The organism is Mycobacterium sp. NPDC050551, assembly GCF_040674075.1.
Classification (GTDB): domain Bacteria; phylum Actinomycetota; class Actinomycetes; order Mycobacteriales; family Mycobacteriaceae; genus Mycobacterium.
Map to the genome: position 1 here is coordinate 55859 of NZ_JBFARC010000001.1, position 55015 is coordinate 110873.

58 protein-coding genes and 2 pseudogenes (2 of these 60 cut by a window edge) are annotated in these 55015 nt (G+C 70.3%); 20 read left to right on the top strand and 40 right to left on the bottom strand.

What is annotated here, in order from left to right; translation table 11 throughout:
• Positions 1 to 409 carry the beginning of a glutamate--tRNA ligase gene (gene gltX / locus AB0K11_RS00295; protein ID WP_364971373.1) on the bottom strand. It extends 1064 nt beyond the left edge of the window, so 409 of the gene's 1473 nt are visible here — the first part of the coding sequence; it begins with the start codon at positions 407 to 409; its stop codon lies off the left edge, out of view.
• Complete coding sequence (locus AB0K11_RS00300; RefSeq protein ID WP_364971374.1) at positions 409 to 1191, bottom strand: fumarylacetoacetate hydrolase family protein; 783 nt, start codon at positions 1189 to 1191, stop codon at positions 409 to 411. Before AB0K11_RS00300 ends, gltX begins: the two co-directional genes overlap by 1 nt.
• 114 nt (positions 1192 to 1305) lie before the next feature.
• Here AB0K11_RS00300 and AB0K11_RS00305 point away from each other — a divergent pair, with 114 nt between their 5' ends.
• Positions 1306 to 2520: an MFS transporter gene (locus AB0K11_RS00305; protein ID WP_364971375.1), complete on the top strand. Its 1215-nt coding sequence runs from the start codon at positions 1306 to 1308 to the stop codon at positions 2518 to 2520.
• Here AB0K11_RS00305 and AB0K11_RS00310 read toward each other — a convergent pair.
• A complete protein-coding gene (locus tag AB0K11_RS00310; RefSeq protein ID WP_364971376.1) occupies positions 2489 to 2920 on the bottom strand; it encodes a MarR family transcriptional regulator in 432 nt (143 codons plus the stop codon). The genes AB0K11_RS00305 and AB0K11_RS00310 overlap by 32 nt on opposite strands.
• Before the next feature lie 61 nt (positions 2921 to 2981).
• Here AB0K11_RS00310 and AB0K11_RS00315 point away from each other — a divergent pair, with 61 nt between their 5' ends.
• From AB0K11_RS00315 to AB0K11_RS00330, 4 genes are read left to right on the top strand one after another with little or no spacing between them, the layout of a single operon-like run.
• On the top strand, positions 2982 to 3332 hold the full coding sequence (locus tag AB0K11_RS00315; protein ID WP_364971377.1) for an antibiotic biosynthesis monooxygenase: 351 nt from the start codon (positions 2982 to 2984) through the stop codon (positions 3330 to 3332).
• A gap of 7 nt (positions 3333 to 3339) precedes the next feature.
• Positions 3340 to 4569: an amidohydrolase family protein gene (locus AB0K11_RS00320; protein WP_364971378.1), complete on the top strand. Its 1230-nt coding sequence runs from the start codon at positions 3340 to 3342 to the stop codon at positions 4567 to 4569.
• A 54-nt stretch (positions 4570 to 4623) separates the two neighbouring features.
• Positions 4624 to 5130, top strand: coding sequence for a pyridoxamine 5'-phosphate oxidase family protein (locus AB0K11_RS00325; RefSeq protein ID WP_364971379.1), 507 nt, complete (start codon positions 4624 to 4626; stop codon positions 5128 to 5130).
• Complete coding sequence (locus tag AB0K11_RS00330; RefSeq protein WP_364971380.1) at positions 5120 to 5554, top strand: hypothetical protein; 435 nt, start codon at positions 5120 to 5122, stop codon at positions 5552 to 5554. The genes AB0K11_RS00325 and AB0K11_RS00330 overlap by 11 nt, the downstream gene beginning before the upstream one ends.
• Here AB0K11_RS00330 and AB0K11_RS00335 read toward each other — a convergent pair.
• A complete protein-coding gene (locus AB0K11_RS00335; RefSeq protein ID WP_364971381.1) occupies positions 5551 to 6561 on the bottom strand; it encodes a 3-isopropylmalate dehydrogenase in 1011 nt (336 codons plus the stop codon). The two genes, AB0K11_RS00330 and AB0K11_RS00335, sit on opposite strands and share 4 nt — an antisense overlap.
• Entirely contained in the window at positions 6558 to 8144 is a 1587-nt protein-coding gene (gene serA, locus AB0K11_RS00340) for a phosphoglycerate dehydrogenase (protein WP_364971382.1), read from the bottom strand. The genes AB0K11_RS00335 and serA overlap by 4 nt, the downstream gene beginning before the upstream one ends.
• Before the next feature lie 30 nt (positions 8145 to 8174).
• On the opposite strand from serA, the gene AB0K11_RS00345 reads away from it, so the two are divergent.
• Complete coding sequence (locus AB0K11_RS00345) at positions 8175 to 9608, top strand: NAD(P)/FAD-dependent oxidoreductase (protein WP_364971383.1); 1434 nt, start codon at positions 8175 to 8177, stop codon at positions 9606 to 9608.
• Positions 9609 to 9668: 60 nt separating this feature from the next.
• Here AB0K11_RS00345 and ilvC read toward each other — a convergent pair whose 3' ends face one another.
• The 3 genes from ilvC to AB0K11_RS00360 are packed head-to-tail and all read right to left on the bottom strand — an operon-like array spanning position 9669 to position 13108.
• Entirely contained in the window at positions 9669 to 10670 is a 1002-nt protein-coding gene (gene ilvC, locus AB0K11_RS00350) for a ketol-acid reductoisomerase (RefSeq protein ID WP_364973587.1), read from the bottom strand.
• 57 nt (positions 10671 to 10727) lie between these two features.
• Complete coding sequence (gene ilvN, locus AB0K11_RS00355; protein ID WP_364973589.1) at positions 10728 to 11237, bottom strand: acetolactate synthase small subunit; 510 nt, start codon at positions 11235 to 11237, stop codon at positions 10728 to 10730.
• On the bottom strand, positions 11234 to 13108 hold the full coding sequence (locus AB0K11_RS00360; protein ID WP_364971384.1) for an acetolactate synthase large subunit: 1875 nt from the start codon (positions 13106 to 13108) through the stop codon (positions 11234 to 11236). Before AB0K11_RS00360 ends, ilvN begins: the two co-directional genes overlap by 4 nt.
• Before the next feature lie 336 nt (positions 13109 to 13444).
• On the opposite strand from AB0K11_RS00360, the gene AB0K11_RS00365 reads away from it, so the two are divergent.
• Complete coding sequence (locus AB0K11_RS00365) at positions 13445 to 13786, top strand: PH domain-containing protein (protein ID WP_364973592.1); 342 nt, start codon at positions 13445 to 13447, stop codon at positions 13784 to 13786.
• Positions 13787 to 13789: 3 nt separating this feature from the next.
• Here AB0K11_RS00365 and AB0K11_RS00370 read toward each other — a convergent pair whose 3' ends face one another.
• A complete protein-coding gene (locus tag AB0K11_RS00370) occupies positions 13790 to 14629 on the bottom strand; it encodes a DoxX family protein (protein ID WP_364971385.1) in 840 nt (279 codons plus the stop codon).
• Positions 14630 to 14753: 124 nt separating this feature from the next.
• Between AB0K11_RS00370 and AB0K11_RS00375 the strand changes: the two genes are divergently transcribed.
• Entirely contained in the window at positions 14754 to 15872 is a 1119-nt protein-coding gene (locus AB0K11_RS00375) for a PQQ-dependent sugar dehydrogenase (RefSeq protein WP_364971386.1), read from the top strand.
• Between the two features lie 74 nt (positions 15873 to 15946).
• On the opposite strand, the gene AB0K11_RS00380 is transcribed toward AB0K11_RS00375, so the two are convergent.
• The 4 genes from AB0K11_RS00380 to AB0K11_RS00395 are packed head-to-tail and all read right to left on the bottom strand — an operon-like array spanning position 15947 to position 20139.
• A complete protein-coding gene (locus AB0K11_RS00380; RefSeq protein ID WP_364971387.1) occupies positions 15947 to 17587 on the bottom strand; it encodes a peptide chain release factor 3 in 1641 nt (546 codons plus the stop codon).
• A 51-nt stretch (positions 17588 to 17638) separates the two neighbouring features.
• Complete coding sequence (locus AB0K11_RS00385; protein WP_364971388.1) at positions 17639 to 18133, bottom strand: GNAT family N-acetyltransferase; 495 nt, start codon at positions 18131 to 18133, stop codon at positions 17639 to 17641.
• Between the two features lie 6 nt (positions 18134 to 18139).
• Positions 18140 to 19642, bottom strand: coding sequence for an Asp-tRNA(Asn)/Glu-tRNA(Gln) amidotransferase subunit GatB (gene gatB / locus AB0K11_RS00390; protein ID WP_364971389.1), 1503 nt, complete (start codon positions 19640 to 19642; stop codon positions 18140 to 18142).
• A 17-nt stretch (positions 19643 to 19659) separates the two neighbouring features.
• Positions 19660 to 20139, bottom strand: coding sequence for a MarR family transcriptional regulator (locus tag AB0K11_RS00395; RefSeq protein WP_364971390.1), 480 nt, complete (start codon positions 20137 to 20139; stop codon positions 19660 to 19662).
• 71 nt (positions 20140 to 20210) lie between these two features.
• Between AB0K11_RS00395 and AB0K11_RS00400 the strand changes: the two genes are divergently transcribed.
• Positions 20211 to 20906 carry an NAD(P)H-binding protein gene (locus tag AB0K11_RS00400; protein ID WP_364971391.1) on the top strand — a complete coding sequence of 232 codons (696 nt, stop codon included), beginning with the start codon at positions 20211 to 20213 and terminating at the stop codon, positions 20904 to 20906.
• Positions 20907 to 20908: 2 nt separating this feature from the next.
• On the opposite strand, the gene AB0K11_RS00405 is transcribed toward AB0K11_RS00400, so the two are convergent.
• From AB0K11_RS00405 to gatC, 5 genes and pseudogenes are all read right to left on the bottom strand, one after another.
• On the bottom strand, positions 20909 to 21940 hold the full coding sequence (locus tag AB0K11_RS00405; protein ID WP_364971392.1) for an ATP-dependent 6-phosphofructokinase: 1032 nt from the start codon (positions 21938 to 21940) through the stop codon (positions 20909 to 20911).
• Positions 21941 to 22025: 85 nt separating this feature from the next.
• Positions 22026 to 22670, bottom strand: a pseudogene (locus AB0K11_RS00410) (response regulator transcription factor); the annotation flags it as partial.
• Between the two features lie 25 nt (positions 22671 to 22695).
• Positions 22696 to 23868, bottom strand: a complete 1173-nt coding sequence (locus AB0K11_RS00415) for a histidine kinase (protein ID WP_364971393.1) — start codon at positions 23866 to 23868, stop codon at positions 22696 to 22698.
• Positions 23869 to 23947: 79 nt separating this feature from the next.
• A complete protein-coding gene (gatA, locus tag AB0K11_RS00420; protein ID WP_364971394.1) occupies positions 23948 to 25432 on the bottom strand; it encodes an Asp-tRNA(Asn)/Glu-tRNA(Gln) amidotransferase subunit GatA in 1485 nt (494 codons plus the stop codon).
• Positions 25429 to 25728, bottom strand: a complete 300-nt coding sequence (gatC, locus tag AB0K11_RS00425; protein ID WP_364971395.1) for an Asp-tRNA(Asn)/Glu-tRNA(Gln) amidotransferase subunit GatC — start codon at positions 25726 to 25728, stop codon at positions 25429 to 25431. The genes gatA and gatC overlap by 4 nt, the downstream gene beginning before the upstream one ends.
• 114 nt (positions 25729 to 25842) lie before the next feature.
• Here gatC and AB0K11_RS00430 point away from each other — a divergent pair, with 114 nt between their 5' ends.
• Positions 25843 to 26502 carry an amino acid-binding protein gene (locus tag AB0K11_RS00430; RefSeq protein ID WP_364971396.1) on the top strand — a complete coding sequence of 220 codons (660 nt, stop codon included), beginning with the start codon at positions 25843 to 25845 and terminating at the stop codon, positions 26500 to 26502.
• 7 nt (positions 26503 to 26509) lie between these two features.
• Here the strand turns inward: AB0K11_RS00430 and AB0K11_RS00435 are convergent, their stop codons facing one another.
• The 4 genes from AB0K11_RS00435 to ligA form a co-directional block, all read right to left on the bottom strand.
• Positions 26510 to 26986: a hypothetical protein gene (locus AB0K11_RS00435; RefSeq protein WP_364971397.1), complete on the bottom strand. Its 477-nt coding sequence runs from the start codon at positions 26984 to 26986 to the stop codon at positions 26510 to 26512.
• A complete protein-coding gene (locus AB0K11_RS00440; protein WP_364971398.1) occupies positions 26976 to 27851 on the bottom strand; it encodes a DUF58 domain-containing protein in 876 nt (291 codons plus the stop codon). The genes AB0K11_RS00435 and AB0K11_RS00440 overlap by 11 nt, the downstream gene beginning before the upstream one ends.
• 7 nt (positions 27852 to 27858) lie before the next feature.
• A complete protein-coding gene (locus AB0K11_RS00445; RefSeq protein WP_364971399.1) occupies positions 27859 to 28857 on the bottom strand; it encodes a MoxR family ATPase in 999 nt (332 codons plus the stop codon).
• A gap of 81 nt (positions 28858 to 28938) precedes the next feature.
• Positions 28939 to 31038 carry an NAD-dependent DNA ligase LigA gene (ligA, locus tag AB0K11_RS00450; RefSeq protein ID WP_364971400.1) on the bottom strand — a complete coding sequence of 700 codons (2100 nt, stop codon included), beginning with the start codon at positions 31036 to 31038 and terminating at the stop codon, positions 28939 to 28941.
• Between the two features lie 57 nt (positions 31039 to 31095).
• Between ligA and AB0K11_RS00455 the strand changes: the two genes are divergently transcribed.
• Positions 31096 to 31491 (top strand): MmcQ/YjbR family DNA-binding protein, encoded by a 396-nt coding sequence (locus AB0K11_RS00455; RefSeq protein ID WP_364971401.1) that lies wholly within the window; start codon positions 31096 to 31098, stop codon positions 31489 to 31491.
• 38 nt (positions 31492 to 31529) lie between these two features.
• Entirely contained in the window at positions 31530 to 33134 is a 1605-nt protein-coding gene (locus AB0K11_RS00460) for a 4-coumarate--CoA ligase family protein (protein ID WP_364973595.1), read from the top strand.
• Here the strand turns inward: AB0K11_RS00460 and AB0K11_RS00465 are convergent.
• The 3 genes from AB0K11_RS00465 to AB0K11_RS00475 all read right to left on the bottom strand — a co-directional run bounded on the left by AB0K11_RS00465 (position 33131) and on the right by AB0K11_RS00475 (position 35033).
• Complete coding sequence (locus tag AB0K11_RS00465; RefSeq protein ID WP_364971402.1) at positions 33131 to 33457, bottom strand: metalloregulator ArsR/SmtB family transcription factor; 327 nt, start codon at positions 33455 to 33457, stop codon at positions 33131 to 33133. The genes AB0K11_RS00460 and AB0K11_RS00465 overlap by 4 nt on opposite strands.
• The gene (locus tag AB0K11_RS00470) at positions 33454 to 33948 is read right to left on the bottom strand and encodes an SRPBCC family protein (RefSeq protein WP_364971403.1); all 495 of its coding nucleotides are present in this window, start codon (positions 33946 to 33948) and stop codon (positions 33454 to 33456) included. The genes AB0K11_RS00465 and AB0K11_RS00470 overlap by 4 nt, the downstream gene beginning before the upstream one ends.
• Positions 33949 to 34022: 74 nt before the next feature.
• Positions 34023 to 35033: a methionine synthase gene (locus AB0K11_RS00475; RefSeq protein ID WP_364971404.1), complete on the bottom strand. Its 1011-nt coding sequence runs from the start codon at positions 35031 to 35033 to the stop codon at positions 34023 to 34025.
• Between the two features lie 52 nt (positions 35034 to 35085).
• Between AB0K11_RS00475 and AB0K11_RS00480 the strand changes: the two genes are divergently transcribed.
• Positions 35086 to 35721 (top strand): sensor domain-containing protein, encoded by a 636-nt coding sequence (locus AB0K11_RS00480; RefSeq protein WP_364971405.1) that lies wholly within the window; start codon positions 35086 to 35088, stop codon positions 35719 to 35721.
• Between the two features lie 17 nt (positions 35722 to 35738).
• Here the strand turns inward: AB0K11_RS00480 and AB0K11_RS00485 are convergent, their stop codons facing one another.
• The gene (locus tag AB0K11_RS00485) at positions 35739 to 36317 is read right to left on the bottom strand and encodes a TetR/AcrR family transcriptional regulator (RefSeq protein WP_364971406.1); all 579 of its coding nucleotides are present in this window, start codon (positions 36315 to 36317) and stop codon (positions 35739 to 35741) included.
• Between the two features lie 98 nt (positions 36318 to 36415).
• Here AB0K11_RS00485 and AB0K11_RS00490 point away from each other — a divergent pair, with 98 nt between their 5' ends.
• Genes AB0K11_RS00490 through AB0K11_RS00500 form a run of 3 tightly spaced genes read left to right on the top strand, consistent with a single transcriptional unit; the run spans position 36416 to position 37645 of the window.
• Positions 36416 to 36892, top strand: a complete 477-nt coding sequence (locus AB0K11_RS00490) for a DUF1772 domain-containing protein (RefSeq protein WP_364971407.1) — start codon at positions 36416 to 36418, stop codon at positions 36890 to 36892.
• A 34-nt stretch (positions 36893 to 36926) separates the two neighbouring features.
• The gene (locus AB0K11_RS00495) at positions 36927 to 37268 is read left to right on the top strand and encodes an NIPSNAP family protein (RefSeq protein ID WP_364971408.1); all 342 of its coding nucleotides are present in this window, start codon (positions 36927 to 36929) and stop codon (positions 37266 to 37268) included.
• A complete protein-coding gene (locus AB0K11_RS00500; protein WP_364971409.1) occupies positions 37265 to 37645 on the top strand; it encodes a DUF4267 domain-containing protein in 381 nt (126 codons plus the stop codon). Before AB0K11_RS00495 ends, AB0K11_RS00500 begins: the two co-directional genes overlap by 4 nt.
• An 8-nt stretch (positions 37646 to 37653) precedes the next feature.
• Here the strand turns inward: AB0K11_RS00500 and mnmA are convergent, their stop codons facing one another.
• From mnmA to AB0K11_RS00545, 9 genes and pseudogenes are all read right to left on the bottom strand, one after another.
• Positions 37654 to 38721, bottom strand: a complete 1068-nt coding sequence (gene mnmA / locus AB0K11_RS00505; RefSeq protein ID WP_364971410.1) for a tRNA 2-thiouridine(34) synthase MnmA — start codon at positions 38719 to 38721, stop codon at positions 37654 to 37656.
• A complete protein-coding gene (locus tag AB0K11_RS00510) occupies positions 38722 to 39912 on the bottom strand; it encodes a cysteine desulfurase family protein (protein ID WP_364971411.1) in 1191 nt (396 codons plus the stop codon).
• Positions 39913 to 39959: 47 nt separating this feature from the next.
• Entirely contained in the window at positions 39960 to 40850 is an 891-nt protein-coding gene (locus tag AB0K11_RS00515; protein ID WP_364971412.1) for a lysophospholipid acyltransferase family protein, read from the bottom strand.
• Positions 40847 to 41680: a GNAT family N-acyltransferase gene (locus AB0K11_RS00520; RefSeq protein ID WP_364971413.1), complete on the bottom strand. Its 834-nt coding sequence runs from the start codon at positions 41678 to 41680 to the stop codon at positions 40847 to 40849. The genes AB0K11_RS00515 and AB0K11_RS00520 overlap by 4 nt, the downstream gene beginning before the upstream one ends.
• A 93-nt stretch (positions 41681 to 41773) precedes the next feature.
• The gene (locus AB0K11_RS00525) at positions 41774 to 42433 is read right to left on the bottom strand and encodes a nitroreductase (RefSeq protein ID WP_364971414.1); all 660 of its coding nucleotides are present in this window, start codon (positions 42431 to 42433) and stop codon (positions 41774 to 41776) included.
• An 11-nt stretch (positions 42434 to 42444) separates the two neighbouring features.
• Positions 42445 to 43160: pseudogene (locus tag AB0K11_RS00530) on the bottom strand (SDR family oxidoreductase).
• Between the two features lies 1 nt (position 43161).
• Positions 43162 to 43917 carry an SDR family oxidoreductase gene (locus AB0K11_RS00535; RefSeq protein WP_364971415.1) on the bottom strand — a complete coding sequence of 252 codons (756 nt, stop codon included), beginning with the start codon at positions 43915 to 43917 and terminating at the stop codon, positions 43162 to 43164.
• Positions 43918 to 44076: 159 nt separating this feature from the next.
• Positions 44077 to 45033, bottom strand: coding sequence for an electron transfer flavoprotein subunit alpha/FixB family protein (locus AB0K11_RS00540; protein ID WP_264011975.1), 957 nt, complete (start codon positions 45031 to 45033; stop codon positions 44077 to 44079).
• Positions 45034 to 45079: 46 nt separating this feature from the next.
• Positions 45080 to 45871 carry an electron transfer flavoprotein subunit beta/FixA family protein gene (locus AB0K11_RS00545; protein WP_264011976.1) on the bottom strand — a complete coding sequence of 264 codons (792 nt, stop codon included), beginning with the start codon at positions 45869 to 45871 and terminating at the stop codon, positions 45080 to 45082.
• Between the two features lie 216 nt (positions 45872 to 46087).
• On the opposite strand from AB0K11_RS00545, the gene AB0K11_RS00550 reads away from it, so the two are divergent.
• Genes AB0K11_RS00550 through AB0K11_RS00560 form a run of 3 tightly spaced genes read left to right on the top strand, consistent with a single transcriptional unit; the run spans position 46088 to position 49711 of the window.
• Complete coding sequence (locus tag AB0K11_RS00550) at positions 46088 to 46885, top strand: class I SAM-dependent methyltransferase (RefSeq protein ID WP_364971416.1); 798 nt, start codon at positions 46088 to 46090, stop codon at positions 46883 to 46885.
• Positions 46882 to 48447 (top strand): glycoside hydrolase family 57 protein, encoded by a 1566-nt coding sequence (locus tag AB0K11_RS00555; RefSeq protein ID WP_364971417.1) that lies wholly within the window; start codon positions 46882 to 46884, stop codon positions 48445 to 48447. Before AB0K11_RS00550 ends, AB0K11_RS00555 begins: the two co-directional genes overlap by 4 nt.
• 19 nt (positions 48448 to 48466) lie before the next feature.
• Positions 48467 to 49711, top strand: coding sequence for a glycosyltransferase family 4 protein (locus AB0K11_RS00560; RefSeq protein WP_364971418.1), 1245 nt, complete (start codon positions 48467 to 48469; stop codon positions 49709 to 49711).
• Positions 49712 to 49730: 19 nt separating this feature from the next.
• Here the strand turns inward: AB0K11_RS00560 and AB0K11_RS00565 are convergent, their stop codons facing one another.
• Positions 49731 to 50468 carry an acyltransferase gene (locus tag AB0K11_RS00565; RefSeq protein ID WP_364971419.1) on the bottom strand — a complete coding sequence of 246 codons (738 nt, stop codon included), beginning with the start codon at positions 50466 to 50468 and terminating at the stop codon, positions 49731 to 49733.
• Positions 50469 to 50617: 149 nt separating this feature from the next.
• Here AB0K11_RS00565 and AB0K11_RS00570 point away from each other — a divergent pair, with 149 nt between their 5' ends.
• Positions 50618 to 51901, top strand: a complete 1284-nt coding sequence (locus AB0K11_RS00570) for a PQQ-binding-like beta-propeller repeat protein (RefSeq protein ID WP_364971420.1) — start codon at positions 50618 to 50620, stop codon at positions 51899 to 51901.
• An 11-nt stretch (positions 51902 to 51912) separates the two neighbouring features.
• On the opposite strand, the gene AB0K11_RS00575 is transcribed toward AB0K11_RS00570, so the two are convergent.
• The 4 genes from AB0K11_RS00575 to AB0K11_RS00590 all read right to left on the bottom strand — a co-directional run.
• Complete coding sequence (locus tag AB0K11_RS00575) at positions 51913 to 52608, bottom strand: esterase (RefSeq protein ID WP_364971421.1); 696 nt, start codon at positions 52606 to 52608, stop codon at positions 51913 to 51915.
• Positions 52609 to 52683: 75 nt separating this feature from the next.
• Positions 52684 to 53922 (bottom strand): class I SAM-dependent methyltransferase, encoded by a 1239-nt coding sequence (locus tag AB0K11_RS00580; RefSeq protein WP_364971422.1) that lies wholly within the window; start codon positions 53920 to 53922, stop codon positions 52684 to 52686.
• On the bottom strand, positions 53856 to 54830 hold the full coding sequence (locus tag AB0K11_RS00585; protein ID WP_364971423.1) for a methyltransferase domain-containing protein: 975 nt from the start codon (positions 54828 to 54830) through the stop codon (positions 53856 to 53858). Before AB0K11_RS00585 ends, AB0K11_RS00580 begins: the two co-directional genes overlap by 67 nt.
• Before the next feature lie 10 nt (positions 54831 to 54840).
• Positions 54841 to 55015: the end of an enoyl-CoA hydratase gene (locus AB0K11_RS00590; protein ID WP_364971424.1), read on the bottom strand. It continues 503 nt past the right edge of the window; only the last 175 of its 678 coding nucleotides appear in the window; its start codon lies off the right edge, out of view; its stop codon occupies positions 54841 to 54843.

Genomic DNA, 55015 nt, shown 5'->3' on the forward strand with positions numbered 1-55015 from the left:
CGGTCAGCTCCCGGTCGAAGTTGTCGTAGCCCAGCTTCGGGTTGCGTCCTGCGGCCACGTGCCGGGCCTCGACCTCCTCGGGTGTCGAGAACGCCTCGTAGGCCTCGCCGGCCGCGAGCAGGCGGTCCACCACGTCGCGGTGGATGTCGCGTCGCTGCGACTGCCGGTAGGGCGCGTACGGCCCGCCGATGTCGGGGCCCTCGTCGTAGTCCAGACCCAGCCAGGACAGCGCGTCAAGCAGCGCCAGATAGCTTTCCTCGCTGTCGCGTTCGGCGTCGGTGTCCTCGAGCCGGAAGACGAAGGCACCGCCCGTGTGGCGGGCGTAGGCCCAATTGAACAGGGCGGTGCGGATCAGCCCGACGTGGGGCGTTCCCGTGGGCGAGGGGCAGAACCGGACCCGGACCGTCATCACTTGGCCTTTCGCACAACGGGATTGGTCAGCGTGCCGATGCCCTCCACCGTGATGCTGACGGTGTCGCCGTTCTCCAACGGCCCAACTCCCTCCGGCGTGCCGGTGAGGATGACGTCTCCCGGCAGCAGGGTCATCACCGCCGACACCCACTCGATGATGGCCCCGATGTCGTGGATCATCAGCGACGTCCTGCTGTGCTGGCGCAGTTCCCCGTTGACCTCGGTGCGCAGGTCCAGATCGGTGGGGTCGAGGTCGGTGACGATCCAGGGCCCGAGCGGGCAGAAGGTGTCGTGGCCCTTGGCGCGGGTCCACTGCCCGTCCTGCTTCTGCTGGTCCCGGGCGGACACGTCGTTGGCGATCGTGTAGCCGAGGATGTTCTCGGCGGCGCGGGCGGCGGGCACGTCTTTGCACGGGCGGCCGATCACCACCGCCAGTTCGCCTTCGTGGTGCACCGGATTGGCGCCGGCAGGCAGTTGGATCGGGACGTGCGGACCGATGATCGACGTGTTCGGCTTGAGGAAGATGATCGGGTCCGGGAAGTCGCCGCCGCCCATCTCCTCGATGTGCGCGGCGTAGTTCTTGCCCATGCAGACCACCTTGCTGGCCAGGATGGGCGCCAGCAGACGGACGTCGGCCAGCGGCCAGGACCGCCCGGTGAACGTCGGGCTGCCGAACGGGTGTTCGGCGATCTCCTTGGCGACGGCCGCCGGATCGTCGGGCGGACCTTCGATGCTGACGAAGGCGACACCGTCTGGGCTGGCGATTCGACCGAGGCGCATCACCACAGCCTAGTGGCCGCAGGACGGCGGCCGGCGGCCGACTCCCCGCCGCCGTCGTCTCAGTATTTGAGATCAGAGTTCTGCACACTGAGACACGTGTGCCACCATGTCCGCATGGCCACGGCGGCGATCGGCACCCTGCGACGCTGGTCGATGCTGGTCATCGCCCTAACCGCGACGTTGTGCGCCAACGTGTTCATCAACGGTGCGGCGTTTCTCATCCCCACCCTGCACTCCGAGCGCGGACTCGACCTGGCGGTGGCGGGTCTGCTGTCGTCGATGCCGAGCTTCGGGATGGTGTGCACCCTGATCGCCTGGGGCTACGTGGTGGACCGGGTCGGCGAGCGGTTCGTGCTCACCGTGGGATCGGCGCTGACCGCGGCCGCCGCCTTCGCCGCGGCCGCCGCCGACTCCTTGATCCTGGTCGGCGCACTGCTGTTCCTCGGCGGCATGGCGGCCGCCAGCAGCAATTCGGCCAGCGGTCGGCTGGTGGTCGGCTGGTTCCCTCCCCATCAGCGCGGGATGGTGATGGGCATCCGGCAGACCGCGACGCCGCTGGGCGTCGGGCTCGGCGCACTGGTCATCCCCCGGCTTGCCGAGTCGCACGGTGTGGCGACGGCGCTGCTGTTCCCCGCCATCGTGTGTGCGGTCGCGGCGGTGATCTGCGTGGTGGGCGTGCTGGATCCGCCACGGCCGCCCCGCGCGGAGGCGCCCGCCGCGGATCTGGCCAACCCGTACCGCGGCGCGGCTGTGCTGTGGCGAATCCACGCCGTCTCGGTGCTGCTGGTGGTGCCGCAGGCGGTGGTGTGGACGTTCACCCTCGTGTGGCTGATGACCGATCGCGGATGGTCGGCGGTGTCGGCGGGAACGCTGGTGACCGTCTCCCAATTGCTGGGCGCGGCCGGACGAATCGCCGCCGGCTACTGGTCCGACCGGGTGCGTCACCGGCTCCGGCCGATCCGGTCGATCGCCCTGGCTGCGGCCGCCACGATGGCGCTGCTCGCGCTGACCGATGCGCTCGGCTCGCCGGTCAGCGTCGCGCTGATGGTGGCGGCGTCGGTGATCACCGTGTCCGACAACGGGCTTGCCTTCACCGCGATCGCCGAGATCGCGGGCCCCTTCTGGAGCGGGCGTGCCCTCGGCGCGCAGAACACCAGCCAGCACCTGGCCTCGGCGGTCGCCGCGCCTGCGTTCGGCGCCCTGATCGGCATTGCCGGGTATCCGGCGGCGTTCGCGGTGTGCGCCGTGTTGCCGCTGATCGCACTGCCATTGGTTCCCGTCGACGTCGAGACCGGGCTCAGCCCTCGAGATTCGCCGCACACAGGGTGAGGGCCTGAGCCAGCTGACGGCGCGCGGTGCCGGACAGCCCGGACAGCATCTGCGCCTCCACTCCCTCGACCGCGGCATGCGCGCTGCCCAGCCGCCGTCTGCCCTGCGCCGTCAGTTCCAGCGCGCGTGCGCGGCCCGGTGCCTGCGTGCCCGCGTCATCGACGAGGCCTGCGGCGCGCAGACCCGCCAGCAGATCCTGCGCGGACTGGCGCGTCACGAAACACCGCCGCGCGAGCTCTGACGCCGACGCCTCCGGATGATCGGCCAGCGCCCGCAACGCCGAATACTGGGCCATCGACAACCCCGTCGGCCGCAACGCCGAATCACATCGCCGGCGCAGCGCCTGTTGCACCCGCTTGACCAGATAGCCGGCCATGCGCTCCGATTCGGAAACCACCATGACAGGAACCTTACATGCTGCTATCGTCGACTATGTAAGGAACCTGACATTAGGAGGATCGATGACCGTCATCGCCGTGCACAACCCATACGTCACCATGATCAACACATTCACCGTCGAACCCGAACGGGCACAGGCGCTCGCCGACCTGTTGAGCGAGGCCACCGACACCGTCATGCGTCACCGGCACGGCTTCCGCGCCGCCAACATCCACATCAGCAATGACCGCACCCGGGTCGTCAACTACGCACAGTGGGACAGCGAGGAGGCCTATCACCAGATGCTGGCCGACCCCGCGGCGCGCGAGCACATGGGTGGTGCAGCGGCCATCGCCACGGCCTTCGATCCGCACCTGTACACGGTCGTGCACGTCCAGGGTCCCGCCGGAAGCGCAGCCGCCGGGCTATGTTGACCAGACGATGGCCGGCCTACTGCTGCACAACACCACGCTGATCGACGGCACCGGCGCGGACCCGGTGCCCGACGCCGCGGTGCTCGTCGAGGACGATCGAATCCGTTATGCCGGAGATGCTTTCGGCGCACCGGTGGGCGACGCCACGCGCGTCGACCTCGGCGGTCACACCGTGTGTCCCGGCTTCTTCGACTGCCACGTGCATCTCAGTCTGCCCGGAGCGGGCGCCCTGCCGCTGGACCTGGTTCTACGGCCGCCGTCCTACCGCGGCTTCCAGTTGATCGAGCGCCTGCGCGCGACCCTGCACAACGGCGTCACCACCGCTCGCGACCTGATGGGCGTGGACGCCGGCGTTCGCGACGCCGTGGCCGAGGGTCTCATCGCCGGTCCCCGGCTGCTCGTCGCCATCAACATGATGAGCCAGACCAGTGGTCACGCCGACTTCCGCATGCCCTCCGGTCTCGATCTGACTCCGGTGGTGGGTGGCTCGCTGGTGGACACCGTCGACGACGCGCGCCGGCGTACCCGGGAGTTGATCGCGGCGGGCGCCGACGTGATCAAAGTCGCCTCGAGCGGAGGCGTCACTTCCCCCAGCGATCAGCCTGAATGGCTGGGCATGCGCCGCGAACTGATCGCCGCGGTGGTGGCCGAAGCCGCGGCGTACGGCCACAAGCGGGTCGCCGCACACGCAATCGGGCACGCTGGCATCGCGGCGGCCGTCGACGCGGGTGTCACCAGCATCGAGCACGGCTACGCACTCGACGACGAATTGCGCGCGCGGATGGTCGAATCCGGCATCATCCTGGTGCCGACGCTGCTGGAGACCATGAGCGACGCGACCACCTCACCCGCCGGCCAGGCCAAGGGTGCGCGCTGGCACGCCCTGGCCCAGGAGTCGATTGCCGCGTCCGTCGCCGCCGGCGTCACCATCGCGCTCGGCACCGACGCCGGCCTCGGTCCGCGGCACGGCACCAATCTCGAGGAGCTCGGGTTGCTCGTCAGGTTCGGCGGACTGACGCCGATGCAGGCGATCGTCGCCGGCACTCGCAACTCGGCCGAACTCTGCGGCGTGGCCGACGAACTCGGCACAGTGCAGGAGGGCAAGGTCGCCGACCTGGTCGTCGTGCGGGGGAACCCGCTGTCCGACATCGACTCGGTCGGCGTACCCGACAACATTCTGCTGGTGATGAAAGACGGCGCCGTCGCGGTCGACCGCGGTGGCTTCCTCACCCGCTGAACCCCATCCTGCGGAATCTCCGTACCGAATGACACCCGGCGTTACGCTCGCCGCGTGCCGACCGCCGCACTCGACATCATCGACAGGTACTTCACCTGCGAGTTGACCACGCTCGGCCGCGGCGGCGCGCCCCAGACCTGGCCGGTGTCACCGCGTCTGCTCGCCGACGGCCGATTCCTGATGGCCACCAGCATCGGGCTGCCGCAGAAAGCCTTCAACATCCGCCGCGATCCCCGGGTCAGCATGTTGTTCTCCGAGCCGACCGGCAGCGGCCTCGCCGCTCCGGGCGCCGTGCTGATCCAGGGCGACGCCGTCGCCGAGGACGCCATCGTCACCGACGCTCTGGCCGACCCCGATTTCGCCGCACTCATGCAGACGGTCGCCCGACGCCAGCCCGCCGGGGCGATCTGGCACTCACGGGTGGGCCGGCGCGTATTCTGGTCGTACTACATGCGCATCCTGATGCACGTCACCCCGCACCGGGCACTGTACTGGCCGAACCGTGACTTCACCACGGCACCAACAGAACTCGATCTCGGCGAGGTGCGCCGTGTGGAGTGAGGCGGCGAAGGCGCTGCGCCGGTACGACGAAGCCGTCCTCACCGCGATCGACACGCAGGGGTATCCGTTCAGCGTCCGCGTCCGCACCGCGGACTACGACCCGACCACCGGAGTGCTCACCGCCGAGCTGCCCACCGCGCTGGCGCCCGCAGCAGGCCCGGCGAACCTGCTGTGCCACTTCCACGACGACAAGATGTGGAACATCCGGACGCTGCACGTGCGCGGCCGCCTCGAGCGCCGCGACGACGCATGGGACTTCGTCAGCACCGCCTTCACCGCGCCGTCGCGACTGGCGCCCCTGGCCATGATCAGGAACGCGAACGCCTCCGCACGCAGGTATCTCGCCCGGCGCGGCCTCGACCGCCCGGCCGTCGACTGGGCGGCGGTCAAGGAGATGCAGCGCCGGGTGGACGAGCAGCGCTAGAGGTTGGCCGCGATCCGGTCGCCGATCTGGGTGGTCGACAGCTTCTCCTCGCCGCGGGTGGCGAGATGCTGCTCCACCGCACGGTCGACCCGCGCCGCGGCGGCGTCCTCGCCGACGTGGGCCAGCAGCAGGGCCACCGACATCACGGCCGCAGTCGGGTCGGCGATGCCCTGACCCGCGATGTCCGGGGCGCTGCCGTGCACCGGTTCGAACATCGACGGGTTGGTGCGCGTGGCGTCGATGTTGCCGCTGGCGGCCAGGCCGATACCGCCGGAGACGGCGGCGGCGAGGTCGGTGATGATGTCGCCGAACAGGTTGTCCGTGACGATGACGTCGAACCGGCCGGGATCGGTGACCATGTGGATGGTGGCCGCGTCGATGTGCTGATAGGCGGTCTCGACGTCGGGGAATTCGCGGCCGACCTCGGCGACGGTGCGCGCCCACAGCGTTCCGGCGAAGGACAGCACGTTCGTCTTGTGCACCAGCGTGAGGTGCTTGCGCCGCTTGGCCGCTCGCGCGAACGCGTCGCGCACCACCCGTTCGACGCCGAACGCGGTGTTCAGGCTGACCTCGGTGGCGACTTCGTGCGGGGTGCCGGCCCGGATCGCGCCGCCGGTGCCCGTGTACGGGCCTTCGGTTCCTTCGCGCACCACCACGAAGTCGATCGCCGGGTCGCCGGCCAGCGGGCTGGTGACGCCGGGGAGCAGGCGGGAGGGCCGAAGGTTGACGTGGTGGTCGAGCTGGAAGCGCAGTGTCAGCAACAGGCCGCGCTCGAGCACGCCGCTGGGCACCGACGGATCCCCGATCGCACCGAGCAGGATCGCGTCGTGGCCGCGCAGTTCGTCGACCACGCCGTCGGGCAACGTCTCCCCCGTCGCGTGATAGCGCCGCGCGCCCAGGTCGTACTCGGTGCGCTCGACGCCGGGCAGCACGATGTCGAGCACCTTCAGTGCCTCGGCGATGACCTCGGGTCCGATGCCGTCGCCGGCGATGACAGCGAGCTTCACGACAGGTCGACCAGTTCCAACGTCGAAGCGCTCACGTCGCGGCCGATGCCGGACAGCACGTCGGCGGGCACCTGGCGGTCGAGTCGCAACATGATGGTCGCGCCCTCGCCGTCGGCGTCCTGCGAGAGCTGCGCGGCCAGGATGTTGACGCCTGCGCCGCCGAGCAGGGTGCCGATCTTGCCCAGCGCGCCCGGTTGATCGTCGTAGTTGATGATGAGGTTGACGCCCTCGGCGCGCAGATCCAGGTTGCGGCCGTTGACCTGCACGATCTTCTCGACCAGCTGCGGCCCGGACAGCGTGCCCGAGACGTTGACGGTCGACCCGTCGGCGGCCACGGCACGCACGTCGACGACGCTGCGGTGGTTGGGGCTCTCGCTCTCGGTGTCGATGCTCGCCTCGACACCGCGCTCGGCGGCCAGGGCGGGGGCGTTGACGAACGTCACCTGATCCTCGATCACCGCGGAGAACAGGCCACGCAGCGCGGACAGCCGCAGCACCCCGACGTCCTCGGACGCCAACTCACCGCGCACCTGGACGCACAGGTTGGTGGGCAGTTCGGCGGACAGCGCCCCGACCAGCAGGCCCAGCTTGCGGACCAGGTCCAGCCACGGCGCCACCTCCTCGCCGACGGTGCCGCCCCCGACGTTCACGGCGTCGGGCACGAACTCGCCGGCCAGCGCGAGCCGCACACTGGCCGCGACGTCGGTGCCTGCCCGGTCCTGCGCCTCGGCGGTCGATGCGCCGAGGTGCGGTGTGACGACGACCTGCGGCAGCTCGAACAGCGGGCTGTCGGTGCACGGTTCGGTCGCGAAGACGTCCAGACCGGCACCGCGGATGTGCCCGCTGGTGATCGCGTCGGCGAGCGCCTGCTCGTCGATCAGCCCGCCGCGTGCGGCGTTGACGATGATGGCGCCCGGCTTGATCTTGGCCAGCGCGTCCTTGCCGAAGAGGCCCGCGGTCTCCTTCGTCTTCGGCAGGTGCACCGAGATGAAGTCGGCTCGGCCGAGCAGTTCGTCGAGGGACAGCAGTTCGATGCCCAGCTGCGCGGCCCGCGCCGACGACACGTAGGGGTCATAGGCGGTGATGTGCGCGCCGAACGCCGCGAGCCGCTGGGCCACCAGCTGTCCGATGCGGCCGAGCCCGACGACGCCGACGGTCTTGCCGAAGATCTCGGTTCCCGAGAATGACGAGCGCTTCCACGTGTGCTGACGCAGCGTGGCGTCGGCCGCGGGAATCTGGCGTGCCGTCGCGAGCAGCAGCGCCAAGGCGTGTTCGGCGGCGCTGTGGATGTTGGAGGTGGGCGCGTTCACCACGAGCACACCGCGGGCGGTGGCGGCGTCGACGTCGACGTTGTCCAGGCCGACACCGGCCCGCGCGACGATCTTGAGTTTGGGCGCCGCCGCCAGCACCTCGGCGTCGACGGTGGTCGCCGAACGCACCAGCAGCGCGTCGGCGTCCGGCACCGCGGCCAGCAGCTTCGGGCGATCCGGACCGTCCACCCAGCGGACCTCTACCTGGTCACCGAGGGCGGCGACGGTGGATTCGGCGAGTTTGTCGGCGATCAATACAACGGGCAGGCTCACGCGGACAGCGTAGTGGGCTGTAATGGGCCCATGAACATCACGGTGGTCGGCAGCGGGCCCAACGGGCTCGCCGCGGCCGTGGTCTGCGCCCGTGCTGGGCTGTCGGTGCAGGTACTGGAGGCGCAGCCGACGTTGGGAGGTGGGGCGCGCAGCGCCACCGACCCCGAGTTCGACGGCATCCTGCACGACGTGTGCTCGGCGGTGCACCCGCTGGCGCTGGGCTCGCCGTTCTTCGCCGAGTTCGACCTGCAGGCGCGCGGAGTCCGATTCGGCGTGCCCGAGGTCTCCTACGCCAACCCACTGGCGGGGCGGCCCGCGGCGGTCGCCTACCGCGACCTCGACCGCACCTGCGACGAGTTGTCCGACGGTGCGTCCTGGCGGCGGCTGCTCGGCCCGCTCGTGGAGCACGAGGACACGGTGCTGGGGTTCATGTTGGGCGACAAGCGCTCGCTGCCGCCGGACCTCGTCAACGTGACGAGGCTGGGGCTGCGGATCCTGGAGCAGGGTACGCGGGCGTGGAACCTGTTGCTGCGCGGCGACGATGCTCAGGCGTTACTGACAGGCGTTGCCGCACACGCCATTTCGCGACCACCCTCGCTGGCGTCATCCGGTGCCGGGTTGATGCTCAGCACGCTGGCCCACACCCGGGGCTGGCCCATCCCGATCGGCGGCACCCAGGCGATCACCGACGCCCTGATCGCCGACCTGCGCGCCCACGGTGGCGAGATCCACGCCGACAGCGAGGTGACCACCCCGCCATCGGGCGTCGTGCTGTACGACACCGCCCCGACCGCGCTGATGCCGATCTACCGCGAACGGGTTCCATCCCGATACGCCAGAGCGCTGATGCGCTACCGCTTCGGTCCCGGTGCGGCCAAAGTGGACTTCGTCCTCTCCGATGACGTGCCCTGGTCCGACGAGCGGCTGGCCGATGCGCCGACACTGCACCTCGGCGGCAGCCGCGCCGAGATGGCCCGGGCCGAGATCGACGCCGCGCAGGGCCGGCACGCCGCGCGGCCGATGATCCTCGCCGCACTGCCCCACCTCGTCGACCCCACCCGCATGGACGACGCGGGGTGGCGGCCGATGTGGACCTACGCGCACGTTCCCGCGGGATCGACGGTGGACCAGACCGAGGCCGTCACCGCCTCGATCGAACGATTCGCGCCGGGTTTCCGCGACATCGTCGTCGCCGCGCGCAGCGTCACCGCCGCCGAGATGTCGCAGCACAACGCGAATTACGTGGGCGGTGACATCACCGTCGGCGGCGCCGACGTGTTCAAGGCGGTGCTGGGGCCGACCCCGAGGCTCGATCCGTGGGCGACACCGATCGACAAGGTCTACCTGTGCTCGTCGGCCACCCCTCCGGGCGCCGGCGTGCACGGGATGGCGGGCTACTACGCGGCACGTTCGGTGCTACGCCGCGAATTCGGCATCCGTGAGGTGCCGAGCCTCGCCCCCTGACCCCTTCACGACTTCGGCGCGCCCACCCTCGTGAGGTGGACGCGCCGAAAGCGTTGTCGCCTAGGCCGTTTCGGTGATCGGCCGGTCGACCCAGCTCATCAGGTCACGCAGCTTCTTGCCGGTCACCTCGATCGGGTGCTCGGCGTTCTGCTTGCGCAGGCCCTCGAGCTCCTTGTTGCCGCCCTCGACGTTGGCGACGAGCTTCTTGACGAAGGTGCCGTCCTGGATCTCCGACAGGATCTGCTGCATCCGCTTCTTGGTGTCGGCGTCGATGACCCGCGGTCCGGACAGATAGCCGCCGAATTCGGCGGTGTCGGAGACCGAGTAGTTCATCCGCGCGATGCCGCCCTCGTAGATCAGGTCGACGATGAGCTTCAGCTCGTGCAGCACCTCGAAGTAGGCCAGCTCGGGCGCATACCCCGCCTCGACCATCACCTCGAAGCCGGTCTTGATGAGTTCTTCGGTGCCACCGCACAGCACGGCCTGCTCACCGAACAGGTCGGTCTCGGTCTCGTCCTTGAACGTGGTCTTGATGACGCCGGCCCGGGTGCCACCGATGCCCTTGGCGTAGGACAGCACCAGCGCCTCGCCCTCGCCCTTGGGGTCCTGCTCCACGGCGACCAGGCACGGAACGCCCTTGCCGTCGACGAACTGACGGCGCACCAGATGGCCGGGGCCCTTGGGGGCCACCATGCCGATGGTCACGTTCGCCGGCGGCTTGATCAGGTCGAAGTGGATGTTCAGGCCGTGTCCGAAGAACAGCGCATTGCCGTCCTCGAGGTTGGGCTCGATGTCATTGGTGAAGATGTCGGCCTGCGCGGTGTCGGGCGCGAGCAGCATGATCACGTCCGCCCACTTGGCGACCTCGGCCGGAGTGTCGACCTCGAGACCCTGCTCGGTGACCTTGTCCCGGGACTTGGAGCCCTCCTTGAGGCCGACCTTCACCTGCACGCCCGAGTCACGAAGGCTCAGCGAATGGGCGTGGCCCTGGCTGCCGTAGCCGATGACGCCGACCTTGCGTCCCTGGATGACGGACAGATCCGCATCGCCGTCGTAGAACATCTCAACTGCCACTCTGTATTTCCTTCTCTTCTGAGCGTCTTCGCTTGTTTTCGGGGATTACTTGGCGGAGCCGATGCCGCGGGGACCGCGGGACAACGACACCACACCGGACTGCACGATCTCGCGGATACCGTACGGCTCGAGCACCCGCAGCAGCGCCTCGAGCTTGCCCGGCGTGCCGGTGGCCTCGACCGTCAGCGACTCGTTGGAGACGTCGACGACCTTGGCGCGGAACAGGTTCACCGCCTCGATGACCTGGCCGCGGGTGGTCGCGTCCGCGCGGACCTTGATCAGCGCCAGCTCACGCGAGACCGAGTTGTCGGCGTCCTGCTCGACGATCTTGATCACGTTGATCAGCTTGTTGAGCTGCTTGGTGATCTGTTCGAGGGGAAGCAGCTCCTCGACGCTGACGACGATCGTCATGCGGGACATGTCCTTCTGCTCCGTCGCGCCGACGGCCAGCGACTCGATGTTGTAGCCGCGCCGCGAGAACAGCGCCGCGACACGGGCGAGCACACCGGGTTTGTCCTCGACGAGCACCGACAGCGTGTGTGTGGTGGTCATCAGGCGTGCCCCTCTTCGTTGTCGTCGAACAGCGGACGGATGTTGTGGGCGGCCATGATCTGGTCATTGCTGGTGCCTGCGGCCACCATCGGCCACACCTGTGCGTCGGCGCCGACGGTGAAGTCGATGACCACCGGCCGGTCGTTGATCGCGCGGGCCTGGTTGATGACATCCTCGACGTCTTCGGCACGCTCACAACGCAACCCGACACAGCCCAGTGCGTCGGCCAGCTTCACGAAGTCCGGGATCCGGCGCGAGTGGGTGCCCAGATCCGTCTGGCTGTACCGCTCCTCGTAGAACAGCGTCTGCCACTGGCGCACCATGCCGAGATTGCCGTTGTTGATCACCGCAACCTTGATCGGGATGCCCTCGACCGCACAGGTCGCCAGCTCCTGGTTGGTCATCTGGAAGCAGCCGTCGCCGTCGATGGCCCACACCTCGGCCTCGGGCCGGCCCATCTTGGCGCCCATCGCCGCCGGGACGGCGAAGCCCATGGTGCCCAGGCCGCCCGAGTTGAGCCACGTCCGCGGGTTCTCGTAGGAGATGAACTGCGCGGCCCACATCTGGTGCTGCCCGACGCCGGCCACATAGATCGCATCGGGGCCGGCCAGCTTGCCCAGCGACTCGATCACGTACTCCGGCGACAGGCTGCCGTCGCTCTGCGGGCCGTAGCTCAGCGGATACGTCGACTGGACGCCGCGCAGGTACTCCCACCACGTGTCGATTCCCAATTCCTGCGTGCCGCCGGTGTCCTTCCTCAGCACCTCGAGCAGGTCGGCGATGACGGCCTTGACGTCACCCACGATCGGCACGTCGGCGTGCCGGTTCTTGCCGATCTCGGCCGGGTCGATGTCGGCATGGATGACCTTCGCCTCAGGTGCGAAGGAGTCCAGCTGCCCGGTCACCCGGTCGTCGAAACGGGTGCCCAGCGCGATCAACAGGTCGCTGCGCTGCAGCGCGGCCACCGCGGAGACGGTGCCGTGCATCCCCGGCATGGCGAGGTTCTGGGGGTGGCTGTCGGGGAACGCGCCACGCGCCATGAGCGTGGTGACCACCGGGATGCCGGTCAGTTCGGCGAGGTCCAGCAGCTCCTGGCTGGCGTCGCCGCGGATCACGCCACCGCCGACGTAGAGCACCGGCTTACGCGCGGCCGTGATCAGCTTCGCCGCCTCCCGCACCTGGCGGCTGTGCGGTTTGGTGTTCGGCTTGTACCCGGGCAGGTCCATCTGCGGCGGCCAGGAGAACGTGCACTTGCCCTGCAGGATGTCCTTGGGGATGTCGACGAGCACCGCGCCGGGCCGCCCGGAGGACGCGATGTGGAACGCCTCGGCGATCACCCGTGGGATGTCGTCACCGTTGCGGACCAGGAAGTTGTGCTTGGTGATCGGCATCGTGATGCCGGAGATGTCGGCCTCCTGGAAGGCGTCGGTGCCGATCAGCGCGCGGCCGACCTGACCGGTGATCGCCACCACCGGGATGGAGTCCATCTGTGCGTCCGCCAGCGGCGTCACCAGGTTGGTGGCGCCGGGACCCGAGGTCGCCATGCACACGCCGACCCGCCCGGTGGCGTGGGCGTATCCGCTGGCGGCGTGGCCGGCGCCCTGCTCGTGGCGCACCAGCACGTGGCGCAGCTTCTGGGAATCGAACAGCGGGTCGTAGACCGGCAGGACAGCGCCGCCCGGGATGCCGAAGATCACGTCGACGTCGAGTTCCTCGAGCGACCGGATCACCGCCTGGGCACCGGTGACTTCATGCGGCGCAATTCGCTTGGGCTGCACGGTCTTCGGGCTGGTGGACTTGACAGCGGACACGGCATCGCCGCTGGGCGGCGCGGTGGCGGCCCGTTCCGGTGGTCGCGTGGTCGGTGCGCTCACTTCGTCCTCTTGAATCTCGTTGTTGTCGGTTTCACTTCGGCGCCCTTGAAGCAACAAAAAACCCCCGTCAGCAGGGCTGCTGTACGAGGGTTGGCGCGTCGATGCTGGTGGCTATGCCCAAGAGAGGGCCAGCGCGGCATCAACGCGCCAACCAATTACTACGAGCAAGCCCTTTCGCATAACACATGACGGTAGCCTCCGCACTGGTCACAGGTCAAATTCCGGCTGCCCCCGGTCCGGCCCGCCGTCACCCTCCCGGCGCAGTGCCAGAATGGGGGTGTGACCACGCCATCCGCATCCACGCCGCCGGCTCCGGTCGTCATCCGGATCTCGCCGATGGCGCACCTTGCGGTCGGATTCTTCGCCTTCGCGCTGCTCGCGGTCGTGCTCAGCACCCCGCCGGTGTCCGCCGCGCTCTTTCTGCTGCCGATCGCACTGTCGGCGTTGATCATTCGCTACCGCACCGTCGCCGATCAGGACACCGTCACCGCACGCCGGGCGTTCGGCAGCACCACCGTGCCGTGGTCCGACATCGAGGGCCTGCAGTTCGGCAAGGGCGCCTGGGCGTCGGCCCGCCTCGTCGACGGAACCGAATTGCGCCTTCCGGCCGTGACATTCGCGACACTGCCGGAGCTGACGGAGATCAGCGCGGGCCGGGTGCCCAACCCGTACGCGTAGCCGTCAGGCCAGCGGGTTGGCGCCGTTGAGCAGCACCCACAGCCCGATACCCGCCCCGACGCCCAGCAGCAGCGCGGCAAACGATCCGACGAACGGCCGGCGGGTCCAGCCGCGCCGCGCGTCGAAGCCGTACCGCCCCGGCCCGGCCAGGATGACCGCGGCGACCGCGGCCAGCACGAACACCCGGTACTCATGGCCGTCGGTGAGGAATGCGGAGAGCCTGGCCTCTTCGTGGGCGACGACCGCCTCGGCGAGCACCCCGTTGATCAGGTACGCCAGTGCGCCGGCGGCGGCCACCGGGGTGAACAGGCCGAGCACCAGCAGCACCCCGGCGGCGATCTGACCGATGGTGGCCACGTACGTCAGGACTCCGGCGTGCTGGAAGCCGAGTTCGGCCAGCGTCGTCTCGAAACCGCCGAGGCCCGGACCGCCCCACCACCCGAACGCCTTCTGCAGGCCGTGGGAGATCAGCAGCACGCCGACCGCCAGCCGGAGCACCAGCAGGCCGAGGTCCTGGGTGCCGCGCCGGCCCGCGGCCCTGACCCGGTCCTCGGCGATGGGGTCGACGTCGATCTCGGCGGGCTCGGCGGAGTACGGCGCCATCGCGTGGCGCCCGCTGGGCTGCACGTAGGGCAGTGGTTCCGGGTCGGCGAGCAGGCCGAGCCCGGGCTCGGCACTGGTGCCCTTGGTGGAGTCGTAACGCGGGATCGCGGTGGTCTCGAAGTCCCCGCCGTAGGTCGAGGTCGGCAGATCGTCTTCCGGATCGACCAGGCTCGCCGTCGCCGGGCGGGCCGAGCCGTCGGGCCGTTGCCAGGCGCGCGGGTCCTGAGAGTGACTGGTCACGCTGTCAGGGTAAGTGCAACTCACCCTCGAACCGGGGATTTACCACGGCGCTTTGGCCGCGTTTCGGCAGGTGGGCGAGCACCGGCGTGGCGAGCACCGCCCGGCGATCCGTAATCTGGCTCGCATGAGGACGCGCCGGCCGGTCATGGGTGTGTTCGTGCTGTTGTGCGCGCTCGTGGTCGGGTCGGGTTGCGCCCGCTTCGACGAGGCGCAGTCGCAGCCGTTCACCACCGAGCCGGAGATGAAGCCGCCGCCGAGTTCGGCGCCGCCACCACCACCGCCGTTGCCGCCCACGCCGTTCCCCAAGCAGTGCCCGGCGCCCGGGGTCATGCAGGGCTGCCTGGAGAGCACCAGCGGGCTGATCATGTTGCCCGACGGCCAGTCGGCGCTGGTCGCCGAGCGCACCACGGGCGAGGTCAAGGAGGTCGCGGTCCGAGCCGAGCCCAAGGTCAAGACCACCATCCCGGTCGACGGGTCCGGCGACGGCGGCCTGATGGACATCGTCATGTCGCCGACCTACTCCCAGGACCGGCTGATGTACGCCTACGTCAGCACGCCGTCCGACAACCGCGTCGTGCGCATCGCCGACGGCGACATCCCCAAGCCGATCCTGACCGGCATCCCCAAGGGCGCCACCGGCAATTCGGGCTCCCTGATCTTCACCAGCCCGACGACGCTGCTGGTGCAGACCGGCGACGCGGGCAATCCCGCACAGGCCGCCGACCCCGGTTCGTTGGCGGGCAAGGTGCTGCGCATCGAGCAGCCGACCACCGTCGACCAGGCGCCGACGACGACCGCACTGAGCGGGCTGGGGGCGGGCGGCTCGATGTGCGTCGACCCGTCCGACGGATCCCTCTACGTCACCGACCGCACGCCCACCGCGGACCGGTTGCAGCGGATCACCAAGGAGTCGGCGGTCTCGACCGTGTGGACGTGGCCGGACCGGCCGGGCGCGGCCGGCTGCGCGGCGCTGGACGGCACCGTGCTGGTGAACCTGGTGAACACCAAGCAGACGGTCGCGGTGCGGATGGCGCCGGACACCGGAGCGGTCACCGGCGAGCCGGAGGTGCTGCGCCAGGACACCCACGGGCACGCCTGGGCGCTGCAGCTGTCCCCCGACGGCAACGTCTGGGGCGCCACGGTGAACAAGACCTCGGGCGACGCCGAGAAGTTCTCCGACGTGGTGTTCCCGCTGTTCCCGCAGGGCGGCGGCTTCCCGCGCAGCAACGCCGACAACACCTGATCCCCGCGGTCACCCCGCCACGACGCGGAGGCCGCTTTCGCCATGTGGGCGGCGCTGGTTCCCGCAGCGGAGACCTAGTCCCCCGCCGCCACCAGTGAGCGCAGTTGCAGGCCGGGGTTGTCCCGTTCGACGCTCTGCAGGCGCCACGGGGTGGAGAACACCGCGAGGATGACGCCGTCGGTCCGGGTGAAGACCTCGACGGACGCCTGCTTCTGCAGCAACTCGACGTCGGCGGGGTCGGCGGCGCGCGCGACGGTGTAGGGCAGCGGCTCGAGCGAGATCGGCGCGGCGAACTCGGCGGCCATCCGGTGGGTGGCCACCTCGAACTGCATCGGCCCCACCGCGGCGAACACCGGCGCCTGGTCGCCGCGCCGGTCCGAGCGCAGCACCTGGACGACGCCTTCCTGCTCGAGTTGCTCGATGCCCTTGCGGAACTGCTTGTGCTTACTGGGGTCCGTGCCCCGCGCGACGGCGAAATGCTCGGGCGAGAAGCTCGGTATCGGCGGGTACTGCACGGCGATGTCCCGGTAGAGCGTGTCGCCCGGACGCAGCGACGCGGCGTTGGCGAGCCCGATGACGTCGCCCGGCCAGGCGGTGTCCAGAGTGGAACGGTTCTGACCGAAGACCGATTGCGCGTACTTGGTGACGAACGGCTTGCCGGTGGCGGCGTGGGTGAGCACCTCCCCGCGCTCGAACGTGCCCGAGACCACCCGGGCGTATGCGATCCGGTCACGGTGGGCCGAATCCATCCCCGCCTGGACCTTGAACACGAACGCGCTGAACGGCGACGAGGCGTCGCGCCGGTTGCCGTCGACGTCGAGTTGACCGTGCGGCGACGGCGCCAGCTGGGCGAGGACGTCCAGGAGCTGATTGACCCCGAAGTTGAGGATGGCCGAGGTGAAGAGAACCGGTGTCGAAGTACACCGCAGGAAGGAGTCCCGGTCGAAGTCGGCGCCGTCGGCGGACAGCAGCTCCGACTCCTCGAGCGCGGTGTCCCAGTCGCTTCCCGCGACCTCGTGGGCGCGGGAGGCATCGATGTGTTCTTCGGGCGCGGCGGTGGCACCGCCGGCTGTTCGGGTGTACTTGATGTAGGTGCCGGTACGCCGGTCGAGGACGCCCTTGAAGTCACCGGCGATCCCGACCGGCCACGTCAACGGAGTGGTCTGCAGCTGAATGCGCTCGTGGATCTCGTCCATCAACTCCAGTGCGTGGCGACCCGGCCGGTCCCATTTGTTGACCACCGTGATGATGGGAATGCCGCGGTGCCGGCAGACCTGAAACAGCTTGAGCGTCTGCGGTTCCAGGCCCTTGGCGGCGTCGATGAGCATCACCGCGCAGTCCACGGCGGTCAGCACCCGGTAGGTGTCCTCGGAGAAGTCGGCGTGGCCGGGAGTGTCGAGGAGGTTGATGACGCAGGTGTCCCCGCTGTGCGTCCGGTACGGGAACTGCAGCGCCGTCGAGGTGATCGAGATCCCGCGGGCCTTCTCCATCTCCATCCAGTCCGAGACGGTGGCGCGGCGGCCGGCCTTGCCGTGGATCGCGCCCGCCTCGGTGATGGCCTTGGCGTGCAGCACCAGCGCCTCGGTCAGCGTGGACTTACCGGCGTCGGGATGGCTGATCACGGCGAACGTTCTGCGACGTCGCGCTTCGGCGGAGATGCGGTCTGCCTTGGGCCCCGTGGCGGCCGTCGACACACCGGAGGCGGTATCGGTCATTGCACTGTCGATGATATTGGCCGTGGCGGCCAAACCGATAATCGCGGCGGTCTAGGTCTGCAGTGCGAGATGCATCACGTGCAGGCCGACCAAACCGTGCGTGCGCGAACGGAAGGCACCCGGGACGGTGCCCACGATGTCGAACCCCAGCGACCGCCACAGCCGCACCGCCCGGCTGTTGGTCTCGACGACGGCGTTGAACTGGATCGCGCGGTACCCGTTGCGCCGGTGCCAGTCGATCACCCACTCGGCCATCGCCCGACCCGTCCCGCGGATCTGCACCCCCGGGTCGACCATGAAACTGGCCGTGCCGACATGGTCGCCGCGACCGGGGCGGTTGGGGCCCATCTTCGCGGTACCGACCACCCGGCCGTCGACCACGGCCACGATCGTGTGGCCGGGCGGTGGCTCGAGCCACAGCCGCGCGATCTCCTCGTCGGTCAGCGCCTCGGGATAGGCATAACTCTCGCCGTCGGCCACCACCGGCCGGAAGATCGCGGCGATCCGGCGCACGTCGTCGGCGCCGGCGGCCCGTATCCCCAGCACGGCGGATCAGCCGCAGGCGGCGAGGACCAGTTCGCGGACGCGGGCGGCGTCGGCCTGACCCTTCGTGGCCTTCATCACCGCGCCCACGATCGCGCCTGCGGCCGCCACCTTGCCGCCGCGGATCTTCTCGACGATGTCGGGGTTGGCGGCCAGCGCCTCGTCGACCGCAGCCTTGATCACCGAGTCGTCGCGCACCATCGCCAGACCGCGGTCGGCCATCACCTGCTCGGGGTCGCCCTCACCGGCGAGCACACCCTCGACCACCTGCCGGGCCAGCTTGTTCGACAGCTTGCCGTCGTCCACCAGCTTGATCACCGCGGCCACCTGCGCCGGAGTGATGGCCAGCGCGTCGAGTTCGACGCCGGCCTCGTTCGCCTTCTGCACCAGATAGTTGCCCCACCAGGCACGGGCCTGGTCGCTGGAAGCGCCCTGTGCGACGGTCGCGGTGATCAGATCGAGCGCCCCGATGTTGACCAGGTCGCGCATCACCTCGTCGGAGATGTCCCAGTCCTGTTGAATCCGCTTGCGCGACAACCACGGAAGCTCCGGAATGGTCCCCCGCAGCTGCTCGATCTGCTCTGCGCTCGGCGCCACCGCCTCGAGGTCGGGCTCCGGGAAGTACCGGTAGTCCTGCGCGGTCTCCTTGCTCCGGCCCGGCGAGGTGTAGCCGTCCTCGTGGAAGTGCCGAGTCTCCTGCACGATCCGGCCACCCGACTCGAGCACGGCGGCCTGCCTGCGCATCTCGTAGCGCACCGCGACCTCGACGCTCTTGAGCGAGTTGACGTTCTTGGTCTCGGTGCGCGTGCCGAACTCCGCCTGACCGATCGGCTTCAGCGACAGGTTCGAGTCGCACCGCATCGAGCCCTGGTCCATCCGCACGTCCGAGACACCCAGTGCGCGCAACAGATCCCGCAGCGCGGTGACGTACGCCCTGGCGATCTCGGGGGCACGGGCGCCCGCGCCCTCGATGGGCCGGCTGACGATCTCGATCAGCGGCACGCCGGCACGGTTGAAGTCCGCCAGTGAATGCGTCGCCCCGGCGATCCGGCCGGTGTCGCTGCCGAGGTGGGTCAGCTTGCCGGTGTCCTCCTCCATGTGGGCGCGCTCGATCTCCACCCGCCAGGTGCTGCCGTCGTCCAGGGGCACGTCGAGGTGGCCGTTGACGGCGATCGGCTCGTCGTACTGCGAGATCTGGTAGTTTTTCGGCTGGTCCGGGTAGAAGTAGTTCTTCCTGGCGAAGCGGCACCACGAGACGATCTCGCAGTTGAGCGCCAGCCCGATGCGGATCGCCGACTCCACCGCCGACTGGTTGATCACCGGCAGCGACCCCGGCAGACCGAGGCAGACCGGACACACCTGCGTGTTGGGCTCGGCGCCGAATGCGTTGGCGCACCCGCAGAACATCTTGGTCGCCGTCGACAGCTCGACGTGCACCTCCATGCCCATCACGGGTTCGTAGCGCGCGATGACCTCGTCGTAGTCGAGCAACTCGGCGGTAGCGGCAGTCATACCAGCGATGTTAGTGGTCAGGACTGCGCCAGCTTCGGGTGCACGCCCGGCTTGAGCGCCAGTCCGGTGGACACCCGCTGCAGCAGGCGCAGGAACTCGGCGCGCTCGGCGGGCGTCAGCGTCGCGGCGATCTCGTCCTCCTGTGCGCGGCCCTGCGCGTCGAGCGCGGGCAGCAATTCGCGGGCCTGGTCGGTCAGCGTGACGGCGAACGCCCGCCGGTCGTCGGGGTGCGGCCTGCGGGTCACCAGGCCCTGGCCCTCGAGGGTGTCCACGACGCCGACCATCACGTTGCGGTGGATCCCCAGCCGCGACGACAGCTGACGCTGCGACTGCCCGTCGTCGGCATGGAGCGCCATCAGCACCGCATACGTGCGCGGCCCGACCCCGAACGGCTGTAGGCGCGCCACGAAGTCGTCGGCGACGAGCACCCCGAGCTGCGACAACAGGAACGGGATGCGCTCGTGGAGTTCGGCGATGCCCGGCGGATCCTCCGTCATGCCAGCAGACTAGCCCGCGGCATGATTGTCACATACAGTGATAATCACTATTAGTGACAAAAGGAGACGACATGACCCTCGTGATCTTCGGTGCCAACGGGCAGACCGGCAGACTGCTGACGCGCTTCGCGGTCGACCGCGGTCTGCGTGCGGTCGCCGTGACCCGCCGGCCCGACGACTTCCCCTTCTCGCATCCGAATCTGCGGGTGGCCCGCGCCGACGTGCGCGACGCCGCCTCGGTCGAGGATGTGGTCGCGGGCGCCGACGCCGTGGTGTCCACGCTCGGCGTGCCGATGAGCCGCCGGCCGATCGACACCTACTCGGTCGGCGCGACGAACACGGTCGCGGCCATGCGGCGGGCCGGCGCCGCACGCCTGGTCGTCGTGAGCTCGACCGCGGTCACCACCTATCCCGGCCGCACCGGCGCGCCGGTGGCGCTGCGCATCGTCGAGCCGATCCTGAAGAACACCCTCGGCAAGTCGACATATGCCGACCAGCGCCGCATGGAGGGCATCGTCGGCGGCAGCGGTCTCGACTGGACCGTGGTGCGGCCGTCCGGCTTGTTCGACCTGCCGCATGTCACCGATTATGTTGCCGGACAATGTGATCCGATCGGCGCGTTCACGTCGCGCACCGATCTGGCGGACTACCTGCTGCGAACGGCGACCACCGCGGACGGCGACCGCGGCGTGGTGACGATCTCCACGGTCACCGACACCCCGACGCTGTGGCAGATGGTGCGCCGCGAAGCGTTCGCCGGCGCCTGAGGTCAGCCGAAGAACTCCGCGGCGTCGTCGTAACGGGTCTGCGGCACGAGCTTGAGCTGACGGACGGCGTCGGCCAACGGAACCCGGCCGATCTCCTGACCGCGCAGCGACACCATCATCCCGAACTCGCCGGCGTGCGCGGCGTCCGCGGCGTTCACCCCGAAGCGGGTGGCCAGCACCCTGTCGAACGGGGTCGGGGTGCCGCCGCGCTGCACGTGCCCCAGCACGGTGACGCGGACCTCCTTGTTGATCCGCTTCTCGACCTCCATCGCGAGTTGCTGTGCCACACCGGTGAACTTCTCGTGACCGAACTCGTCGATTCCGCCCTGAGCCAGCCGCATCGACCCCTCGGCCGGCTTCGCGCCCTCGGCGATGACACAGATGAAATGCGAGTCACCGCGCACGAAGCGGCCCTTGATCAGCCGGCAGACCTCTTCGACGTCGAACGGCACCTCGGGAATCAACGTCATGTGGGCGCCCGACGCCAGGCCGGCGTTCAGCGCGATCCAGCCCGCATGGCGGCCCATCACCTCGACGAGCATCACCCGCTGGTGCGATTCGGCGGTGCTGTGCAGGCGGTCGATCGCCTCGCTCGCGACGGTCAGCGCCGTGTCGTGGCCGAATGTCACGTCGGTGCAGTCGATGTCGTTGTCGATGGTCTTGGGCACCCCGACCACGGGGACGTTCTCCTCGGAGAGCCAGTGCGCCGCGGTGAGCGTGCCCTCGCCGCCGATCGGGATCAGCACGTCGATCCCGTTGTCGTCGAGGGTCTGCTTGATCTGGTCGAGCCCCGCGCGCAGCTTGTCCGGATTGGTGCGCGCGGTGCCCAGCACGGTGCCGCCCTTGGCCAGCAGGCGGTCGTTGCGGTCGTCGTTCTTCAGCTGGATCCGGCGGTCCTCGAGCAGGCCGCGCCATCCATCGAGGAAGCCGACGACCGTCGAGCCGTACCGCACGTCGCAGGTGCGGACCACCGCGCGGATCACCGCGTTCAGGCCAGGACAGTCACCGCCACCGGTGAGAACTCCGATCCGCATGATCTATACCGTTCCTCGCGTGCCCATGAACCCCGATCCTGCCAGCATCGTCGGTTCGCGGCTCGTCAGCAACGGAACGGGCGAACGGGGACACCAGCCCGGACTCGTAGGCGATCACCACGGCCTGCGCGCGGTCCCGCAGACCCAGCTTCGAGAAGATCCTGCCGACATGAGTTTTCACGGTCTCCTCCGACACCACCAACTCCGCCGCGATCTCGGCGTTCGACATGCCGCGGGCCAGCAGCGCCAAGACCTCGGTCTCCCGCGGTGTCAGGCGCGCCAGCTCGTCGGCGGAGCGGCGTGGCACGGCATGCCGGCTCACCAGGTCCGCGATCACCCGCCGGGTGACCGACGGCGCCAGCAGCGCGTCGCCCGCCGCGACCACGCGCACCGCGCGGATCAGCTCGTCGGCGGGCGCGTCCTTGAGCAGGAAGCCGCTGGCACCGGCACGCAACGCCGCGTAGACGTAGTCGTCGACGTCGAACGTGGTCAGCATCACGACCTTCGACGTGGTCTGCGCCAGGATCTCGCGGGCGGCGTCCAACCCGTTCATCTCCGGCATCCGGACGTCCATCAACACCACGTCCGGCGCGCAGGCGAGGACGCCGGCCACCGCGTCCCGCCCGTTGGCCGCGTCGCCGACCACACTGATGTCGGTCTGGGCCGCCAGCAGCGCGCCGAAGCCCTGCCGCACCATCGCCTGGTCGTCGGCGATGAACGTGGTGATCATCGGCGGGCCGGGCGCGTGGGGAGCGTCAGGCCGGACACCCCGACACGGTAGCCGGGACGCACGGCAGATAGGACCAGACGACGAACTCGCCCTCGGTGTCGTGGACGGCGACGATGCCGCCGACCGCCGCGGCCCGCTCGCGCATGCCGGCGATGCCGAGGCCCGGCACCGGAGGGTCCCACGATTCGCTCACCCGCGGATTGCGGATCTCGACACCGACGCCGTCGACGGTGATGCCCACCTCCGCGGCGACCGTCGCCCCCGGTGCGTGCCGCGCGGCGTTCGCCAGACACTCCTGCACGATCCGGTACGCGGCCGAGCCGACCAGGTCCCCGACCAACTCCGTCGGCCCGTCGATCCGCCAGGTCAGGTGCACACCCGCGCGCTGCGTGGCGGTGAACAGCGCGGGCAGGTCGGCGATCGTCGGCGCGGGAGCCAGCTCGGCAGGCTCGACACCACTGCGCAGCACACCCAGCAGGCCGCGGATCTCGTTGAGCGCCTCACGTCCGGTCGCGGCGATCGTCTCGAACTCGGCCTGCAGGCTCGGTGGCACGTCGGCGTGGCGATACGGCGCGGTCTGCGCCGACACCACCACCATTGACATGTGGTGGGCGACGACGTCGTGCAGGTCGCGCGCGATCCTGGTGCGCTCCTGCAGCACCGTGCGCCTGGCCCGCTCCAGGTCGCCGACCTCCTCCAGTTCGGCGACCTGCCGTCGCGACAGCACCAGCCAACGCACCAGCACCACCGCGAACACGATGGCGGTGACGCCGAAGGCCCAGCCGCCGTCCACGTGATTCGGCATCGCGACGAGGAACAGCAGTGCGGTTGCCAGCCACACCCTGACGACGACCGGCAGCGGGCGGGTCCAGACCACGGCGACGGTCAACACCAGCAGCACGATGAGGTGCACGACCTGCCACGGGTAGGTCCACCCCGGCTGCCTGTCGAAGAACAGCGGGATCAGCACCGCCGACACCGCCGAAATCGACCACCCGACAAGCGGATTGACCGACAGGAACAGGATCGGCAGGGCGGCCAGTGCGGCGACGATCGGCGCCAGCGCCGCAGGCACCTGGTGGGTGACGAACAGCGTCGGCCAGGCCACCGCGTACAGCACCCCGGCGGCGGCGACCACCAACCAGTCCGTCCAGTGTCCGCGCCGCACCCAACCCGTCGAACCGCTCGGCCTGTTCACGATCCGAATGCTAGGACGATTACACCGCCCGGCCATCCCCCTGCGGGGTGATCCGCGACTGGCTCGGCGGAGCCAGCCGCTACAGCGCGGTCGGCAGCGCTCCGCGGGCCGCCTCGTATGCCGCGCCCACCCGGTACAGCCGGTCGTCGGCCAGCGCAGGCGCCATGATCTGCAGGCCGACGGGCAGACCGTCGTCCGGCGACAATCCCGACGGCACCGACATGCCGCAGTGCCCGGCCAGGTTCAGCGGCAGCGTGCACAGGTCGAACAGGTACATCGCCAGCGGGTCGTCGACCTTCTCCCCCAGCGGGAACGCCGTGGTGGGCGTCGCCGGTGACACCAGCACGTCGACACTGCGGTACGCCTCGTCGAGGTCGCGGGCGATCAGCGTGCGAACCTTCTGCGCCTGGTTGTAGTACGCGTCGTAATAGCCCGCCGACAACGCATAGGTGCCGATCATGATGCGGCGCTTGACCTCTGGGCCGAAGCCCGCGGCCCGGGTCAACGCCATGACCTCCTCGGCGCTGTGCGTGCCGTCGTCGCCGACGCGCAGTCCGTAGCGCATCGCGTCGAAGCGGGCCAGGTTCGACGACACCTCCGAGGGCAGGATCAGGTAGTAGGCGGCCAGCGAGTGGTCGAAGTGCGGACAGTCGACCTCGGTGACCTCGGCGCCCAGCGCGGTCAGCTGGTCCACCGCCGCGGTGAACGACGCGAGCACCCCCGGCTGATAGCCGTCGCCGCGCAGCTGGCGCACCACACCCACCCGCACACCGGACAGGTCGCCGTCCGCGCCGGCCCGCGCCGCGGCCACCACGTCCGGCACGTCGGCCGTCACCGAGGTGGAATCCTTCGGGTCGTGCCCGGCGATCACCTCGTGCAGCAGCGCCGTGTCGAGCACCGTGCGGGCGCACGGCCCGCCCTGATCCAGCGACGACGCGCAGGCGATCAACCCGTACCGCGACACCGTGCCGTAGGTCGGCTTCACCCCGACGGTCGCGGTCAGCGCCGCGGGCTGGCGGATCGAACCGCCGGTGTCGGTGCCGATGGCCAGCGGCGTCTGGAACGCCGCGAGCGCGGCGGCGCTGCCCCCGCCGGAACCACCGGGGACACGGTCGACGTCCCACGGGTTGCGGGTGGGCCCGTACGCGGAGTTCTCCGTCGACGAGCCCATCGCGAACTCGTCCATGTTGGTCTTGCCGACGATCGGGATGCCCGCCGCCCGCAGTCGCGTGGTGACGGTGGCGTCGTAGGGCGATCGCCAGCCCTCGAGAATGCGTGAGCCGCAGGTGGTGGGCATGTCGGTCGTGGTGAACACGTCCTTGAGCGCCAGCGGGACGCCGGCCAGCGCCGAGGGCAGCCGCTCCCCGGCCGCGACGGCCTCGTCGACACGGGCGGCCGCCGCCAGCGCCGCATCCCCGGCCACGTGCAGGAAGGCGTGGTAGCGCTCGTCGGTCGCGGCGATCTGGTCCAGGCAGGCCTGGGTGACCTCGGCGGAAGACACCTCACCGGCGGCGATGCGGCCGGCCAGGGTGGCGGCGTCGAGGCGGGTCAGCTCGCTGCTCACTCCGGCTCCCCCAGGATGCGCGGGACCGCGAAGCGGCCGTCGACGGCGTGCGGGGCCGCGGCGAGCGCCTCGTCCTGCGTCAGGCACGGCTCGACCGTGTCGGGGCGCATGACGTTGACGTCGGTCAGCGGATTGCCGGTGGGCTCGACACCGGTGACGTCGACCGCCTGGATCCTGCCGACGTGGCCGAGGATCGCGTCCAGCTGGCCGGCGAAACCGTCGAGTTCGTCATCGGTGAGCGCCAACCGGGCCAAACGGGCCAGGTGGGCAACCTCGTCTCGGGAGATCTGCGACACGACAGAACAGCCTAGTCACGGCCGGTCGGGCCGGTCCGGCGGGCTTCCGGGCGGTGGGTGGGCGTGTCCCGGCGCGGCGGGCGGGACGCAGCCCGTTGTGTCACAGTGTCAGCCGTGCCTTCGTATCTCCTGCGGGTCCAGTTGGACGACCGGCCGGGTAGTCTCGGCTCGCTGGCGGTCGCACTGGGCTCGGTGGGCGCCGACATCCTGTCCCTCGACGTCGTCGAGCGCGCCTCCGGATACGCCATCGACGACCTGGTGGTCGACCTGCCCGCGGGCGCGATGCCGGACATGCTGATCACCGCCGCGGAGAACCTCAACGGCGTCTACGTCGACAGCATCCGCCCCCACACCGGGCTGCTGGAGGCGCACCGCGAGCTGGAGTTGATCGACCACATCGCCGCCGCGTCGGGCCGTGACGGGAAGCTGCAGGTGCTGGCCGACGAGGCGCCGAAGGTGCTGCGGGTCGGATGGTGCACCGTGGTGCGCTCGACCGCGGACGGCGTCGAGCGGATCGTCGGCAGCGCCTCGGCCCCGGAGACACAGGCCGGGTCCGCTCCGTGGCTGCCGCTGGAGCGCGCCGCCGCACTGGACGGCGCGGCCGACTGGGTGCCGCAGGTGTGGCGCGACATGGACACCACCCTGGCCGCCGCGCCGCTGAGCGAACCGCAGTGTGCGGTCGTGCTCGGCCGCCCCGGCGGGCCGCTGTTCCGGCCGTCGGAGGTGGCCCGGCTGGGCTATCTGGCCGGCATCGTGGCGACCATCCTGCGCTGATCGGCCATCAGTCCCAGGTCGTCACGAGCGCTTCGGTGGCGGCGCCGAGCTCGATCACATCGACGTCGGAGTCGGCGTTGTACTGCACGTCGTCGATCCGTTCCAACAGCGGTGCGGCATGGGCGAGGTCGCCGCGCGCGATGTCGCCGGTGTGCAGGTACTGCGCCGCGACACCGGTGCGCACGGACAGGAAACCCCGGACCACCCGGGCGAGTTCGGTGCCGGCTTCGGCGGCCGTCAGCTCATGACGGCGGTGCCGCTCGGTGATGGCCCGCACCGACCGCACGAATCGGCGCTCGGTCAGGCGCCGGTGCACATCCCGCACCACCGGGATGCGCCGCAACCGTTCCGGCGGCAACGTCCACAGCACCACGGCCGTCCACCAGAGCAGCACGGCGACGGCGAGAACGGCCGCCAGCAGCAGCCAGCCCGTCGAGTACGGCAGCGGGCCGCCGACGAAGCGGAGCAGATCCTCACCCGGCACGGCGGTACGCCTCGGTCACCGTGGTGAGCTTCGCGCGCACGTCGGCGCTGCCCGTGATGCGGGCGAACGGCACACCGCGGGTGGTCATCGTCTCGACAAGCGCGGTGAGGCGGCGGCGCTCGGCCTTGCGGTAGGCGGCCAGCACCCGTGGGCCCAGGCTGTGGCCGTCGAGCACCACCCGCCCGGTCGCCACGTCGACGCCCTCGTGCCCGCCGTCGGCCGGCCCACCCACGGCGGGCATGTCCGAGATCATCAGCCAGAGCACGTCATGGCGGCCCGCGAGGCGGCGGATCGCCTCATCGAGGCGGGGACTGACCTCCGGCTCGTCGGAGACCACCACGAGCAGCACCGGCCGCCGGTGGTGGCGCGCGACGTACTCGAGCTGGCTGACGATGTCGCTGGTGCCGACGTCGCCGCGGCTGTGCAGGTAGAACTGCTCGATCAGGCCCTCGATGTGCGGCTCACCGCGGCCGCTGCGCATGTGCTGCGAACCGCGGACGTCGCCGTAGACCAGCCCCACCTCGTCGGTGCGGCGCAGTGCGATCAGGCCGATGGCGCCCATCGCCACCGCCGCGACGTCACGCTTGAGCTCTCCGCCGGGGGCGAGTGCGGACATGTTGCGGCCCGCGTCGGCCACCAGCAGGATCTTGTGATGCTTCTCGGTGACGAACCGCTTGACGAGCACCGAGCCCGCCCTCGCCGTCGCCCGCCAGTCGATGTCGCGGATTTCGTCACCGGGGACGTACGGTCGCAGATCGTCGAACTCCATTGTGCGCGTGTGTAACAACGCGTAGTGACCGCCTTCGAGCATGCCCCGGGTGTCGGAGCCGAAGTACTGTTTGGCCCGATTGAGGTGCCTGCCCATGACGGACTCAGGGCACCCGGACGGAGTGCATCACGGCGTCGACGACGGTCTCGGTGGTGACGCCGGCGCTGACGGCCTCGAAGCCCAGGACGAGCCGGTGGCGCAGCACGCGGTGCGCGAGATCGCGGATGTCGTCGGGCAGCACATGGTTGCGGCCGGCCAGCAACGCCAGCGCCCGGGCGGACCGGCAGAACGCGATCGTCGCGCGGGGACTGGCGCCGTACTCGACGAGGCGGGCGAGCTGCGGGCTGAGGAACTCGTCGGGGTTGCGGGTGGCGTACACCAGCTGGCTCACGTAGTGCACCAGCTTGGGGTCCAGATGCACCCGGGTGGCGACCTGCTGGATCATCCGCATCTCGTCGAGGCTGATGACCGGCGCGGTGGTGTGCGCGCGGTCGTAGACACCGGCGTCCATGCGGAACATCACCTCCGCCTCCTCCTGGGGCGTCGGGTAGCGCAGCACCTCTTTGAGCATGAACCGGTCGGTCTGGGCCTCCGAGAGCGGGTAGGTGCCCTCCTGGTCGACAGGATTCTGGGTGGCGATCACCAGGAACGGCTCCGGAATCGGGTAGAGCCGGCCGGCGATGGTGGTCTGGCGCTCCTCCATCGCCTCCAGCATCGCGCTCTGCGTCTTGGCGCTGGACCGGTTGATCTCGTCGAGTATCACGATGTTGGTGTGCACCGGACCCAGTTGTGTGACAAAGGAACTGGTGGCCGCGTCGTAGATCTGGGTGCCGATGATGTCGCTGGGCAGCAGGTCCGGTGTGCACTGGATCCGCTGGAATCCGCCGGAGATCGATTCGGCGACGACACGCGCCGCGGTGGTCTTGGCAAGGCCGGGAACGCCTTCGAGCAGGATGTGGCCGCCCGTCAGTAGGCCGATCAGCAGCGTCTCGCGCAGATTCTCCTGGCCGACGACCTTGGCCGAGAACGCCTCGGCGATGCCTGCCACCACGCGGCGGGTCCGGTCCAGCTGCTCGACGTCGGACGGGCTGCTCGTGGTCATCGGGCTCAGAGTAGCCGTCCGCCGGTTCCCCAAACATCGCCGCGCGGCGGCAGCAAACGGCGAGCCGCCCGCGGCGTGGGCTCAGACGGCGTCGGGGCCACCGTCGAGCAGCCGGGTGAAGCCTTCCTCGTCGAGCACGGGAACCCCCAGTTCGACGGCCTTGTCGAACTTGGAGCCCGGGGAGTCGCCCGCGACGACGTAGGCCGTCTTCTTCGACACCGATCCGGCGGCCTTTCCGCCGCGCGCGATGATCGCCTCCTTGGCCTCGTCCCGGGAGTACCGGGTGAGCGATCCGGTGACGACGATAGACAGCCCCTCCAGCGTGCGGGCGATGCTGGCGTCGCGCTCGTCGGCCATCCGGACACCGGCGTCGCGCCACTTCTCCACGATGGCGCAGTGCCAGTCGACGGTGAACCATTCCTTGACCGCGGCGGCGATGGTCGGCCCGACACCCTCGGTGGCGGCCAACTCCTCCTCGGACGCCTCGATGACCGCGTCCAGGCTGCCGAACTCGGTGGCCAGCGCGCGGGCGGCGGTGGGCCCGACGTGCCGGATCGACAGGGCGACCAGCACCCGCCACAGCGACTGACTCTTCGCCCTGTCCAGATTGGCCAGCAGCCGCCTGCCGTTGGCCGACACCTCACCGGCCTTGGTGGTGAACAGGTCGGTGCGCAGCAGGTCGTCGGCGGTGAGCGTGAAGAGGTCGCCCTCGTCGGTGATGACCTGCGCCTGCAGCAGCGCGATGCCCGCCTCGTAACCCAGGCCCTCGATGTCGAACGCGCCGCGGCCCGCGACGTGGAACACCCGCTCACGCAGTTGCGCCGGGCAGGTCCGCGCGTTCGGGCAGCGGATGTCGGCGTCGCCCTCCTTGGCCGGCGCCAGTTCGGTGCCGCACTCCGGGCAGTGCGTGGGCATCTCGAACTCGCGTTCCGAGCCGTCGCGCAGGTCGACCACCGGGCCGAGCACCTCGGGGATCACGTCGCCCGCCTTGCGGATGACGACGGTGTCACCGATCAGCACGCCCTTGCGCTTCACCTCCGAGGCGTTGTGCAGCGTCGCGAGCCCGACCGTGGAACCCGCCACCTTGACCGGCTCCATGTAGGCGAACGGCGTGACGCGGCCGGTGCGGCCCACGTTGACGCGGATGTCGAGCAGCTTGGTCTGCGCCTCCTCGGGCGGGTACTTATAGGCGATCGCCCAGCGCGGTGCGCGTGACGTCGCCCCGAGCCGGCGCTGCAGTGACACCTCGTCGACCTTGACCACCAGGCCGTCGATCTCGTGCTCGACGTCGTGGCGGTGCTCACCCCAGTACGCGACACGCTCGGTCACCGCGTCGACACCCTGGACCCGGGTGGTGTGGTCGGACACCGGCAGCCCCCACGCCTGCAGCGCCCGGTAGGCGTCGTGCAGCGTCGTGGGTGTGAAGCCCTCGACCCGGCCCAGGCCGTGGCAGATCATCCGTAGCCGGCGCCGCGCCGTCACGGCGGGGTTCTTCTGGCGCAGCGAACCGGCCGCGCTGTTGCGGGGGTTGGCGAACGGCGGCTTGCCCTCGGCGACCAGGCCGGCGTTGAGGTCCTCGAAGTCGGCCAGCCGGAAGAACACCTCGCCGCGCACCTCGAGCACCGTGGGCAGCGGGAATTCGTCGGTGGCGGTGAGCCGTTCGGGCACGTCCTCGATGGTGCGGGCGTTGAGCGTGACGTCCTCGCCGGTGCGGCCGTCGCCGCGGGTGGCGGCGCGTTCGAGCTTGCCGTCCCGGTAGACCAGCGCCAGCGCCACACCGTCGATCTTGAGCTCACACAGGTAGTGCGCGTCGTCGCCGATCTCGCCCTTGAGGCGGGCGGCCCACGCCGCGAGTTCGTCGGGGGTGAACACGTTGTCCAGGCTGAGCATGCGCTCGAGGTGCTCGGCCGAGGTGAAGTCGGTGGCGAAGCCCGCGCCGCCGACCAGCTGTGTCGGCGAGTCGGGGGTGCGCAGTTCGGGATGGGTGTCTTCTAGTGCCTGCAGCCGGCGCAGCAGGGTGTCGAACTCCGCGTCGGTGATGATCGGCGCGTCCTTGACGTAGTAGCGGAACTGATGCGCGCGCACCTCGTCGGCGAGTTCCTGCCAGGCCCGTCGCACGTCGGCGTCCGGCGCCTCCTCGGCCTGTTCGGCCAGCGCCGACTCAGCGTCTTTCGAGCTCACCTACGCAGGCTATCGAAGCGCTGTGACAAAGGCGCCGGAGCGCTTAGCCTGACGGGCATGCCGCACCCGATCATGTTCCGCGAGGGCGATCCCGGACTGGCGGAAGTGCGTGAGATCGCGCTGAGTTACCCGGAGGCCTACGAGAAGGTGTCTCACGGCAGGCCCGGCTTCTTCGTGGCGAAGATGTTCGCGATGTACGGCGGCAGCACCAAGGAGAGCGGCTCGATGGAGACCGTCCCGCACTGCGTGATGGTCAAGGTCGACAAGTCCGACCACGAGGCGCTGCTGCAGGACGACCGCTTCTTCTTTCCGGCGTACATGGGCCCGTCGGGCTGGCTCGGGCTCGACTTCAGCAAGGGCGATGTCGACTGGGACGAGGTGCGCGAGCTCGTCGACGCGTCGTACCGGTTGGTGGCGGGCAAGAAGCAGATCAAGATCCTCGACGGACTCTGACCGGCCGCGCCGCCGGGCGTGGTTCGATGGCAGGCACCATGAGTTTCGCGAGCCCATACCCCGACGTCCACATCCCCACCACGAGCCTGTACGACTACCTTTTCGGCGACCTGTCCGAGGCCGACGCGCAGCGGGTCGCGCTGGTCGACGCCGCACCCGGCACCGAGATCACCTACGGCGAAATGCTCACCCGCATCGACGCGTTCGCCGGTGCGCTGGCGGATCGCGGCATCGGCGTCGGTGACGTGGTCGGACTGCTCTCCCCGAACAGCTCGGCCTTCGCGATCGCGTTCCACGGCATCCTGCGGGCGGGCGCGACGGCCACCACCATCAACGCGCTGTTCACCGCCAAGGACGTCGCCAAGCAGCTGACCGACTCGGGCGCACGGCTGCTGGTCACCGTCGGCCCGCTGCTGGCCCAGGCGGCCGAGGCCGCCGAGGCGGTCGGCCTGCCCGCCGACCGGCTGGTGGTGCTCGACGGCCCCGGACTCGCCGCCGACGGCCACCCCAATGCCGACGACCTGCTCGGCCCCGGTCACCCCGCTCCGGATGTCGACTTTGACCCCGCCACCCACCTCGCGGTACTGCCCTACAGCTCCGGCACCACCGGGAACCCCAAGGGCGTCATGCTCACCCACCGCAACCTGGCCGCCAACGTCGCCCAGATCCGCCCGGTGCAGGGTATGACCGCCGATGACCGCATCCTGGCCGTGCTTCCGTTCTTCCACATTTACGGCATGACGGTATTGCTCGACGCCGCGCTGCACGCCAGGGCGCGGCTGGTGATCATGCCGAAGTTCGACCTGAGCGACTTCCTGCGGAACATCGCCGAGCACCGGTGCACCTTCGCGTTCATCGCGCCGCCGGTGGCCGTCGCGCTCGCCAAGCATCCGATGATCGACGACTACGACCTGTCGAGCCTGCGCGGGATCATGTCCGGCGCCGCACCGCTGGACGCCGACCTCGGCCGGGCGGTCGCCGAGCGACTGGACTGCGCGGTGGTGCAGGGCTACGGCATGAGCGAGCTCAGCCCCGTCAGTCACGTCACCCCGTTCGACGGCGGCACCGAACTGGTGGGCGCGGTCGCGCCGCTGAGCTCGAGCGGCTGGACGGTGCCGAACGCCGAGAGCCGGATCGTCGACGGCGAGACCGGGGACGAGATCGGCATTCCGGCAGAGGGTTTGAGCGCCACCGGAGAGCTGTGGTTCCGTGGGCCCAACGTGATGGCGGGTTATCTGAACAACGAGCAGGCCACCGCCGAGACCATCGACGACGACGGCTTCCTGCACACCGGCGATCTGGCGCAGGTGGACTCGAACGGCTGCGTGTACATCGTCGACCGGCTCAAGGAGCTGATCAAGTACAAGGGCTACCAGGTGCCGCCCGCCGAACTCGAGGCGGTGTTGCTCAGCCATCCGTCGATCGCGGATGCGGCGGTGATCGGCGTGAACGACGCTGAGGGCGAAGAGGTTCCGAAGGCGTTCGTCGTCGCGCAGTCGGACGCCGAGCTGACCGAGGACGACGTGATGGAGTTCGTCGCCGGTGAGGTGGCGCCGTACAAGAAGGTGCGGATGGTCGAGTTCATCGACGCGATACCGAAGTCCGCGTCGGGCAAGATCCTGCGGAAGGACCTGCGCCGCTAGTCGTCCTCGACGTGGGCGCGCAACCGCTCGATCGCGCGGTCCCACCGCGTCGACAGCGCGGTCAGATAGTCGCTGGCCTCGGCGAGCGGTTCCGGGCGCATCCGCCAGATCCTCTCGCGGCCCTGCCGGTGGCTGCTCACCAGACCCACCGCTTCGAGCTGCAGCAGATGCTTGGTTGCGGCCTGCCGGGTCACCGGGATCACTTCGGTGACTTCGGATGTCGAGCACGGTCCGCCGTCGCAGAGCCGGATGACGATGCGCAGCCGGTTCGCGTCGCCGAGGGCGTCGAACAGCGGTGCGGTGGCCTCGACGGTGGTACTCACACCTTTTCGTCCAGTGCCAGGTACTTGCCGATCAGCTCGGCCTGCAGCGACCAGCCCTCGCTGTTGGCCTCGAAGGCCGATGCCCGGCGCGCGGCCGGAACGGCGTCGAAGCCGGATTCGACGATGCGCAGCAGCACGCCGCCGTCGGCCTCGGTGAGGGTGAACTCCACCAGGGTCGTCGGTTCGGCGGAGTGATCGGCGCCCGGCTCGACGGCATACGGATGCCAGCGGAATGCCAACCGGCGCTTCGGTTCCACCGCGACGATGTGCCAGCTGTCGGCCTGCCCCGCGTAGGGCTCCTGCTTGCAGGCCACCCGGTCGTCCACCGCGGTCGGCGTGATGACGCCGGTGACGGTCGCGCCCTCGACGAATGGTCCGTCGAAACGCACGCCGAACCAGCGGCCGAATTCGTCGGCGTCGCTGATCGCCCGCCACACCCGCTCCAGCGGGGCCCGCAGCAGTACTTCCTTCTCGATGCGATCGGTATTCATATGCAACCTCCTGGTTGCTCCTCACGCTAGCGGAGGCCGGCGAGAAAGGCAACCGTTAGGTTGCGTCTTTGCGCTCAGACCGCCGCGGCGTCGACCGCCAGGACGTCGGCGGCCCTCTGTGCCAGCCCGACGGCAGTGCGCGCCCACTCCGGCGTGGACCCCGCCAGACCGCAAGCGGGGGTGATGCCGATCCGCTCGGTGATCACCGACCGGGCGAACCCGAGCCGGTCGGTCAGCATCACCACCGCCTTCGCGACGTCCTCGGCCGACGTCGGTGCAGTCGGGGACGCCGAGGGCACCACACCCAGCAGCACGGCGCGGCCGCTGTCGACGAATTCTCCGACACCGTCGAGGTCGCCGACCGTGAGTGTCGCGCTGTCGACCGAGATGGCCTGAAGAGTGCTGCGCAGGAACAGCTTCCACGGTAGATCGGGGGCACAACTGTGCAGCGCGACGTCACCGCCGACCGTGGCGACGCACTCGTCGAGCAGCGCGGTGGCCACCGGCTCGTCGACCGGGTGCACCGGGCTGAAACTGGTGACGCCGGTGAGCCGACCCGCCAGCGCGGCGGGCAGCAGGGGTTCGTCGAACTGCACCACCACCGGCGTACCGAGGCGCCGGTGCAGTTCCGCGCGGTGGCCCGCCACCCCTTCGGCGAGTGAGGAGGTGAGGTCGCGTACCGCGCCCGGGTCGGTGATCGCGCGATGTCCACCGGGCAGTTCGAGTTCCGCCGACAGGGTGATCGGTCCTGGCGCCTGCACCTTCACCGTGCGCCCGGAGCCGGCCAGTCCGGCTTTCTCCCAGGCCTCCTCGAGCGCGTCGATGTCCTCGGCGAGCAGACTCGCCGCGCGTCGCCGCGCGGTGCTGCGGCCGGGGGCGATGCGGTACCCGCGCGGCACGATGTCGATGCCGATGTCGACGAGCAGTCCCCCCGCCCGGCCGATCATGTCCGCGCCGACCCCGCGCGACGGCAGTTCAACGAGATGCGGCAGGGTGTGCAGCTCCCCCACCACGACCTCGGCGGCCTGACGCGGGTCGGCGCCGGGCCAGGATCCGATACCGGTCGCCCCGGCGAAAACGCTCACCCGTTTGACGATATGCGACCGGGTTAATCTCGTGGCGACGGAAGGGACCGCCATGTGCGCTCGGGCCCGGTGGCTGCTGTGCGTCGCGGTGCTGCTCGTGGCGGGGTGCGCCCACACCGTCGGCGGGACCGCGGTGCGGCCGGTGCCCGGTATCGACGAAGATTCACGCTCACCCGTCGACGTGGACACGGTGCTCCTCGAACAGTCGCAGATGCGCGCCATCACCGGCGCCGGCGAGGACCTGACCGTCATCCCGTCGATGGACGGCAAGTTCCCGGTCGACATCGAAGCGCTGATGCCGACGGTGCCGCCGCAGTGCGGATGGGTCTACGCCGAGACGCAGACCTTCGGTCCGGACGTCGAGGAGTTCCACAAGACGACGTTCCAGAACCCGCCCGACGGCGGGCTCATTTCGCAGGGCGCCGCCGGCTACCGCGATCCGGTGACGGCCCGCCGCGCCTTCGACGGCCTTGTCGGGCACATCGACCGCTGCGACGGCACCGCTGCCGGGTCGTCGATCGTCGGAGACTGGACGGCCTCCGATGATGCGGCACAGACCCGGCCCGGCGGGTGCGGCCGCGACTACCGCCTCAAGTACGTGGTGCTGGTCGAGGTGACGTTCTGCAGTTTCCCGGACTCGGTGCCCGACATCGTGATGACCAACATCCTGGCCAGGATCCGGGAGTAGTCCCGCGGGGCGTGCCGTCAGCGGCGTGCCATGAACGACTCGACGAGTAGATCGAGACGTTCCGCGTCATGGCCGGGGCGTAATCGGCCGGCGCGGGTGAGGGTGACCAGGCCGTGCAGCCCGGCCCAGAACACCTCGGTGAGCGCGTCGGCGTCCTGCCCGGCGGCGACCATGGCGAGCACCTGTCGAAGCTCGGTGAAGGCCGCCGTCAGCTGCGGCGGTGTGTCCTGGGCGGCGAAGCGCAAGGTGGTCGCACGGATGAACATCACGTCGTAGAGGGCCGGATTGTCGCGGGCGAAGTCGAGGTAGGCGCGCGAGACCCGGGTGAGGACATCCCGGCCCGTGCCGGGGCCGGAGCGGGCGGCCCGGAGCACCTCCACGAACTCGCCGAAGCCCTCGATCGCCACGGCCCCGGCGATCTGTTCCATGCCGGTGAAGTGCTTGTACAACACCGGTTGGCTGTACTCGATCTCGGCGGACAGGCGACGCGTGGTGACCGCGTCCCAGCCTCCGGATTCGGCCAGTCGGCGGGCCGCGTCGACGATCAGCCCTCGACGGGCGGCCCGCTCGCGCTCTCGGCGCTCGTCGATCGGCATACCGCACGATATCACCGCTAGTAATGCTAGCGCTGCTATTGACGCAAAGCCGGCTGGGGGTTAGCGTTGCTAACACCCCATCGACCGAGGAGTCAACCATGGCCCTGGACCTCATCACCCGCGTCGCCGCCTTGATCGCGGTGCTCGGCGCCGCGGTGGTCTACGGCACCGACGTGTTCTGTGCGGTCGTGCTGCGGCCCGCTCTGGCCGCGGTCGACGACGGCGTGCTGGTCGCGGTAACCGGGCACGTACACCGCTACGGCGACCGGCGAATGCCGGTGCCCGGGGCGCTCGGCATCATCGCGACCGCGACCACCGCGGTGCTGGCCGCGGTGGCCGCGCACTGGGCGCAGGCCATCGCGGCGGCAATCGCGCTGGTCCTGCTGTCGATCTGGCTGGTGCTCTACCTCCGGGTGAGCGCACCCATCAACCGGCAATTGACCGCTGCCGCCGACGCGGGGCGATCGCTACCGGACGGGCGCGCGCTGCAGGCACGGTGGGACCGGATCATCGGTGCTCGTGCCGCCCTGCAGGGCGTGGCCGTGGCCGCCCTGTGCATCGCGTTGATCGCCTGACCTGCCCAAGACGACCAGAAGAGAGCGGGATTCGATGTTCCAACTCAGGATCTACACACTGCGGTCACCCGAAGCTCTGCAGCGGTACGCGACGGTGCACTGGGCCCGCCACGTCACGACCTTCGCCACGTTCGGGGTCGATACTCACGGTGTCTGGACCGAGCACGCAGGCGGAGCACATCGACTCGTCGCGCTGATCACTTATCCACCCGGCGCCGACCCCGAACGCCTCACGCGACACATCATGGCCAGTCCCGACTTCGCCGCCGACATGGCCGGCTTCGACGCCGACGGCATCGTCGACGTCGAATCGGTACTCCTCGATCCGATGCCGTTCTCCCCCAATTCCTTCCAGTTCCAGGAGTCTCAGTCATGACCCTCACCACCGTCGGCTACGTGCTCGCCGGGCTCATCGCCGCGGCCATCATCGTCATCGGCGCGCGATTCCTCGTCGCGCCGCGCGCCGCCGCCGCCGGATACGGTGTGCAGCCCGATCTCGATCGGCCTTCCGTCGGCGCCTACCTGAGCGTCAAGGGCATCCGTGACATCGCCTCTGGACTGTTCGTCGTCATCCTGATGGTTGCCGGCGCCACGCATCTGCTCGGCTGGATAATCTTGGCCGCCACCATCATTCCGATCGCCGACGCGGCCATCGTGCTGGCCAACGGCGGGCCGAAGTCGATCGCCTGGGGCGTACACGGCCTCACCGCCGCCGTCATGGTGACGACCTCGGCGCTACTGCTGATCTCCTAGGGGTACGGCTAGCCGCGGATCGTCGCGCTGCCCAGCACCTCGTCGCCCTCGGGGTCGGGACGGTAGAGCACCATGGTCTGGCCCGGCGCCACACCGCGCAGCGGCGCCCGCAGGTCCATCGTGAGCAGGCCGTCCGCCAGCGCCGCGACACCGTCGGCGACGCCACCGTGCGCGCGCACCTGCACCGCGCACTCCACCGGGCCGTCGGGCGCCGACCCGCTGGTGAAGACCGGCCGCTCGCCCGTCAGCCGCCACACGTCCAGATCCTCCCGATCGCCGACCCGAACCGTTCCGCTCGCGGCGTCGATGTCCGTCACATAACGCGGCCGCCCGTCCGGGCCGGGCCCGGCGATGCCCAGGCCCTTGCGCTGCCCGACCGTGAAGCCGTGCACCCCGTCGTGTTCGGCGAGCACGGCGCCGCCCGAGTCCACCACGGCCCCGCGCCGCACGCCGATGCGGGCGCCCAGGAACGCCCGGGTGTCGCCGGACGGGATGAAGCAGATGTCGTGGCTGTCCGGCTTGTCCGCGACGGCCAGCCCGCGGCGGGCCGCCTCCTCGCGGATCTGCGCCTTCGGGGTGTCGCCGATCGGGAACAGCGCGTGGCGCAGTTGGCCCGCGGTGAGCACACCCAGCACGTAGGACTGATCCTTGTCGTGGTCGACGGCGCGACGCAGCCTGCCTGCGGACAGCCGGGCGTAGTGCCCGGTCGCGACGGCGTCGAAGCCGAGCGCAAGGGCGCGGGCCGCCAGGGCGGAGAACTTGATCTTCTCGTTGCACCGCACGCACGGGTTCGGCGTCTCACCGCGGGCGTAGGACGCGACGAAGTCGTCGATCACGTCCTCCTTGAAGCGGTCCGCGAAATCCCACACGTAGAACGGGATGTCGAGGATGTCGGCCACCCGCCGGGCGTCACCGGCGTCCTCCTTCGAGCAGCACCCGCGTGATCCGGTGCGCAGCGTGCCGGGCGCGGCGGACAGCGCCAGGTGCACACCCACGACGTCGTGGCCCGCGTCGACCATCCGGGCGGCGGCGACCGAGGAGTCGACACCGCCGCTCATCGCGACCAGGACCCGCATCTACTCCAGCACCCCGGAACTGGCCAGCGCCGCCTGGCGCGCGCGCTCCACCGCCGCGGGCAGGACCGCCAGCGCGGCATCGACGTCGGCGTCGGTACTGGTGTGCCCCAACGACAGCCGCAGCGAACCGCGGGCGCTCACCGGGTCGGCACCCATCGCGATCAGGACGTGCGACGGTTGCGCAACACCTGCGGTGCACGCCGATCCGGTCGAGCACTCGATTCCCTTGGCGTCCAACAGCATCAGCAGAGAGTCGCCTTCGCACCCACGGAAGGTGAAGTGGGTGTTCCCGGGCAGCCTGCCGCCGTCACGGGCACCGTTGAGGTAGACGTCGTCGATGCCCGAGAGCACGCCGTCGATCAGCCGGTCGCGCAGCTGCTGCACCCGCGCACTGGTGACGGCCATACCTTCGATCGCCACCCGGGCCGCGGCGGCCATCGCCACCGCACCCGCGACATCCGGTGTGCCGGAACGGACGTCGCGCTCCTGGCCGCCGCCGTGCAGCAGCGGCACACAGGCGGTGTCGCGGCGCAGCAGCAGCGCACCGACGCCGGTCGGTCCGCCGAACTTGTGGGCCGCGACGCTCATCGCGGACAGGCCGCTGGCGGCGAAATCGACCGGGATCTGGCCGACGGCCTGGATCGCGTCGCTGTGCATCGGGACGTCGAACTCGGCGGCCACCGCGGCCAGCTCGGGCACGGGCAGCACGGTCCCGACCTCGTTGTTGGCCCACATCACCGTCACCAGCGCGACATCGTCGGGGTGCTCGAGCGCGGCCCGCAGCGCGGCGGGCGTCACCGAACCGTCGGGTTCGACGGGCAGCCAGGTCACCTCTGCGCCCTCGTGCTCGGCGAGCCACTCCACCGCGTCGAGCACGGCGTGGTGCTCCACCGGCGTGGTGATGATTCGGCGGCGCCGCGGATCGGCGTCGCGGCGGGCCCAGTAGATGCCCTTGACCCCGAGGTTGTCGCTCTCGGTGCCGCCCGCGGTGAAGACCACCTCCGACGGGCGGGCGCCCAGCAGGTGGGCCAGCGCCTCGCGGGCCTCCTCCATTCGCCTGCGGGCCAGCCGGCCGGTGCCGTGCAGCGATGACGCGTTACCGACCGTCGCCAGCACAGCGGTCATCGCCTCGATGGCGGCGGGGTGCATCGGGGTGGTGGCGGCGTGGTCGAGATAGACCGGCTCGGACATAACCGTTCAAGGATACCGGCCACCTCTGGGCCGCTCGCCTCGCCTGGTCAGGCCGCCAGGGCGTGCACGGACGCCGGTGTGGCGGACACCGCAGGCCGGTCCTGCCCGCGGACCAGCGCCTCGCAGCGTGCGGCGAGGTCGCGGCGGTCGTCGCCGGGCAGTTGCAGCGACGCGACCTCGATGTGGCAGATCGTCAGGCGTGCGCCGGTCACCCGGCGCAGCGACTCCAGCAGGGTGTCGTCGCCGACGAAGGCGGGCACCGTCGACGGCCTGCCGTCGCGGTGGTGGTAGTTCAGCCGCAGCGGTTGCACCGGCCTGCCCGCGTCCACCGCGGCCTGGAACATCGCGGGGCGGAATCGGCCGTAGCCCAGCCCGCACCAGGTGGTGCCCTCGGGGAACGCCACCACGGTGTGGCCGGCCCGCAACCGGTCGGCGACGGCGGCCACCACGGCAGGCAGGCGGCGCAGGCTGGCCCGGTCGATCGGAATGACCTTCACCATGCGAGCGAGCCGCCCGATGGCGGGCCACTCGACCAGGTCCGCCCGCGCGACGAACGACCCTGGCAGCACGGCCCCGATCGCGAAGATGTCCAGCCACGACACGTGCCCGCTCACCACGAGCACGCCGCGCAGGTTGCGGATCGGCCCGCCCGACACGGTGATCCGCACGCCCAGACAGCGCAGCATCAGCCTGCAGTAGGCCCGCTGGACGTGTGTGCGGCCGGGCAGCGGCACCGCGAGCAGCGGCAGCGCAGGCGCCAACAGCAGGGCCATGGTCAGCCGGAGCGCGGTGCGCAGTCGCACCAGGACGGGCCGGCTCGGCTGCCCGACGCCGGCGCTGACACAACCGGAATTGCAGGAGGCCCGGGGCAGCCAGGGGTGGTCGGCCACGGGGGACGGCTGCGGGCCGGGTGCCGACGCGGCGCCCAGGCCGGTCATCGGGTCACCCCTTCGGCCATCGTCGACGCGGCCGAGACCGACCGGAGGCGTTTGAGGTACCGGGTGTCGGCCTGACGCTTGTCGAGCAGCGCCGGGAAGTCGCCGACGCCGAAGTCCGGATCGTGGGCGGGATCGCCGCAGATCCGCGCACCCAGGCGCAGGTAGCCGCGCATCAGACCGGGAACGGCCAGGCGGTCCGGGGGTTCGATGTCGTCGAGTCCGCGCCCGTCGAGCACCACCGGGCGGTACGGGTGCACGGTGAACTGCTCCGGGGCGGCGTGCCTGCGCCGGACGAAGTCGCGCACCCCGCGGACCTGGCTGCCCGGCGCGCCACCGTCTGTGTGCGTCGGGACGGACACGCAGCCGGTGACGTAGTCGTATCCGCAGCGGTCCAGGTAGGCCAGGATGCCCGCCCACATCAGCAGTACCACGCCGCCGTTGCGGTGGTCCTCGCGCACCACCGCGCGCCCCATCTCCACCAGCGACGGCCGCAGCGCATCGAGCGCGCCGACGTCGAATTCCGTTGCGGTGTAGAGACCGCCGGCGGCGATGGCGCCCGGGGGTGGCAGCATCCGGTAGCAGCCGACGAGCTGACCAGACTCCTCCTCGCGGACCAGCAGGTGATCGCAGTACTCGTCGAAGCGGTCGGCGTCGCGGCCGTCGGTGGCGCCGGCCAGCGCGAAGCCCGGCTCGGAGGTGAACACGTCGTGACGCAGCCGCTGGGCGGCCTCGATCAGGTCGGAGTCGGTGGACAGCAGGAGTGAATACCGCGGGACGTTCAGCGAGGTGGTCTGTTGATCGGCGGCGATGAGTACAGCTGCAGTGCTCATGGTCAGCACGCTCGCCTAGCCGGGTCTCGGGACGGCGTCGTGTGCATGACGTGTCCGTGAGCGCTGGATGACGAACTGTGGTCGGCGGCGCTCTCAGGAGTCGAGGATCACCACGTTCTCGCTCACCGGGTTCCGGGGCATGACGAGGTGGTTGACCGGAGAAGCGGGATCCGGGTAGCCGATCGACAGGCCGCACAGCACCGTCAGGTCGTCGTCGATCTCCAGGTGCTCCCGCACCACCTCCGGATACAGCGCGATCGACACCTGCACACAGGTGCCGACGCCGCGCTCGGTGAGCGCCAGCAGCAGCGTCTGCAGGAACATCCCCACCCCGAGTGCGTCCACCGCACCGAAGTCGCGGTGCATGCACACCACCCCGGCCACCGGCGCGCCGAAGAACTCCCAGTTGCGCCGCTGGGCGTTCCACCGGCCCTCCCGGTCGTCCCGCTCGATGCCCATCGCGCCGTACACCAGGGCGCCGCTCTGCATCCGCCGGTACGCGAACTTCGGCGGCAGGCCGGCCGAGGCCAGCGCGGGCGGCGTCGTGTCGACGGCGGCGAGCAGGGCCGCGACCAGCCGCGCCCGGCGATCGCCCGTGGCGAGGAACAGCTGCCACGGCTGGGTGTTGGAGTTCGACGGCGCCCGCATCGCCAGCTCCAGTGCCTCGTCGAGCAGCGCGCGCGGAACAGGCCTGTCGGGCAAGAACATCCGGTTGGAGCGACGCGCCCGCACCACCTCGTCGAGGCCGGTCATCCCGTCTCCCTTCAGGCCGCCGCGCCGCCGCCGTCGGCGTGCAGCGTCGATCCGGTGACGAAGCTCGCTCTCGGCGAGGCGAGGAACAGCACCGCCTCGGCGATCTCCGCCGGCCGGGCGGTCCGGCCCAGCGGCAGCGTCCGGCCGAGTTCGTCGTTGGTGTCGCCCCATTCGGCGTAGACGCCTTCGGTGGCGGTCGGTCCCGGTGCGACGCTGTTCACCCGGATGCCCGTCGGCCCGAATTCGGCGGCCCAGGTGCGGTCAGCGATTCCTGCGCGGCCTTCGAGGCGCTGTAGGTGGACGCACCCGGCACACCCTTGAACGCCACCATCGAGGTGACGTTGACGATGCTGCCTCCGCCGCGGGCGATCATGCCCGGCACTATCGCGGCCACCAGGAAGTACGCGCCGCGCACATTGGTGTCGAACGTCGTCTCGAACGACGCCACGTCCTGGTCGACCGTCAGCGCGCCGGGGAAACTGGCCGCGTTGTTGACCAGGATGTCGACGTCGCCGCATCGGCGTGCCAGCGATTCGACCGACGCCAGGTCGGCGAGGTCGGCCTCGATGAACCGCACGCCGAGTGCGGCGGCCGCCTGCTCGCCGCGGACGGCGTTGCGGCCGGTGACGGTCACCGCCGCACCTTCTCGGGCGAGGAGCCTGGCAATCTCCAGGCCGATGCCTGCGGTGCCGCCGGTGACCAATGCGGACTGACCGGTGAGTTCCATGTCAGCGACCCGCCGACCAGTCGCCGAACCGGGTGCCGGCCAGGATGCCGTCATCGCCGGTGACCAGGCTGTCGGCGTGCACCGGTGTGCCGAAGTAGGTGGCCTGCGGATCGACCACCACACGCTGTCCGCCGCCCTGCCGCTGCACCACCGCGCGGGCCAGGTCGGCGAACGACATCTTCTCCGGGCCGCCGATGTTCACGATGCCGCCCCGCGGAGGATCCTGTGCGACGCGGGCGACCTGCTCGGCGACGTCGGAGACGGCGATCGGCTGGATCAACGCGTCAGGGGCGCGCACCTCGCCGTCGACGATCAGTGATCCGGTGATCACCTCGGCGAATTCGTGGAACTGGGTGGCCCGCACGATCGTGTACGGCAGGCCGGATCCGACGATCGTGCGCTCCTGCACCACCTTCGCCCGCATGTAACCGCTCTCGGGCAGCCCGTCGGCGCCCACGATGGACAGCGCCACGTAGTGCCCGACGCCCGCGTCGGCGGCCGCCGCGGTCAGGTTCGCCGTCGACCTGGTGAAGAAGTCCAGCACCGGCTCGTCGTCGAACGAGGGCGAATTCGTGACGTCGATCAGGATGTCGGCGCCGGCCAGGGCGTCGGCGAGGCCCGCACCGGTGAGCACGTCGGCGCCCGTCGAGCGGGACGCCGCGACCACCTGGTGGCCCGCGTTCTGGAGCAGTTCGACCACCTTCGCGCCCACCTGCCCGGTGGCGCCCATGACCGTGATCCGCGCGCTGTTCGTCATCTTCTGAACCCTCCTCGGTTGACCTGCCCTCAGCATCGTCGCCCCGTGGCATCGGTCGCCCCCTGGAGAATCCGTGGTTCTTTCCCGACTGCGGAAAAGACGGAACCCCGGCGCCGCAGGGCGCCGGGGTTCCGGTTGAGCGTGTGCGTCGACCAGAGGTCAGCCCTTGCGGGCCTTCACCTTCTCGGTCAGCTGCGGGGTGACCTTGAACAGGTCGCCGACGATGCCGAGGTCGGCGATCTCGAAGATCGGCGCCTCCTCGTCCTTGTTCACCGCGATGATCGTCTTCGACGTCTGCATGCCGGCGCGGTGCTGGATCGCTCCGGAGATGCCGAGCGCGATGTACAGCTGCGGCGACACGGTCTTGCCGGTCTGGCCGACCTGGAACTGGCCCGGGTAGTAGCCGGAGTCGACCGCGGCACGCGAGGCACCGACGGCGCCGCCGAGCGCGTCGGCCAGCTCCTCCACCACGTTGAAGTTCTCGGCGCTGCCGACCCCGCGGCCGCCGGACACCACGACGGTGGCCTCGGCGAGCTCGGGACGGTCACCGGCCACCGCGGGCTCCCGCGCGGTGATCCTGGTGGCGTTCTCGGCCTGCTCCGGCACCTCGACGTTGACGACCTCGCCTGCGCCGTCGGACGGCTCGGCGTCGAGCGAGCCGGCGCGCAGCGTGATCACCGGCAGCTCGCCGGTGGACTCCGCCTCGACGGTGAACGCGCCACCGAAGATCGAGTGGATGGCCACGCCACCCTCCTTGACCTCGACGACGTCGGTCAGCACACCGGATCCGATGCGGGCGGCGAGCCGGCCCGCGATCTCCTTGCCGTCGGCGTTCGACGACAGCAGCACGGCGGCCGGCGACGCCGACTCCACCAGCGATGCCAGCACATCGACCTGCGGGGTGATCAGGTAGTTCTCCGCGTCGTCGGACTCGGCGACGTAGATCTTCGCGGCGCCGGCGGCCTTGAGCCCGTCGACGAGCGGCTCGGCGGTGCCGGGCTTGCCCACCACGACGGCGGAGGGCTCACCGAGCACACGAGCGGCGGTGATCAGTTCGGAGGTGACCTTCTTCAGGGCACCTTCGGCGTGTTCGACGAACACGAGTACTTCAGCCATGGGTTTGTCTTTCGCCTCTTCTAGGGATGTCTGGGTCGGGTCGCGGCTAGATGATCTTCTGGGCCACGAGGTACTCGGCGACCTTCGCGCCGCCCTCGCCCTCGTCGGTGACCTTCTCGCCGGCCGTCTTCGGCGGCTTGGGGGTCGACGACAGCACCTTGGAACCGGCATTGGCGACGCCGACCTCGTCGGCCTCGACACCGATCTCGGCCAGTGTGAGCTTGACCACTTCCTTCTTCTTCGCGGCCATGATCCCCTTGAAGGACGGGAAGCGCGGCTCGTTGATCTTCTCGTTCACGCTCACCACGGCGGGCAGCGACGCCTCGAGCGTGAACACGCCGTCGTCGGTCTCCCGCTCGCCGGTGACCTTGCCGTCCTCGACGCTCAGCTTCCGCACGTGCGTGAGCTGGGGCAGGCCCAGGTACTCGGCGATGATCGCCGGGACAGCGCCGCCGGTGCCGTCGGTGGCCTCGTTGCCCGCGATGACCAGCTCGGCGCCCTCGATGGTGCCCAGCGCGCGGGCCAGCGCCCAGCCCGTCTGGACCATGTCGGAGCCGTGCAGCTGCTCGTCGACGAGGTGGACCGCCTTGTCGGCGCCCATCGACAGCGCCTTGCGGATGGCCTCGGTGGCGCGCTCCGGACCGGCGGTCAGCACGGTGACCGTGCTGTCGTCACCCTGGCGCTCCTTGATCAGCAGCGCTTCTTCGACCGCACGCTCGTTGATCTCGTCGAGCACGGCGTCGGCGGCCTCCCGGTCGAGCGTGTAATCGCCGTCGGACAGCTTTCGCTCGGACCACGTGTCAGGGACCTGTTTGATCAGGACCACGATGTTCGTCATGACTCTGGTTCGTCCTCCTCGGTGAGGCCGATGGGCCGGCCTTATTACCACGTTTCAAGCAACTGCCACCATGTTACCCGTCGGTAACTTGTGGTGGCCGTACTGACACCATAGCTGGTCGAAGTTTGCGCGCTGACCTCCCCTAAGCAGGGGCGGCGTGGAGGAACTGTTCGCGAATCGGCCATCGGCGCTTCGCCTGGGTTAGCCTGCCTTCCGATGAGCGCATTCCTGACGGGGGCGGTCGGGGACGGCCCTGGCCGGACACCCCCTGCCCTGCCGCTGACCGGCGAGCGGACCATCCCCGGACTGGCCGAGGAGAACTACTGGTTCCGCAGGCACGAGGTCGTCTACCGCCGGCTGGCCGAGCGCTGCGCCGATCGCGACGTGCTCGAGGCCGGCTGCGGGGAGGGCTACGGCGCCGATCTGATCGCCGACGTGGCGCGCCGGGTCATCGGCCTGGACTACGACGAGGCCACCGTCGCGCACGTGCGCGCCCGCTACCCCCGCATCGAGATGCACCACGGCAACCTCGCCGCACTCCCGCTGCCCGACGCGTCCGTCGACGTGGTGGTGAACTTCCAGGTGATCGAACACCTGTGGGACCAGCCGCAGTTCGTCGCCGAATGCCTGCGGGTGCTCCGCCCGTCCGGCGTGCTGCTGATGTCGACGCCCAACCGGATCACGTTCACCCCCGGGCGCGACACCCCGGTCAACCCGTTCCACACCCGTGAGCTGAACGCCGACGAGCTGACCGAACTGCTGACCGGCGCCGGCTTCGCCCTCGAGGCGATGCTCGGCGTCTTCCACGGCCCCGGCCTCGTCGAACTCGACGCGCGGCACGGGGGCTCCATCATCGACGCGCAGATCGCCCGCGCGGTGGCCGACGCGCCGTGGCCGGCCGACCTGCTGGCCGACGTCGCCGCGGTCACCGTCGACGACTTCGACCTGACGCCCGCCGCCGAGCGCCCGATCGACGACAGTCTCGACCTGGTGGCGATCGCGGTGCGGCCGTGACGGATTCGGCGCCGGTACCCGGGCTCTTCACCCTCGTCCTGCACACCCACCTGCCGTGGCTGGCCCATCACGGTCGCTGGCCGGTCGGCGAGGAATGGCTCTACCAGTCGTGGTCGGCGGCCTATCTCCCGTTGATGCGCGTCCTGCGCACGCTGGCCGCCGAGGGACGCGGGCACCTGCTCACCCTCGGGATGACGCCGGTGGTGACCGCGCAACTCGACGACCCGTACTGCCTGACCGGTATGCACCACTGGCTGGCCAACTGGGAGCTGCGGGCACTCGAGGCCGCGACCCTGCGCACGTCGAACGCCACCGGCGCCGCCTCGGCACCGGAGGCGTTGCGCGCATTCGGTGCGCACGAACACCGGGCGGCGAACCAGGCACTCGAGGACTTCACCACGCTGTGGCGCCACGGCGGCAGCCCGCTGCTGCGTGAACTGATCGACGCCGACGCCATCGAACTGCTGGGCGGGCCGCTGTCGCACCCGTTCCAGCCGCTGCTCAACCCGCGGCTGCGGGAGTTCGCGCTGCGCGAGGGCCTGGCCGACGCCGGGCAGCGCTTCGCCCACGTCCCCACGGGCATCTGGGCGCCGGAGTGCGCCTACGCGCCCGGCATGGAGACCGAGTACGCCGCCGCGGGCGTCGGGCACTTCATGGTCGACGGACCGTCGCTGCACGGGGACACGGCGCTGGGCCGCCCCGTCGGTGCCGCCGACGTCGTCGCGTTCGGCCGTGACCTGCAGGTCAGCTACCGGGTGTGGTCACCGAAGTCCGGCTACCCGGGCCATGGCGCCTACCGCGACTTCCACACCCACGACCACGTCACCGGCCTCAAACCGGCCCGCGTCACCGGGCGCAACGTCGCGTCCGAGGACAAGGCGCCGTACGACCCGCATCGCGCCGATGCCGCCGTCGACGGACATGTCGCCGACTTCGTCGACACCGTGCGGCGGCGGCTCATCTCCGAGAGCGAGCGGATCGGCAGGCCCGCGCACGTCGTGGCCGCCTTCGACACCGAGCTGTTCGGGCACTGGTGGTACGAGGGCCCGGAGTGGCTGGCCCGGGTGCTGCGCGCGCTTCCGGAAGCCGGCGTGCGCGTCGGCACCCTGTCCGACGCCGTCGCCGGCGGCTTCGTCGGCGATCCGGTCGAATTGCCGCCCAGCTCATGGGGTTCGGGCAAAGACTGGCAGGTGTGGGCGGGCGAGCAGGTCGCCGACCTGGTGCAGCTCAACAGCGAGGTGACCGAGACCGCGCTCAGCACCGTCGACAAGGCGCTCGCTCAGACCTCAGCCGTCGGATCGCCGACCGCGCGCGACCACGTCGCCGACCAGATCCTGCGCGAGACCCTGCTCACGGTGTCCAGCGACTGGCCGTTCATGGTGAGCAAGGACTCGGCCGCCGACTATGCGCGCTACCGCGCCCACCTGCACGCCCACGCCACCCGGGAGATCGCCGGGGCGCTGGCCGCCGGCCGCCGCGACACCGCACAACGGCTCGCCGAGGGCTGGAACCGCGCCGACGGCCTGTTCGGCGCCCTCGATGCCCGGCGGCTGCCGCGATGAGCCGGGCCCGGTCACGCCCGTGAAGGTGTTGATGGTGTCGTGGGAGTACCCGCCGGTGGTCATCGGCGGACTCGGCCGCCACGTCCACCACCTCGCGACCGCGCTGGCCGAGGCCGGTCACGAGGTCGTCGTGCTGAGCAGGCGGCCCACCGGCACCGATCCCAGCACCCACCCGTCGACCGACGAGTACAGCGAGGGTGTGCGCGTCGTGGCCGCCGCGCAGGATCCGCACGACTTCGACTTCGGCACCGACATGATGGCCTGGGTCCTCGCGATGGGGCATTCGATGGTCCGCTCGGGCTTGACGCTGCGCAGCACCGCCGACGGCGCGCCGTGGCGGCCCGACATCGTGCACGCGCACGACTGGCTGGTGGCGCATCCGGCCATCGCCCTCGCCGAGTTCTTCGACGTGCCGCTCGTCTCCACCATCCACGCCACCGAGGCGGGCAGGCACTCGGGCTGGGTGTCGGGTGCGATCAGCCGCCAGGTGCACGCGCTCGAATCGTGGTTGGTGCACGAATCCGATTCGCTCATCACGTGTTCGGCGTCGATGAGTGACGAGATCACCGAGTTGTTCGGGCCCGGTCTCGCCGAGGTGAGGGTGATCCGCAACGGCATCGACGCCGGCCTCTGGCCGTACGCGCCCCGGCGTGTCCGCCACGGTGCCCCGCACCTGCTGTTCGTCGGCAGATTGGAGTACGAGAAGGGCATCCACGACGCCATCGCGGCGCTGCCACGCATCCGGCGCGCGCATCCCGGCACCACCCTGACGGTCGCCGGCGACGGCACCCAGGAGCAGTGGCTCGTCGACCAGACGCGAAAGCACAAGGTGCGCAAGGCCACCCGATTCGTCGGACGGCTCGGGCACGACGACCTGGTGGCGATGCTGCACACCGCCGACGCGGCGGTGCTGCCGAGTCACTACGAGCCGTTCGGCATCGTCGCACTCGAGGCCGCGGCCACCGGCACCCCACTGGTGACCACGAATGTGGGCGGACTGGGCGAGGCCGTCATCGACGGTGAGACCGGGAGGTCATGCGCTCCGCGTGACGTCGCCGGGCTCGCGGCCGCCGTCATCGCGGTACTCGACGATCCGGAAGCGGCGCAGCGCCATGCCGTCGCCGCCCGCGACCGACTCACGTCCGATTTCGACTGGCACACCGTCGCCGCCGACACCGCACAGGTCTATCTGGCGGCCAAACGCGGTGAGCGCGAACCGCATCCGCGTCGGCCCACGGTCGAGCACGCCCTGCCCGGCCGCTGAGGTCGCAAGTACTCTCGGGTCAGCGGGCGGCTTTCTTGCGTTCGATGTCGGCCAGCGCCGCGGCGAGTTCAGCGCGCTGGGCGGCCGAGGTCTCCCAGGCCAGCTTGCGGTTCTTGACCACCTTCGCCGGCGCACCGACGGCGATCGAGAAGTCCGGGACGTCGCCCCTGACCACCGCGTGCGAACCCAGCACACAGCCGCGCCCGACGGTGGTGTTGCGCAGCACGGTGACCTTGACGCCGACCCAGGTGTCCGGCCCGATGCGCACCGGGCCCTTGACGATGCCCTGGTCCTTGATCGGCAGGTCGATGTTGTCCATCCGGTGATCGAAGTCGCAGATGTAGCACCAGTCGGCCATCAGCACCGAATCGCCCAGCTCGATGTCGAGGTAGGTGTTGATCACGTTGTCGCGGCCCAGCACCACCTTGTCACCGATGCGCAGCGACCCCTCGTGGCAGCGGATCGTGTTCTTGTCCCCGATGTGCACCCAGCGGCCGATCTCCATCGTGGACAGCTCCGGCGTCGCCTCGATCTCCACGCCCTTGCCCAGGAACACCATGCCGCGGGTGATGATGTGCGGGTTGCGCAGCTTGAACTTCAACAGCCGCCAGTAGCGGACCAGGTACCACGGCGTGTACGCCTTATTGGCCAGCACCCACTTCAGCGAGGCCACGGTGAGGAAGTTCGCCTGACGCGGATCGCTCAGCCGCGAGCCGCGCCAGCGCTTGTGCAACGGCGCACCCCACATCGTCGTCATGGCCGCAAAGCCTACGCGAGCACCAGGTCTGGATTCAGGGGCCGCCACATCGCCGGGTCCGGCTTGCCGGGTGGCCGGACCGCCGCCGCACCGGGTTACCCTCACCTGGGCCGCGCATCACGCCCGGACGAGAGGACTGACGGAGCACTGTGTACCGGCGACTGACCGTGCTGGTGGTGACGGCGCTGCTCGCGGGCGTGCTCGCCGGTTGCGGAGACACCGACGGCTGGGTCGAGTCCAAGGCCGCCACCGGGTGGTCCGCGCAGTACGGCGACGCCGCGAACAGCAGCTACACCGCCGACGCCGGGCCGGGAGCGCTGGCACTGGAGTGGACCCGGTCGGTCAAGGGCGACCTCGGTGCCGCCGTCGTCCTCGGCTCGGGCAGCTACCTGGCCGCCAACGCGCAGACACCGGCGGGCTGCTCGCTGATGGTGTGGGAGTTCGACAACCTCGCCCGGCAGCGCTGGTGCACGCGCCTGGTACAGGGCGGAGGCGGCGCCAGTCCGCTGCTGGACGGGTTCGACAACCTCTACGTCGGCCAGCCCGGCGCCATCCTGTCCTTCCCGCCGACGCAGTGGATCCGCTGGCGCCAGCCCGTCATCGGCATGCCGACCACCCCGCGCCTGCTCACCGACGGACAGCTGCTGGTGGTGACGCACCTCGGCCAGGTGCTGACGTTCGACGGGCACCGCGGGTCCGTGGAGGGCGCGCCGCTTGACCTGGTCGCAGGGGTCGATCCCACCGATTCGGTGCGCGGCCTCGCCGACTGCCGCACCGCGCGGCGCGGCTGCCCGGTGGCGGCGGCTCCGGCATTCTCCGCGGAAACCGGCATCGTGGTGCTGACGCTGTGGGAGCCCGGCGCCGACGCGCCCGTGGTCGTCGGACTGCGCTACCGCGCCGGGCAGCGCCCGCTGCTGACCCGCGAGTGGACCAGCGACGCGGTGGGCCGCGGGCCGCTGGCCAGCCCCGTACTGTCGGCCGACGGCGCCACCGTCTACGTCAACGGCCGAGATTCGCGGCTGTGGGCGCTCGACACCGCCGACGGCACCGCCAAGTGGTCGGTGCCGCTGGGGTACCTCGCGCAGACCCCGCCGTCGGTGTCCCCCGACGGGTTGATCCTCACCGGCGGCGGCCCTGGCGCCCGGCTGCTGGCGGTCCGCGACCAGGGTGACCGCGGCGAGGTGGCCTGGACCCGCGACGACGTGGCGCCACTGACCACCGCCAGCCGGGCCGGTGCGCTCGCCTACACGGTGGTTCCCGACGGCGAACGCGGGCAGACGCTGCTGGTCCTCGACACCGGCGACGGCCGCACGGTGAACAGCTACCCGGTGCCGGAGGCCACCGGGTGGCCGGTCGGCGTGTCGATCGCCCACGACGGCCGCATCGTCACCGCCACCAGCGACGGTCAGGTCTACGGGTTCGCGCCGGCCTGATCAGCCAGCCGCTAGACCGCCAGCATCTGAGCTATGGCGGCCCGCGGGACGGACACCTGGTTCGCCCCGGCGGCGCTGGCCATCAACTCCCCCTGCCCGAAGAAGAACACCACCGCGTCGTCGGAGATCGCGAAGTTCTGGTAGTTGTCGGCGTTCATTCCGTTCTCAGGGGCGATCGCCACGTCGGGGCCGAGCTGGCGCTGCACCTCGCGCTGGACGATCGGGTAGATCGTGTCCAGCGGCAGCGTTCCGGGCTTGAACAAGTTGTCGAACGTGACCGGGCGCTGTCCGTCGAGGTTGTAGTTGAACGCCTTGAACCAGGTGCTCGGGTGGGCGCCGCCGACGTTCTGGTACACCTCGAACACCAGACTCTGCGTCCCCTTCGGCGCCATACCCGAGTGGTAGGTGGTGCCCTTGGCGTCGAGCACGTAGGGCAGGTCGCGGTTGCCGGGCGTCTGCGACACATTGACGAACCCGTCCCGGGTCTGGGTCAGGTAGGCCGCGACCGCCTGCTCGTCCGGATAGCCGGCCGGGAAGCTGTAGTCCAGCGAGTACGTCGAGGTGGCGGCATGCACGCGACACGTCTGCTCGCCGTCGAGGGCACCGCCCAGATCGGCGCACGCCGACTGCGCACCCCCGACGGCCATGCCCGGCCAGCCGACCAGGACACCGGCCGCCAGTACGGCGGCCATCTTGGCAATACCCATCGTCAGTAGTCCTCGCAGGTGATGTCGGACACCGGTTCGAACCACCGGCGCGTCCCTGTCAGCGTACGTGTCCCCTCAGCGGTCCGGCCGGCAGATGAACGCCGTTGCCCGGCTTGCGGTCCCGGAACCCAGTCGGGTCAGTACCACCGCGAGCTGCCCGGAACCGCGCAGCCGCAGCCGCCGTCGCAGCGCATCGGGGTCCACATCGAGGCCGCGGACCAGGATTTCGAGCGCACCGACGTCGTACGACGTCAGCGCATCGCGAAGCCGCCGCTCGCTGAACGCGATCTCGTCGAGCACCTCGAAACCGCGCACCCCCTCGGGCACCGCGTCACCCGACAGGTAGGCGATGTCGGGGTCGAGTTGCCACAGGCCGTGGCGCGCGGCCCAGTGCCGCACCAGCCCGGCGCGCACCACTGCGCCATCGGGGTCGACGATCCACCGGCCCGCGGGTCCGACCGGACAGTCGTCGGATTCGGTGTCGGTGATCTCCTCGGCGCGGTCCAGCACGGTGGCGCGGCGGGTGACACCGCCGGCGGTCAGCCCGGCCGACCACAGACATGCCTCCCGCACGCTGCCGGCCAACGACGTCACCTCGACCTCGCCGGCGAATCCCAGCTCGGACAGCCGGCCGAAATCGACTCCCGGAGCGCACTTCACGACGACATCACGCTCGCGGTACACGTCGAACAGTGCATCGAGCGCCGGCGTGTAGTCGCGAGGGTCGAACCGCCGGCGCCCGGCACTGCGGCGGGCGGGATCGAGCAGCACGACGGTGTCGCGGCTGACCGGCCGGAGCGCGTCGGCACGGCACACCAGGATGTCGGCGCCGCCCTGCCCGAGGTTGTGCCGGGCCATCGACACGCGGACCGGGTCGATGTCGCTGCCCATCACCGTCGAGGCCGAATCGCGAAGGGCGACAAGCTCACTGCCGATGGAGCAGGTGGCGTCGTGCACACGGGCGCCGCGAAGGCGCCTGGCCCGGTGCGCGGCCACCGGGGCGGCCGTCGCCTGCTGCAGCGCCTCGTCGGTGAACAGCCAGCCCGACGGGTCGCCGACCTTGGCCGCGGCGCGTCTGCGCAGCCGCACGGTCTCCACCAGCACAGCCGCCCGCGCACCGAATCGAGCTCGCACAGCAGCGATGTCGCGCACGAGTGTGCTGTCGACCAGTTCGCGGGCCGCGACCTCGTGCAGCGCGGTCGCGCCGACTTCGCCCCGCAGGTACTCGACGTCGTCGAGGGTGAACGCTACGACGGCTTGACCCCGGTGACCATCACGTTGTAGAACCAGCCCTTCGGCACGACGCGGCGCCACACGTTGGCGTCCACCCAGCTCAGCGTGGTCCAGCCGTTGAACGCGAACTTCGCCCAGCCCCACCCGAGCTTGCCCGGCGGCACCGTCGACTCGAACGTGCGCACCGGCCAGCCCAGCATCGCCGCGGTGAACTCCTCGCTGGCCGTCTCGACCTGGACCGCGCCGGCGTTGGTGGCCATCTTCTCGAGATCGGCCGGGTCGAAGGTGTGCAGGTCGACGATCCACTCCAGCGCGGCGGCCCGGGAGTTCTCGTCGAGTTCCTCCTGCGGCCGGCGCCAGCTGCTCAGACCGGGCAGCTTCATCGCCGCGACGGTGGTCTTCCAGGTCAGATCGGCCAGCGTGCGGGCGTAGGTGTTGCCGACGCTGGTCGGCTCGCCGGCGAAGACGAACCGGCCGCCGGGCTTGAGCACCCGCACGACCTCGCGCAGCGACAGCTCCACGTCGGGGATGTGGTGCAGCACCGCGTGCCCGACCACCAGGTCGAAGGTGTCGTCCTCGTACGGGATGCCCTCGGCGTCGGCCACCCGGCCGTCGACGTCCAGTCCGAGTGACTGGCCGTTGCGGGTGGCGACCTTCACCATGCCGGGCGAGAGGTCCGTCACCGACCCGCGCCGTGCCACACCCGACTGGATGAGGTTGAGCAGGAAGAACCCGGTACCGCAGCCGAGCTCCAGCGCGCGGTCGTAGGGCAGTTCGCGCTGTTCCTCGGCGGGCACGATGGCGTCGAACCGGCCACGGGCGTAGTCGATGCAGCGCTGGTCGTAGGAGATCGACCACTTGTCGTCGTAGCTCTCGGCCTCCCAGTCGTGGTACAGCACCTGGGCGAGTTTGGAGTCGTGGCGGGCGGCCTCGACCTGCTCTGCCGTGGCGTGCGGGTTCGGGACCGGAGCCGAATCGGTACTCGTCATGCAGGGCAGCCTAACCGGCGGCCCCGAAGCTGGCTTTCGCGGCGGCCAGCAGCTGCGGCGGATAGTCGGCGAACCGCAGCGCCCACGCCAGCGCGGCGTCGTAGACGTGGTCGGGGGCCACCAGCTCGTCGATCAGCCCCAGTGCGTGCGCTTCGGGCGCGCCGACGAACCGGCCGCTGAACACC

Excerpts from the sequence above, each read along its gene's own strand:
- AB0K11_RS00300 (WP_364971374.1), bottom strand. The coding sequence starts at position 1,191 with ATGCGCCTCGGTCGAATCGCCAGCCCAGACGGTGTCGCCTTCGTCAGC.
- AB0K11_RS00305 (WP_364971375.1), top strand. The coding sequence starts at position 1,306 with ATGGCCACGGCGGCGATCGGCACCCTGCGACGCTGGTCGATGCTGGTC.
- AB0K11_RS00310 (WP_364971376.1), bottom strand. The coding sequence starts at position 2,920 with ATGGTGGTTTCCGAATCGGAGCGCATGGCCGGCTATCTGGTCAAGCGG.
- AB0K11_RS00315 (WP_364971377.1), top strand. The coding sequence starts at position 2,982 with ATGACCGTCATCGCCGTGCACAACCCATACGTCACCATGATCAACACA.
- AB0K11_RS00320 (WP_364971378.1), top strand. The coding sequence starts at position 3,340 with ATGGCCGGCCTACTGCTGCACAACACCACGCTGATCGACGGCACCGGC.
- AB0K11_RS00345 (WP_364971383.1), top strand. The coding sequence starts at position 8,175 with ATGAACATCACGGTGGTCGGCAGCGGGCCCAACGGGCTCGCCGCGGCC.
- ilvC (WP_364973587.1), bottom strand. The coding sequence starts at position 10,670 with ATGTTCTACGACGGCGATGCGGATCTGTCCGTCATCCAGGGACGCAAG.
- AB0K11_RS00365 (WP_364973592.1), top strand. The coding sequence starts at position 13,445 with ATGGCGCACCTTGCGGTCGGATTCTTCGCCTTCGCGCTGCTCGCGGTC.
- AB0K11_RS00375 (WP_364971386.1), top strand. The coding sequence starts at position 14,754 with ATGAGGACGCGCCGGCCGGTCATGGGTGTGTTCGTGCTGTTGTGCGCG.
- AB0K11_RS00380 (WP_364971387.1), bottom strand. The coding sequence starts at position 17,587 with ATGACCGATACCGCCTCCGGTGTGTCGACGGCCGCCACGGGGCCCAAG.
- gatB (WP_364971389.1), bottom strand. The coding sequence starts at position 19,642 with ATGACTGCCGCTACCGCCGAGTTGCTCGACTACGACGAGGTCATCGCG.
- AB0K11_RS00395 (WP_364971390.1), bottom strand. The coding sequence starts at position 20,139 with ATGACGGAGGATCCGCCGGGCATCGCCGAACTCCACGAGCGCATCCCG.
- AB0K11_RS00400 (WP_364971391.1), top strand. The coding sequence starts at position 20,211 with ATGACCCTCGTGATCTTCGGTGCCAACGGGCAGACCGGCAGACTGCTG.
- AB0K11_RS00405 (WP_364971392.1), bottom strand. The coding sequence starts at position 21,940 with ATGCGGATCGGAGTTCTCACCGGTGGCGGTGACTGTCCTGGCCTGAAC.
- AB0K11_RS00440 (WP_364971398.1), bottom strand. The coding sequence starts at position 27,851 with ATGGGCAGGCACCTCAATCGGGCCAAACAGTACTTCGGCTCCGACACC.
- AB0K11_RS00445 (WP_364971399.1), bottom strand. The coding sequence starts at position 28,857 with ATGACCACGAGCAGCCCGTCCGACGTCGAGCAGCTGGACCGGACCCGC.
- AB0K11_RS00455 (WP_364971401.1), top strand. The coding sequence starts at position 31,096 with ATGCCGCACCCGATCATGTTCCGCGAGGGCGATCCCGGACTGGCGGAA.
- AB0K11_RS00460 (WP_364973595.1), top strand. The coding sequence starts at position 31,530 with ATGAGTTTCGCGAGCCCATACCCCGACGTCCACATCCCCACCACGAGC.
- AB0K11_RS00470 (WP_364971403.1), bottom strand. The coding sequence starts at position 33,948 with ATGAATACCGATCGCATCGAGAAGGAAGTACTGCTGCGGGCCCCGCTG.
- AB0K11_RS00480 (WP_364971405.1), top strand. The coding sequence starts at position 35,086 with ATGTGCGCTCGGGCCCGGTGGCTGCTGTGCGTCGCGGTGCTGCTCGTG.
- AB0K11_RS00485 (WP_364971406.1), bottom strand. The coding sequence starts at position 36,317 with ATGCCGATCGACGAGCGCCGAGAGCGCGAGCGGGCCGCCCGTCGAGGG.
- AB0K11_RS00490 (WP_364971407.1), top strand. The coding sequence starts at position 36,416 with ATGGCCCTGGACCTCATCACCCGCGTCGCCGCCTTGATCGCGGTGCTC.
- AB0K11_RS00495 (WP_364971408.1), top strand. The coding sequence starts at position 36,927 with ATGTTCCAACTCAGGATCTACACACTGCGGTCACCCGAAGCTCTGCAG.
- AB0K11_RS00500 (WP_364971409.1), top strand. The coding sequence starts at position 37,265 with ATGACCCTCACCACCGTCGGCTACGTGCTCGCCGGGCTCATCGCCGCG.
- mnmA (WP_364971410.1), bottom strand. The coding sequence starts at position 38,721 with ATGCGGGTCCTGGTCGCGATGAGCGGCGGTGTCGACTCCTCGGTCGCC.
- AB0K11_RS00510 (WP_364971411.1), bottom strand. The coding sequence starts at position 39,912 with ATGTCCGAGCCGGTCTATCTCGACCACGCCGCCACCACCCCGATGCAC.
- AB0K11_RS00515 (WP_364971412.1), bottom strand. The coding sequence starts at position 40,850 with ATGACCGGCCTGGGCGCCGCGTCGGCACCCGGCCCGCAGCCGTCCCCC.
- AB0K11_RS00520 (WP_364971413.1), bottom strand. The coding sequence starts at position 41,680 with ATGAGCACTGCAGCTGTACTCATCGCCGCCGATCAACAGACCACCTCG.
- AB0K11_RS00525 (WP_364971414.1), bottom strand. The coding sequence starts at position 42,433 with ATGACCGGCCTCGACGAGGTGGTGCGGGCGCGTCGCTCCAACCGGATG.
- AB0K11_RS00535 (WP_364971415.1), bottom strand. The coding sequence starts at position 43,917 with ATGACGAACAGCGCGCGGATCACGGTCATGGGCGCCACCGGGCAGGTG.
- AB0K11_RS00540 (WP_264011975.1), bottom strand. The coding sequence starts at position 45,033 with ATGGCTGAAGTACTCGTGTTCGTCGAACACGCCGAAGGTGCCCTGAAG.
- AB0K11_RS00545 (WP_264011976.1), bottom strand. The coding sequence starts at position 45,871 with ATGACGAACATCGTGGTCCTGATCAAACAGGTCCCTGACACGTGGTCC.
- AB0K11_RS00550 (WP_364971416.1), top strand. The coding sequence starts at position 46,088 with ATGAGCGCATTCCTGACGGGGGCGGTCGGGGACGGCCCTGGCCGGACA.
- AB0K11_RS00565 (WP_364971419.1), bottom strand. The coding sequence starts at position 50,468 with ATGACGACGATGTGGGGTGCGCCGTTGCACAAGCGCTGGCGCGGCTCG.
- AB0K11_RS00575 (WP_364971421.1), bottom strand. The coding sequence starts at position 52,608 with ATGGGTATTGCCAAGATGGCCGCCGTACTGGCGGCCGGTGTCCTGGTC.
- AB0K11_RS00585 (WP_364971423.1), bottom strand. The coding sequence starts at position 54,830 with ATGACGAGTACCGATTCGGCTCCGGTCCCGAACCCGCACGCCACGGCA.